General features: G+C 40.1%; 64 protein-coding genes (1 of these 64 cut by a window edge). 8 read left to right on the forward strand and 56 right to left on the reverse strand.

Annotated elements, in window-relative coordinates; all coding sequences use genetic code 11:
- Positions 1–207: 207 nt before the first annotated feature.
- The 5 genes from FL972_RS15675 to FL972_RS15695 all read right to left on the reverse strand — a co-directional run bounded on the left by FL972_RS15675 (position 208) and on the right by FL972_RS15695 (position 6,039).
- Positions 208–825, reverse strand: coding sequence for an alpha/beta hydrolase (locus FL972_RS15675; RefSeq protein ID WP_144606773.1), 618 nt, complete (start codon positions 823–825; stop codon positions 208–210).
- A complete protein-coding gene (locus FL972_RS15680) occupies positions 818–1,768 on the reverse strand; it encodes a ring-cleaving dioxygenase (RefSeq protein WP_144606775.1) in 951 nt (316 codons plus the stop codon). The genes FL972_RS15675 and FL972_RS15680 overlap by 8 nt, the downstream gene beginning before the upstream one ends.
- 174 nt (positions 1,769–1,942) lie before the next feature.
- Positions 1,943–2,491: a YceI family protein gene (locus tag FL972_RS15685; protein WP_144606777.1), complete on the reverse strand. Its 549-nt coding sequence runs from the start codon at positions 2,489–2,491 to the stop codon at positions 1,943–1,945.
- A gap of 73 nt (positions 2,492–2,564) precedes the next feature.
- Positions 2,565–3,017: a MarR family winged helix-turn-helix transcriptional regulator gene (locus tag FL972_RS15690; RefSeq protein ID WP_144606779.1), complete on the reverse strand. Its 453-nt coding sequence runs from the start codon at positions 3,015–3,017 to the stop codon at positions 2,565–2,567.
- Between the two features lie 103 nt (positions 3,018–3,120).
- Positions 3,121–6,039, reverse strand: coding sequence for a ligand-binding sensor domain-containing protein (locus tag FL972_RS15695; protein ID WP_144606781.1), 2,919 nt, complete (start codon positions 6,037–6,039; stop codon positions 3,121–3,123).
- Between the two features lie 193 nt (positions 6,040–6,232).
- On the opposite strand from FL972_RS15695, the gene FL972_RS15700 reads away from it, so the two are divergent.
- Positions 6,233–7,636, forward strand: a complete 1,404-nt coding sequence (locus FL972_RS15700; RefSeq protein ID WP_144606783.1) for a hypothetical protein — start codon at positions 6,233–6,235, stop codon at positions 7,634–7,636.
- Positions 7,637–7,703: 67 nt separating this feature from the next.
- Complete coding sequence (locus tag FL972_RS15705) at positions 7,704–8,570, forward strand: glycoside hydrolase family 16 protein (protein WP_144606785.1); 867 nt, start codon at positions 7,704–7,706, stop codon at positions 8,568–8,570.
- 21 nt (positions 8,571–8,591) lie between these two features.
- On the opposite strand, the gene FL972_RS15710 is transcribed toward FL972_RS15705, so the two are convergent.
- The 10 genes from FL972_RS15710 to FL972_RS15755 all read right to left on the reverse strand — a co-directional run bounded on the left by FL972_RS15710 (position 8,592) and on the right by FL972_RS15755 (position 19,735).
- Entirely contained in the window at positions 8,592–9,392 is an 801-nt protein-coding gene (locus FL972_RS15710; RefSeq protein WP_144606787.1) for an alpha/beta fold hydrolase, read from the reverse strand.
- Between the two features lie 93 nt (positions 9,393–9,485).
- On the reverse strand, positions 9,486–11,072 hold the full coding sequence (locus FL972_RS15715) for an amidohydrolase family protein (protein ID WP_144606789.1): 1,587 nt from the start codon (positions 11,070–11,072) through the stop codon (positions 9,486–9,488).
- A gap of 125 nt (positions 11,073–11,197) precedes the next feature.
- Positions 11,198–12,013, reverse strand: a complete 816-nt coding sequence (locus tag FL972_RS15720; protein ID WP_091652950.1) for an enoyl-ACP reductase FabI — start codon at positions 12,011–12,013, stop codon at positions 11,198–11,200.
- Between the two features lie 62 nt (positions 12,014–12,075).
- Entirely contained in the window at positions 12,076–13,728 is a 1,653-nt protein-coding gene (gene recN, locus FL972_RS15725) for a DNA repair protein RecN (protein ID WP_144606791.1), read from the reverse strand.
- A gap of 36 nt (positions 13,729–13,764) precedes the next feature.
- Positions 13,765–14,667, reverse strand: coding sequence for a type IX secretion system protein PorD (porD, locus tag FL972_RS15730; protein ID WP_144606793.1), 903 nt, complete (start codon positions 14,665–14,667; stop codon positions 13,765–13,767).
- A gap of 23 nt (positions 14,668–14,690) precedes the next feature.
- Positions 14,691–15,905: a bifunctional phosphopantothenoylcysteine decarboxylase/phosphopantothenate--cysteine ligase CoaBC gene (coaBC, locus tag FL972_RS15735; protein ID WP_144606796.1), complete on the reverse strand. Its 1,215-nt coding sequence runs from the start codon at positions 15,903–15,905 to the stop codon at positions 14,691–14,693.
- A gap of 2 nt (positions 15,906–15,907) precedes the next feature.
- Positions 15,908–16,222, reverse strand: a complete 315-nt coding sequence (locus FL972_RS15740; RefSeq protein ID WP_091652937.1) for a DNA-directed RNA polymerase subunit omega — start codon at positions 16,220–16,222, stop codon at positions 15,908–15,910.
- Between the two features lie 15 nt (positions 16,223–16,237).
- Positions 16,238–17,143: an outer membrane protein assembly factor BamD gene (locus FL972_RS15745; protein WP_144606798.1), complete on the reverse strand. Its 906-nt coding sequence runs from the start codon at positions 17,141–17,143 to the stop codon at positions 16,238–16,240.
- 68 nt (positions 17,144–17,211) lie between these two features.
- Positions 17,212–17,928 carry a T9SS type A sorting domain-containing protein gene (locus FL972_RS15750; protein ID WP_144606800.1) on the reverse strand — a complete coding sequence of 239 codons (717 nt, stop codon included), beginning with the start codon at positions 17,926–17,928 and terminating at the stop codon, positions 17,212–17,214.
- A gap of 145 nt (positions 17,929–18,073) precedes the next feature.
- Complete coding sequence (locus FL972_RS15755; protein ID WP_144606803.1) at positions 18,074–19,735, reverse strand: OstA-like protein; 1,662 nt, start codon at positions 19,733–19,735, stop codon at positions 18,074–18,076.
- Between the two features lie 48 nt (positions 19,736–19,783).
- Between FL972_RS15755 and tilS the strand changes: the two genes are divergently transcribed.
- The 5 genes from tilS to FL972_RS15780 all read left to right on the forward strand — a co-directional run bounded on the left by tilS (position 19,784) and on the right by FL972_RS15780 (position 27,304).
- A complete protein-coding gene (gene tilS, locus FL972_RS15760; RefSeq protein ID WP_144606805.1) occupies positions 19,784–21,106 on the forward strand; it encodes a tRNA lysidine(34) synthetase TilS in 1,323 nt (440 codons plus the stop codon).
- Positions 21,106–21,621 (forward strand): Crp/Fnr family transcriptional regulator, encoded by a 516-nt coding sequence (locus tag FL972_RS15765; protein ID WP_091652922.1) that lies wholly within the window; start codon positions 21,106–21,108, stop codon positions 21,619–21,621. The genes tilS and FL972_RS15765 overlap by 1 nt, the downstream gene beginning before the upstream one ends.
- Before the next feature lie 213 nt (positions 21,622–21,834).
- Positions 21,835–22,770, forward strand: coding sequence for a malate dehydrogenase (mdh, locus tag FL972_RS15770; protein ID WP_091652920.1), 936 nt, complete (start codon positions 21,835–21,837; stop codon positions 22,768–22,770).
- Between the two features lie 98 nt (positions 22,771–22,868).
- Positions 22,869–25,574 carry a hypothetical protein gene (locus FL972_RS15775; protein ID WP_144606808.1) on the forward strand — a complete coding sequence of 902 codons (2,706 nt, stop codon included), beginning with the start codon at positions 22,869–22,871 and terminating at the stop codon, positions 25,572–25,574.
- Between the two features lie 62 nt (positions 25,575–25,636).
- Complete coding sequence (locus tag FL972_RS15780) at positions 25,637–27,304, forward strand: mechanosensitive ion channel family protein (RefSeq protein WP_144606809.1); 1,668 nt, start codon at positions 25,637–25,639, stop codon at positions 27,302–27,304.
- 1 nt (position 27,305) lies between these two features.
- Here FL972_RS15780 and FL972_RS15785 read toward each other — a convergent pair whose 3' ends face one another.
- Genes FL972_RS15785 through FL972_RS15800 form a run of 4 tightly spaced genes read right to left on the reverse strand, consistent with a single transcriptional unit; the run spans position 27,306 to position 33,514 of the window.
- Positions 27,306–28,943, reverse strand: coding sequence for a hypothetical protein (locus FL972_RS15785; RefSeq protein WP_144606811.1), 1,638 nt, complete (start codon positions 28,941–28,943; stop codon positions 27,306–27,308).
- A 2-nt stretch (positions 28,944–28,945) separates the two neighbouring features.
- The gene (locus tag FL972_RS15790; protein ID WP_144606813.1) at positions 28,946–30,100 is read right to left on the reverse strand and encodes a DUF4249 domain-containing protein; all 1,155 of its coding nucleotides are present in this window, start codon (positions 30,098–30,100) and stop codon (positions 28,946–28,948) included.
- The gene (locus FL972_RS15795) at positions 30,100–32,844 is read right to left on the reverse strand and encodes a TonB-dependent receptor (RefSeq protein WP_144606815.1); all 2,745 of its coding nucleotides are present in this window, start codon (positions 32,842–32,844) and stop codon (positions 30,100–30,102) included. The genes FL972_RS15790 and FL972_RS15795 overlap by 1 nt, the downstream gene beginning before the upstream one ends.
- A complete protein-coding gene (locus tag FL972_RS15800; RefSeq protein WP_144606817.1) occupies positions 32,837–33,514 on the reverse strand; it encodes a hypothetical protein in 678 nt (225 codons plus the stop codon). Before FL972_RS15800 ends, FL972_RS15795 begins: the two co-directional genes overlap by 8 nt.
- 151 nt (positions 33,515–33,665) lie before the next feature.
- On the opposite strand from FL972_RS15800, the gene FL972_RS15805 reads away from it, so the two are divergent.
- Entirely contained in the window at positions 33,666–34,577 is a 912-nt protein-coding gene (locus tag FL972_RS15805) for a sugar phosphate isomerase/epimerase family protein (protein ID WP_144606819.1), read from the forward strand.
- A 270-nt stretch (positions 34,578–34,847) separates the two neighbouring features.
- Here FL972_RS15805 and cysM read toward each other — a convergent pair whose 3' ends face one another.
- The 37 genes from cysM to fusA all read right to left on the reverse strand — a co-directional run.
- Positions 34,848–35,726 (reverse strand): cysteine synthase CysM, encoded by an 879-nt coding sequence (gene cysM, locus FL972_RS15810; protein ID WP_144606821.1) that lies wholly within the window; start codon positions 35,724–35,726, stop codon positions 34,848–34,850.
- A complete protein-coding gene (locus tag FL972_RS15815; protein WP_144606823.1) occupies positions 35,713–36,558 on the reverse strand; it encodes a serine O-acetyltransferase in 846 nt (281 codons plus the stop codon). Before FL972_RS15815 ends, cysM begins: the two co-directional genes overlap by 14 nt.
- An 18-nt stretch (positions 36,559–36,576) precedes the next feature.
- A complete protein-coding gene (locus tag FL972_RS15820) occupies positions 36,577–37,128 on the reverse strand; it encodes a hypothetical protein (RefSeq protein ID WP_144606824.1) in 552 nt (183 codons plus the stop codon).
- The gene (locus tag FL972_RS15825) at positions 37,109–37,396 is read right to left on the reverse strand and encodes an FtsB family cell division protein (protein WP_091652892.1); all 288 of its coding nucleotides are present in this window, start codon (positions 37,394–37,396) and stop codon (positions 37,109–37,111) included. Before FL972_RS15825 ends, FL972_RS15820 begins: the two co-directional genes overlap by 20 nt.
- 537 nt (positions 37,397–37,933) lie before the next feature.
- On the reverse strand, positions 37,934–39,217 hold the full coding sequence (gene eno, locus FL972_RS15830; protein WP_144606826.1) for a phosphopyruvate hydratase: 1,284 nt from the start codon (positions 39,215–39,217) through the stop codon (positions 37,934–37,936).
- Positions 39,218–39,238: 21 nt separating this feature from the next.
- Positions 39,239–40,336, reverse strand: a complete 1,098-nt coding sequence (gene carA / locus FL972_RS15835) for a glutamine-hydrolyzing carbamoyl-phosphate synthase small subunit (RefSeq protein ID WP_091652887.1) — start codon at positions 40,334–40,336, stop codon at positions 39,239–39,241.
- Between the two features lie 115 nt (positions 40,337–40,451).
- Positions 40,452–40,985, reverse strand: a complete 534-nt coding sequence (gene rplQ, locus FL972_RS15840) for a 50S ribosomal protein L17 (RefSeq protein ID WP_144606829.1) — start codon at positions 40,983–40,985, stop codon at positions 40,452–40,454.
- A 5-nt stretch (positions 40,986–40,990) separates the two neighbouring features.
- Positions 40,991–41,980 carry a DNA-directed RNA polymerase subunit alpha gene (locus tag FL972_RS15845; protein ID WP_091652882.1) on the reverse strand — a complete coding sequence of 330 codons (990 nt, stop codon included), beginning with the start codon at positions 41,978–41,980 and terminating at the stop codon, positions 40,991–40,993.
- Positions 41,981–42,019: 39 nt separating this feature from the next.
- Positions 42,020–42,625 (reverse strand): 30S ribosomal protein S4, encoded by a 606-nt coding sequence (gene rpsD / locus FL972_RS15850; RefSeq protein WP_091652879.1) that lies wholly within the window; start codon positions 42,623–42,625, stop codon positions 42,020–42,022.
- 17 nt (positions 42,626–42,642) lie between these two features.
- Entirely contained in the window at positions 42,643–43,041 is a 399-nt protein-coding gene (gene rpsK, locus FL972_RS15855) for a 30S ribosomal protein S11 (protein WP_091652876.1), read from the reverse strand.
- Between the two features lie 15 nt (positions 43,042–43,056).
- Positions 43,057–43,434: a 30S ribosomal protein S13 gene (gene rpsM / locus FL972_RS15860; protein ID WP_091652874.1), complete on the reverse strand. Its 378-nt coding sequence runs from the start codon at positions 43,432–43,434 to the stop codon at positions 43,057–43,059.
- A gap of 2 nt (positions 43,435–43,436) precedes the next feature.
- On the reverse strand, positions 43,437–43,553 hold the full coding sequence (gene rpmJ / locus FL972_RS15865) for a 50S ribosomal protein L36 (RefSeq protein WP_091652871.1): 117 nt from the start codon (positions 43,551–43,553) through the stop codon (positions 43,437–43,439).
- 94 nt (positions 43,554–43,647) lie between these two features.
- Positions 43,648–43,866, reverse strand: a complete 219-nt coding sequence (infA, locus tag FL972_RS15870) for a translation initiation factor IF-1 (protein WP_008202999.1) — start codon at positions 43,864–43,866, stop codon at positions 43,648–43,650.
- 1 nt (position 43,867) lies between these two features.
- On the reverse strand, positions 43,868–44,641 hold the full coding sequence (map, locus tag FL972_RS15875) for a type I methionyl aminopeptidase (protein ID WP_091652868.1): 774 nt from the start codon (positions 44,639–44,641) through the stop codon (positions 43,868–43,870).
- Between the two features lies 1 nt (position 44,642).
- Positions 44,643–45,962: a preprotein translocase subunit SecY gene (gene secY, locus FL972_RS15880; RefSeq protein ID WP_091652866.1), complete on the reverse strand. Its 1,320-nt coding sequence runs from the start codon at positions 45,960–45,962 to the stop codon at positions 44,643–44,645.
- Positions 45,963–45,966: 4 nt separating this feature from the next.
- Complete coding sequence (gene rplO, locus FL972_RS15885) at positions 45,967–46,413, reverse strand: 50S ribosomal protein L15 (RefSeq protein ID WP_144606831.1); 447 nt, start codon at positions 46,411–46,413, stop codon at positions 45,967–45,969.
- A gap of 2 nt (positions 46,414–46,415) precedes the next feature.
- Positions 46,416–46,595, reverse strand: coding sequence for a 50S ribosomal protein L30 (rpmD, locus tag FL972_RS15890; protein WP_091652860.1), 180 nt, complete (start codon positions 46,593–46,595; stop codon positions 46,416–46,418).
- A 5-nt stretch (positions 46,596–46,600) separates the two neighbouring features.
- Complete coding sequence (gene rpsE, locus FL972_RS15895) at positions 46,601–47,119, reverse strand: 30S ribosomal protein S5 (protein ID WP_091652857.1); 519 nt, start codon at positions 47,117–47,119, stop codon at positions 46,601–46,603.
- A 5-nt stretch (positions 47,120–47,124) separates the two neighbouring features.
- Positions 47,125–47,475: a 50S ribosomal protein L18 gene (rplR, locus tag FL972_RS15900; protein WP_144606834.1), complete on the reverse strand. Its 351-nt coding sequence runs from the start codon at positions 47,473–47,475 to the stop codon at positions 47,125–47,127.
- Between the two features lie 6 nt (positions 47,476–47,481).
- Positions 47,482–48,039, reverse strand: a complete 558-nt coding sequence (gene rplF / locus FL972_RS15905; RefSeq protein WP_091652850.1) for a 50S ribosomal protein L6 — start codon at positions 48,037–48,039, stop codon at positions 47,482–47,484.
- 9 nt (positions 48,040–48,048) lie between these two features.
- Positions 48,049–48,444: a 30S ribosomal protein S8 gene (gene rpsH / locus FL972_RS15910; RefSeq protein ID WP_091652847.1), complete on the reverse strand. Its 396-nt coding sequence runs from the start codon at positions 48,442–48,444 to the stop codon at positions 48,049–48,051.
- Between the two features lie 82 nt (positions 48,445–48,526).
- Positions 48,527–48,796: a 30S ribosomal protein S14 gene (gene rpsN, locus FL972_RS15915; protein WP_026956459.1), complete on the reverse strand. Its 270-nt coding sequence runs from the start codon at positions 48,794–48,796 to the stop codon at positions 48,527–48,529.
- A 2-nt stretch (positions 48,797–48,798) separates the two neighbouring features.
- Complete coding sequence (gene rplE, locus FL972_RS15920) at positions 48,799–49,359, reverse strand: 50S ribosomal protein L5 (RefSeq protein WP_091652844.1); 561 nt, start codon at positions 49,357–49,359, stop codon at positions 48,799–48,801.
- Positions 49,352–49,696, reverse strand: a complete 345-nt coding sequence (rplX, locus tag FL972_RS15925; RefSeq protein ID WP_091652843.1) for a 50S ribosomal protein L24 — start codon at positions 49,694–49,696, stop codon at positions 49,352–49,354. The genes rplE and rplX overlap by 8 nt, the downstream gene beginning before the upstream one ends.
- Positions 49,697–49,698: 2 nt before the next feature.
- Entirely contained in the window at positions 49,699–50,067 is a 369-nt protein-coding gene (gene rplN / locus FL972_RS15930; protein WP_144606836.1) for a 50S ribosomal protein L14, read from the reverse strand.
- A 2-nt stretch (positions 50,068–50,069) separates the two neighbouring features.
- Positions 50,070–50,333, reverse strand: a complete 264-nt coding sequence (gene rpsQ / locus FL972_RS15935) for a 30S ribosomal protein S17 (RefSeq protein ID WP_144606838.1) — start codon at positions 50,331–50,333, stop codon at positions 50,070–50,072.
- An 18-nt stretch (positions 50,334–50,351) separates the two neighbouring features.
- Positions 50,352–50,534, reverse strand: a complete 183-nt coding sequence (rpmC, locus tag FL972_RS15940; protein ID WP_091652837.1) for a 50S ribosomal protein L29 — start codon at positions 50,532–50,534, stop codon at positions 50,352–50,354.
- 9 nt (positions 50,535–50,543) lie between these two features.
- A complete protein-coding gene (rplP, locus tag FL972_RS15945) occupies positions 50,544–50,963 on the reverse strand; it encodes a 50S ribosomal protein L16 (RefSeq protein ID WP_091652834.1) in 420 nt (139 codons plus the stop codon).
- 23 nt (positions 50,964–50,986) lie between these two features.
- Positions 50,987–51,718 carry a 30S ribosomal protein S3 gene (rpsC, locus tag FL972_RS15950; RefSeq protein WP_091652832.1) on the reverse strand — a complete coding sequence of 244 codons (732 nt, stop codon included), beginning with the start codon at positions 51,716–51,718 and terminating at the stop codon, positions 50,987–50,989.
- 9 nt (positions 51,719–51,727) lie between these two features.
- Positions 51,728–52,120, reverse strand: a complete 393-nt coding sequence (gene rplV, locus FL972_RS15955) for a 50S ribosomal protein L22 (protein WP_144606840.1) — start codon at positions 52,118–52,120, stop codon at positions 51,728–51,730.
- Positions 52,121–52,122: 2 nt separating this feature from the next.
- The gene (gene rpsS, locus FL972_RS15960; RefSeq protein ID WP_010856292.1) at positions 52,123–52,401 is read right to left on the reverse strand and encodes a 30S ribosomal protein S19; all 279 of its coding nucleotides are present in this window, start codon (positions 52,399–52,401) and stop codon (positions 52,123–52,125) included.
- A gap of 2 nt (positions 52,402–52,403) precedes the next feature.
- Entirely contained in the window at positions 52,404–53,228 is an 825-nt protein-coding gene (gene rplB / locus FL972_RS15965) for a 50S ribosomal protein L2 (RefSeq protein WP_091652826.1), read from the reverse strand.
- Positions 53,229–53,241: 13 nt separating this feature from the next.
- Positions 53,242–53,529, reverse strand: a complete 288-nt coding sequence (gene rplW / locus FL972_RS15970) for a 50S ribosomal protein L23 (RefSeq protein WP_026956448.1) — start codon at positions 53,527–53,529, stop codon at positions 53,242–53,244.
- 4 nt (positions 53,530–53,533) lie between these two features.
- Positions 53,534–54,163 (reverse strand): 50S ribosomal protein L4, encoded by a 630-nt coding sequence (gene rplD, locus FL972_RS15975; RefSeq protein WP_091652823.1) that lies wholly within the window; start codon positions 54,161–54,163, stop codon positions 53,534–53,536.
- 3 nt (positions 54,164–54,166) lie between these two features.
- Positions 54,167–54,799, reverse strand: a complete 633-nt coding sequence (gene rplC, locus FL972_RS15980) for a 50S ribosomal protein L3 (RefSeq protein WP_091652820.1) — start codon at positions 54,797–54,799, stop codon at positions 54,167–54,169.
- A gap of 247 nt (positions 54,800–55,046) precedes the next feature.
- Positions 55,047–55,352, reverse strand: coding sequence for a 30S ribosomal protein S10 (gene rpsJ / locus FL972_RS15985; RefSeq protein ID WP_024284766.1), 306 nt, complete (start codon positions 55,350–55,352; stop codon positions 55,047–55,049).
- A gap of 12 nt (positions 55,353–55,364) precedes the next feature.
- Positions 55,365–56,503, reverse strand: the 3' portion of a protein-coding gene (gene fusA / locus FL972_RS15990; RefSeq protein WP_144606842.1) for an elongation factor G. The gene runs 985 nt beyond the window's last position; only the last 1,139 of its 2,124 coding nucleotides appear in the window; its start codon lies off the right edge, out of view — the gene reads right to left on this strand; the stop codon is at positions 55,365–55,367.

Below are 56,503 nucleotides of genomic sequence, written 5' to 3' on the forward strand. Positions count from 1 at the left end.
CTTCTTCCATCCTTTGCGGGAGAAATAAACGCTGCGTCGCTGCGTCTCTGCGAGCTTTTTTTAACCACAAACATAGTTTTGATAAGCTAATTTCAGATTTCTCACTTCAGACTTAAATAAGAATTTGCAGTGATTCCAACGTTTAAAAACGAAAAAAGTCCCAAAGTATAACTTTGAGACTTTTTGAATTAAGAAAACCAAGTAAATCTAGTTTTGGGAGAGTAGATGCTCATTCACCCACTCCAATTCTTCTTCCCGAATCGTATGCTCAGGATCATCGAAAATCAATGTTTTTACATTCGCACCCATTTTTTCCAATAGTTGCGCAGATTCTTCTATTCGAGTCAAAGGGACATGAAAATCACGATTACTGCTCCCTATAAAAATAGGAGTTCCGTCAAAATTCCCTTTATATTTTTCAGGTTGTAATTTTTCTCCAATCAAACCTCCAGTAAAAGCCACCACACCCCCCAACTTTTGGGCATTTAGAGCCGCAAACTCCAAGCTCAGACAAGCTCCTTGGGAAAAACCAATTAGGTATATTCTTTCCGTGGGAATTCCCTTTTTCACAATTTGATCGAAAGCTTTTTGAATTTTCCCCAATGATTTTTTCAAGGACTGCTGATTGCTTTCGTCAGGAGCCATAAAGCTATAAGGGTACCAAGTATTGCCCTCAGCTTGTGGAGCCAGAAGTGCAAAATCTTTTAATTTCAAATAGGATTTCAAAGAGATAATACTTTGAGCACTCGCGCCCCTGCCATGGATTAGGATGGCCGCACTGTAGGCTTCTTTTAAGTCCTTACCTGCTTGAATCAAATCAGTCATAGTTAGATGGGTTTAAGGATACCGGAGCCAAGCTCTTTTCAATTCTATCTCTGGAAGGCTCTGCCCAGTCCGGTAGTTTCAACAATTCTCCCAAGTGAGCTTCCTCCTCGTCAATTGCAAATCCAGGTTCATCAGTGGCGATTTCAAATAACACCCCACCCGGCTCTCTGAAATAAATGGATTTAAAATAGTTTCGGTCTTTTACCTCGGTTACTTGATAACCATGCTTCAACAGAATCTGCTGAATCTCCGATTGAGTGGATGTATTTTCGGTTCTAAATGCTATGTGATGCACGGTTCCAGCACTTTGCATACCTCGGTTGCCATTTGGTTCCACTACGATATCTACAATATCACCTGGTTTTCCTTCAGTTCCGTATCTGTAGCGATTACCTTCCTCCCCTATCAAGCGATAATTCATATGTTCGGTCAAAAGTTTAGCAGTTAATTCCTTAGCTCTAAGCAATAAGGTCGCACCGTAAAAGCCTTTGATACTATGCTCTTGGGGAATTGCTCCATAAGACCATCCTGGTCTATCGTCTCGATCATTTGCAATCAATTCAATTCCCATTCCGTCGTGGTCTTCGAATCGGATCAACTCATGACCAAATCGGGTTAAGGTATCAGAAATGGCAATTCCGTATTTACCCAATCTTTCTCTCCAATAAGCTAAAGAATTGCTTGCGATTGAAAATGCAGTGTAAGTAAGCTCACCTGTTCCTTTGATTCCTTTTCTCGCACCTGCAAATGGGAAGGTGGTAAATACAGTACCTGGATGTCCTAATTCATCACCAAAGTAAAAATGGTAGACATCAGGAGCATCAAAATTGATGGTCTTTTTGACCAGTCTCAATCCCAGTATTCCTGTATAAAAATCAATGTTTGCCTGTGGATTCCCGGCAATCGCTGTGATATGATGAATTCCTTTGATTAATGGTTTCATGGCGTTTGTGGGTATTGTGGGTAATTTTTAATTGAGGCTGTCTCATAAATGTTGAATGTCGCCTTTCAAGAAGTCGAAATGACTTAAATATCTTTGATTAGCTTTCGACTCCGCTCTGGCAGACAGGACAAACTTATTTGAGACAGCCTCTAAATAGTTGGTTTTATTATTCAATTAGGCAGAAGCTCCTTCAGCGACAGCTTGTTTTACTAGCTGCACGCTCAATAAAAGTCTTACTTGATCGCTTACCACCACATTTCCAGCTTCAGTTACAGCAGACCAAGTCAAACCGAAATCTTTGCGGTTTACTTTTCCTTCAATCTCAAAACCTGCTTTTGTCTGTCCATAAGGATCACCTGCAACTCCACCAAAGTCCACATCAAGCTCAACTGCTTTAGTGGTTCCTCTCATGGTCAGGTCTCCTACTAATTTGTAATCACCACCGTTTTTCTGAACGGTTCCTTCGAAGGATAGTTTAGGATGGTTTGCTGCATCGAAAAAGTCTGCTGACTTCAAATGATTATCTCTATCAGACTGATTAGTATCAATACTGTCGATTTCTGCGGAGAAATTTACTTTAGCTCCGTCAAAATCATCGGAATTAGATTCTGCAGATCCTTCAAACTTCTTGAAATAACCTGTCACGGTAGAAATCACCAAGTGCTTTACTTTGAAAGATACTTCGGAGTGGGTTGGATCAATTGTCCATTTAGCTGTGCTCATTGTTTTGTAGTTTAAGTTTAAATTTGAATTGTATTTACATTTTATGTATAGACATCTTTTTAGGGAAAAAATTTTAGCCTCTCAGCTTATCCAATAAATCATTCAACTCATTCACTTCCTGAGTGTTTAAATTCACAATTTGTTGGTTAAATTCTTCCACTTGCTTTTCAAGCTCATTTAATACAGATAAGCCTTTTTCAGTAATCACGATATCGACCTGTCTTCGATCTGCCGGACATTCTTCTCGCTTCACCATACCTTTATTTTTTAATTTTTCGACTAATCTGGATGCATTGGACATTTTGTTCAACATCCTTTCCTGAATAGAAGAAACTGTTAAAGGCTTTCCATTTTGGCCTCTAAGAATTCTCAGCACATTGTATTGCTCAGGTGAAAGATCTTTAGGCTTGAAAAGACTCGCTTGGGCCGTTACCAAATAACTATGGGTGTATAATAAATTTACCACCAACTTATTGTAAGGGTCCTTGAATTCTTTTTGCTGTATTGCCTCTTCTATCTTTACCATTTCTTACATCTGTATTTAATGTATATACATGTAAATATATGAAAAAGTTTCAAGATTTAAAAAAAATTATTTTTTGAGCTGAAGATGAGTAGAAATTCAGCTGTTAGAAACGTAGTAAAAAATCGCTTAGGTTATCCTTCCTTTCCAGCCCCAATTTTTTCCTAACTCTATACCTGCCTATTTCTACCCCTCGCACAGAGATGCCCAAGAGGTTTGCAATCTCTTTCGTGTTCAAATTCATTCTTATATAAGCAGCAAACTTAATTTCCTGCGGAGTCATGTCGGGATATTTATCTTTAAGCCTAGTGATAAAGTTTCCATGCACCTGATCAAAGTTTTCAGAAAACTGAGTCCACTCATCTCCAGTCTCCAAATCCTTATCAATTGACTTAATCAATTTTAGAAGTTGTGAATTCAGTTGTCGGCTTTTTTCATCCTTGGTAATATTTTTCAAGGTGTTTTTGATGTTTGACAGCAACTGGTTTTTTTGGATCAAATGCATAGCCGAAGAAGTCAGCTCTTGATTTTTATATTCGATTTCATTTTGAAGTTTTTCATTTTTTAGTTTCACGATCTCTTCTTCCGTTCTTTGGGTAATGGATTTGATTTCGGAATCCTTCTTTTTCAAGGCTTGATTTTGCTCTTGCTCCAATAATAGGGTTTCTTCTTTATGCTTTTTATCCAACCATCTGAATGCCAGATATAGCAGGAATATTGTTCCAAAAGTGTAAAAGAGGTAGGCTAGAACGGATCTGTAAAATGGAGGAGCTACCGTAAAACTGAATCTGATTTCCTCCGTGGGTTCCTCAAAAATATTTTTGGCTCTTACTACAAAGTGATAAGTGCCCTCCCTTAGGTTGGTATACTCCTTTTTGTTTTCATAGCCCCAAGCCGACCAGTTTTCATCGTAGTTTTCAAGCTTAAATTGGTAAAGCACCTCTCTCCCACTTTCATAATGTGGTGATACAAATTCAAAAGAAAAAGAGTTTTGACTGTATTTGAATTTCTGATCCTGAATAGCTTCAAGTGGATGCTTGTCATTTTCATGTCCTGAAAATATCAAGGAGTCCTTTTTACCGGAATTGATAATTTCTTTGAATAATATTTTTGGCTGAACTGTCCTTGGAATATCTTTTTCAGGGCTGTAATGAATAAACCCCTGCTTTCCTCCAATCAATATATTGTGGTTATCCAGTACAATTACATTAGCTAAATCATCATTCCAGTAACTTCTAATTTTATTAAAGGAAGAACTGTGATTTTCAAACTTATTGTTGGCTTGGAGTTTTAAGACACCAAGTTTATTCTGTTCTATATAATAGATGTTTCCCAATTCATCAGATTCCATATCGACCATAGTTGCCTGTTTGGTCAACACATCTCCGTACTCTACACTGGGTTGGAATTTATCCTCGGCCTCATTAAATCTATAAAATCCTCTGTCGGCAGTAAAAATCAATTGATTCGAAATCTTGAACACATTTATTAATACATCTGAAGGAAACCCACTTCTACTATCGTATCTCTTACTGGAAACTACCTCGGTGAAGTTCTCATTGAATTCCAGTTTAAACACACCTTTATACCCGTGCGCAATCCAAAGTTTATCTCCATCAAACTCAAGGATTCTTGAAGATTCGCTAAATCCCTTAATTTTTTGCTTAAACTCTAAGCTCCCATTTTTCCATTCAAACAAAAAGAGGCCGGTGTAATTTCCTTGGATTACCAAATTCGGCTGACCAGGCGGAGACTTAAAAGTCCAAGCTCCATTTTCGTCAAAGACCTTTCTGGCTTTCCCTCCCTCCACGATAAAAGTACCGTTATGATGCCCCACCAACACTTTCCCGTTTAGCTCCTGAATGGTGTAAACTTGCCCCGATGTTCCACCAACAAAATTTATCTTTCCCTTTTCCCACTTGAAAAGGCCATTATTTGTCCCCAGATAAACTACATCATCTTGTAACAAAGCAGTGTAACCAGACCCCGAAAGGCCCATTCTGTCATCAATAAAAGTAAAAGGTGAATTTAAGTCTACTCTTGCAACTCCATTATTCATTGCCAGCCAAAGTCCACCGTTAATATCCTCGTAGATATAATTGATTGTCAGATCCATCAAACCTGACTCCTTATCTAAATGAAGAACCAGTTCTCCATTTTTTTCAACGATAAACAAACCTGCGTTCTGAGTTCCAATCGCGATATTCCCATTTCTTAACCGGGTAGTGTAATTGATCAGGTAATCATTTCTCCAAAAATCACCTTTAAATTGAAATGGATTGATTGATCCATTATTATATAAAAAAGCCCCGTATTCTACTGTAGCAATCAATAAGCTCCCCTTTTCATAGTTCAATACATTGGCAATTCGCTTTTCTTTAAAAAAATCCCCATTTCTCACCAATTCGAATTGATTCCCTTTCAAAACAGATAAGCCACTTTCCATTTGAAAAGTATAGAGCAGGTTATCTACCTGAAAAGATATCTCCAACCTGCTATCAGGCTGAATAATATTAATTGAATTTCCATTATAAACATAAATCCGCTTAAACGTACAGAAGTAAATTTCACCTTCTATTTCATAAACCTTCCAAGTTTCATCGAAGTCTCGAATTTCATCCGGTAAACTATCTGCTAGAGAAGTATATACCAACTGCCCTCTTTGATTTGGTGCCATGAAACCAAAATCAGCCTGGCTACCTACATAAATTTTCCCATCCTTTCCGAAATGGGCAGACCTTACCTTGGTATTATTTAGTCCATAACGAGTCCAAGCTTTTCCATCAAAGACCAGTAAACCCATATTATTGGCTACATAGATCAGTCCTTTATCGTCTTGAATGATATCCCAATTTTGGATACCAGCTTTATAGGTTTCCGGTCCGTAATTTGAAATAAAAGGAAGGCCCTTGAAAGAATTATTTTCTTGTCCAAAAAGGTGATTATCCTTAAAAAGGAAGGTAATAAGGCTCAACAAGCAATATAAACCGACTTGCTTAACTCTATTTTGAAAGGAAAAAGACATTGAGAAGGCATTTTGGGTAGATTGCGAAAATAAATTTCAGCCAAAATCCTTAAATTAAAGTCAAATAGCAAGATTTTTTAAAATTTGATGAATTTTTGATGTATTGAAAAATTCTCACAGATGAAATGTTGTAGCATTCCTTTTTTTGCATTCACAAAGTAAAAAATAGACATTAGGTCAAAAAAATAGACCCATGAAAAAAGTATTACTCAATTTAACATTGATTCTATTGTCCGTGATGGCTATTTCATCATGCGACAATGGCTTTGCGGATGTGGATGTGATTGACACTCCACCTACCATTACACTAGGTAGCATTACAAGCGGTACGACAGAAGGACAGGATTTCAAAATTAAAATCACGGTTTCTGACGGTGTTGAGGGGAGCACAATTAGTGCATTAAGAGACCTTACTTATACAATTACTAGTGGCGGAGCTACAGTAGCATCCGGTACTGAAGCATTAACAGGAGATAATCAAGTTATCGATTTAGTAATTTCCGGTGGTTTCCCTGCTGGCGATTACAACTTTGATGCAGTAGTTACCGATACAAACGGAAATTCCACAGCTGCTAATAGATCATTCACAGTAGCCTCCTTAAAGCCAGCCTTTGATATCACAGGTGCTTGGACCATGGAACCTGTAGCTGGAGCTATGAAAGTGGGTCCTGCTCCTGGCGATGGTCAGTGGTGGACTAGTGGAGCAGGTGAAGTAACAGCAAGAGCATGTTTCTTCGACGATGTATATACTTTCAATGCTGACGGTTCATTCGAAATCGATATGGGTGCTCAGACTTGGTTAGAGCAATGGCAGGGAGTTGCCAATGATGGATGTGGTGCACCAATAGCACCATTTGATGGAAAAGGCACCTATTCTTACACCTACACTACAACGACATTAACGCTTGTGGGAACAGGAGCCCATGTTGGCCTTTCAAAAGTAAATAACGCAGGTGAAATTTCTCAGGGAGCTGCTGTAGCTGATGAAATTTCTTATACAATTGCAGACCAATCAGAAAGCGAGGGAATCAGAAGAATGACCTTAAGAATCGAGGCTGGCAGTGGAGTTTGGTGGGATTTCAGATTGATCTCCGGTACTCCGGCAACTGCTACCTCTGTAGTAGGCAACTGGAAAATGGAACCAGTAGCTGGAGCATTGGCTGTAGGTTCCTCTGAAGGCGCATCAGATTATTGGGCTAATGGAGCTGGGGATGTAACAGCAAGAGCATGTTTCTTCGATGATGTTTACACTTTCAATGCTGACGGAACATTCACTATGGATATGGGCTCTCAAACCTGGTTGGAAGCCTGGCAAGGAGTAGCTGCTGATGCTTGTGGAGCACCTATAGCACCCCATGATGGAAAAGGTTCATACACCTATGAGTTTGCTGGCGGCAACCTAAAAATCATTGGCAAGGGTGGTCACGTTGCACTTGCGAAAGTTGTCAATGGAGCGGAATTACCTTCAGTAGGTGTACCTGATGAAATCACTTATAAGGTAGCAAGCCTTACTGAAGAAGGTGGTAAGAAGAAAATGACTCTTCACATTGAAGTTGGAGGCGGTGCTTGGTGGACATTCAGATTAGTGTCTGAATAATTTATAAATTGAGAATGTCTGCTGCTACGTAAATGCAGCAGACATTTCTTATTTAAAAAGGGTGAGGATGAAAAAGACAATTCAATTTTTTTGCATTTTAATGCTAACAGCAGGATTTATTTCCTGTTCTTCTGATGGAGGAGATGGACCCAATCCGGGTAATGGAGTAGCTAAAGTTCCAATTCCATCTACTGGGTACACTTCCCCGAATTCCTATACAGGAATGACTTTGGTCTGGGAAGATGATTTCAATGGAAGTTCTTTGGACGCGGCAAATTGGTCGCATGAGACAGGTACTGGACAGAATGGTTGGGGAAACAATGAGCTCCAATACTACAGATCTCAAAATACCAGTTTTCAGGATGGACATTTGATTATTACCGCTAAAGAGGAAGATTTTGGGAGCAGAAAATACACCTCTTCTAGAATTGTTTCTATGAATAAGAAGCAATTTAGATATGGTAGGATAGACGTTCGGGCAGTTATGCCAAGAGGACAGGGGTTGTGGCCTGCTGTCTGGATGCTTGGTTCAAACTTTCAAACTGAGGGTTGGCCAGCTTGTGGAGAGATAGACATCATGGAGATGGTAGGTGGGCAAGGCCGTGAAAATACTGTTCATGGGACAGTTCACTGGTCAAATAATGGTTCACATGCCGAATTTGGAGGTAAGAAGACTAAAAGCAATGGCACATTGGCAGACGAGTTCCATGTTTATTCTATCGAATGGGATGCTACTTCCATCAAATGGTTTTTGGACAATCAACAGTATCATGTAATCGATACGACTCCAGCCGAATTAGATGAGTTTAGAAGAAGCTTTTTCTTTATCATGAATGTCGCTGTGGGCGGAAATTGGCCTGGGTCTCCCAATGCCACGACCACCTTTCCTCAGCATATGATTGTAGATTACGTAAGAGTATTTCAAAAACAATAAAAAAGCCCTTCGGGGCTTTTTTTATTTTCTTTCAAGTAACCACTCTTCGATTAACCTATTGACTTCTTCTGGTTTTTCGATACAGCTGCTATGCCCTGCCCCTGCAATCATATGCAGTTCAGCTTTTTCAATTCCCATTTGGATAAATTTCGCTTTTTCCGGTTTAGTTGCGACGTCTTCATCTCCAACTATGATCATGGTAGGGCGTTTGATATCAGCAAGCTCAGACTCCACTCCTTTTCTATAGATCACACCTTCAACAGGCCCTGTTATAGCCCTTTTATTAGCCATCAATTGCTTTTTCCAATACTTAACTTCGGCCTGATTACTTTCTTTGGCCAGCCAAGATCCCGCAAACATGATTGGCATTACCTTATTGGCTACGGGCGGGATTACTCCCAGCCATTTCACTATTCCATTTAGAGTTTTATACTTTGGGAGGTTTTCAACTGGTTCTGCATTTGCAGAGGTTTCCAATAATATTAAGCTTTTTATTAAATGAGGATGGCGGGAAGCAAGTCTCATACCTACAAACCCTCCCATGGATAATCCAATAAAATGAACTGGTCCTTCGACTAGATTTTGTATCAACTCAGCCGCATCCTCCGCAACCGTCTCCATATCGTATGGAGCCTTAGCCTCACTTTGTCCTTGACCTCTATGATCATAGGCAATCACCCGATATCTTTTCGAAAAATGAGCGATTTGCTCCCTAAACATATGATAACTCCAAAGTAGACCATGAGAGAAAACCAGGGTTTCCTTTCCACTGCCTTTTTCCTCATAAAAGAGCCTTACTCCATTAACCGTAATTGTAGGCATAGCTAATTGCTTTTAAGGAATAAACTTTAGAAAAATAAAAAAATGAGAATAGAAAAAGTCTCTAAATCCTATTCCCATTTGCTTATTTACCTATTACCAATCCAAGCCTGGCTGCTTTAGTGAAGTATTTTCTTTCTCTTTGGCTTCCTCCACCATTTTCTTCACATCAGCAAGAAGTTGCTTAGCATCGTAGACAATCCCATCCTTGATGGTGTATTTTACGCCACCTACCCGAATTGGTTTATTATTTTTATCAATCCTGATCGCTCCCGTTCCATAGAGTACTTTCAGATTTTGTAATGGATTTTCCTCTACGATCACCATATCCGCTAATTTCCCTACTTCCACTGTACCAAGCGTCTTCTCAAGCCCCAAAGCTTCTGCTCCATACATAGTGGCCGATCGAATAACTTCCAATGGATGAAAACCCGCTTCCCTAAGAAGCTCCATTTCCCTGATGTAAGCAAATCCATATAGCTGGTAAATAAAGCCTGAATCAGAGCCAGTAGTCACTCTTCCTCCTCTGTTTTTATATTCATTGACAAAAGTCATCCAAAGACGATAATTTTCTTTCCATTGCAACTCTTCCTCTGTGGTCCAATCAAACCAATAAGAGCCGTGAGACTGCCTGCTAGGGGCATAGAATCGCCATAGAGAAGGCAAAGTATATACTTCATGCCATTCGGCAGTCCGAGCTCTCATCAGATCTCTATTAGCTTCATAAATATTGAAGGTAGGATCTAGTGTAAAGTCCAGTTCCAATAATTCATTCATGACATTATTCCAATGCTCGGAATATGGGGGTGCTGCTTGTTTCCAAAGCTTGCCTGCCTCAGCAAATCGATGCTGCTCATTCTGATAATTGTAATCCAGTCTAAAATCCTGGATAGTTCTGTCCTGAAACAAAGCCTCCGGTAATCCATACCAATGCTCCATGGAGGTCAAACCTGCTCTGGCAGAATTCAAAACATTCCATCTGGCGACATCCAGTTGTTGATGATGCATTGCTGATCGTAAACCAATTCTCTTATTCTCAGAAATTGCAGCTTCCATGACTTCCGGCTTTGCTCCGAAAAATTTGATCCCATCCGCACCTTTCGCTTTATTTTGATTCACCCAAGCTTTGGCTTGATCCGCTGTAGTAATTGGGCTTTCAGAACCCTGCCCAAAAGCTGTATATGCTAAAATCCTAGGCGCAGTAATCTGGTTTTTCGCAGACCTGTTTTTCTGACTTAGTACCCAGTCCAATCCATTCCCTGCAGAAGGGTCACGAACAGTAGTGACGCCATGAGCCATCCATAATTTATAGACATACTCTGCTGGTGTGCCTTGTCCAGTACCTCCAATATGCGCATGCATATCAATGAATCCTGGAAGCAAGTAATGACCTTCCAAATCCAACACCTTGGTTTTCTCATCTGCTTGAGGCCTTCTCGACTCATTAATTGGCAATCCTGGATAACCTACATTCTGAATACGGGTAATGATGTTTTTTTCAATTACAATATCCACTGGACCCGTGGGTGGCGCTCCTGTGCCATCGATTAAAACGACTCCTCTTAAAATTAACTTGTCATATGGACCATCTCCTTCTCCCCTATCTGGGGCAGGTTGAATTTGTGCTGACAGCTGAATCGTTGCAGTCAAGCAGATTACAGCTAATAAAATTTTCTTTAACATACGGTTGGTGCTTGATAAGGTGCAATAAGATAAGGTAAAAAGCCAAATCATAAAATGGATTTTGGATAAGCAGAAATGAAAAAGGCCCTGAATGAACAGAGCCTTTAAAAATATTCTTTAATGAATTATAAATCTTTAAACTTTTCCATGATATCCTCCGAGATTCCCGTGAAAGAATATCCTCCATCATGAAACAGGTTTTGCATGGTCACCATTTTAGTCAAATCAGAAAACATGGTCACGATGTAATCTGCACAGGCATCCGCAGATGCATTTCCTAGTGGAGACAAGGCCTCTGCAAAATTGAAGAAGGAATCAAATCCTCCGATTCCAGTACCTGCCGTGGTTTTGGTTGGAGATTGTGAAATAGTATTCACCCTCACTTTCTTAAGCTTTCCAAATCTATAGCCATAGCCTCTTGCTATGCTTTCCAATAATGCTTTCGCATCTGCCATATCAGTGTAGAATGGGAATACTCTTTGAGCGGCGATATAGGACAAACCTACAATTGAACCCCACTCCTTCATCACGTCCATTTTCTCTGCCACATGCATCATTTTATGAAATGAGATAGCAGAAACGTCGTAGGACTTATTCAACCAATCGTAATTCAGCTCACCGTAGGAGCGTCCCTTTCTGATGTTAGGCGACATTCCTATTGAATGCAACAGGAAGTCAAAATCAGCTCCTAAAAACTCTTTGGCTTCAGTATACAATTTCTCGATATCCTCCACCACAGTGGCGTCAGCCGGAATTACAATGGTGTCACATTCCTTTGCAAGCTCATTAATGGCTCCCATACGCATGGCGATTGGAGCATTTGTCAATACGAACTTCGCACCTTGTTCTTTAGCCTTGAGTGCTGTTTTCCAGGCAATTGAGTTTTCGTCTAAGGCACCGGTGATGATCCCTACTTTTCCTTTTAGCAAATTTTCTGGCATATAGCTTTTGATTGATGTCAAAAATACGCTGTAAAAATAGGAATTTTCCGGGAATAGCCGCCTTAATTCAACAAGAGCTCTCGAGCGCTCTCTACTGCAGAGGAGGAAGGATTGGATCCAGCAATCATTTTTGCGAGTTCTTCTACTCTCTCAGAATCATCTAATAATTTGATTTTGCTGACTGTACGTTCAGATTGATTATCCTTGAAAACAAAATAATGTCTATCTCCTTTTGCCGCTACTTGTGGTAAATGAGTAATACAGATCACTTGGTGCTTCTTGGAAATTTCTTTCATCATCCTTACCATCTGCAAGGCCACTTCTCCTGAGATCCCTGTATCAATCTCGTCAAAAATCAAAGTTGGCAGGGCCATCTTATCAGCCATGAGATACTTTATCCCGAAAAGCAATCTCGAAAACTCCCCTCCGGAAGCCACTTTTTTCAAAGCTTGAGGTTGAGCCCCTTTATTTGCGGTAAATAACAACTCAATTTCATCCAATCCACTTGCTGAAGGAGGTATACTCTTTTGTTCTATTTGAATCTTAGCATTCTCCATTCCCAAATCCGCCAAAAGCCCTTGCAAGGAGGATTCAAATACCTTAAAACAAGATTTTCTTTTTTCGCTCAAAAGCCTTCCGGCATCCAGCATTTCTTTTTCAGATAGCTTGAGCTTCTTTTCTGCCTCAGCCAAATTCTCATCGAGATTCTGAAACTGAAAAACTTTGTCTGCCAATTCACTTTCAATCTGAATCAGCTCTTCTACAGAATTAACTCCATGCTTTTTTTGCAGCTGATATATCTTACTCAGCCTTTCCCGAATCTCTTCCAGCTTTTCAAAATCAATCTCCACTTTGCTTTCTTCATCGGCCAAAGTCTCAGCAAGGTCCTTCATTTCTATATAGGCCTCCTGAAATCTTTCCTGAATTCCAGAGAATTTATGAGCCAAACGAGCCAAGGACTGTAGTCCCTGTTGCACTTGTCCCAAACCCTGAATTAAGCCGACTTGATCTTCGTGAAAAAGATTCAACATCTCATTGATTCGAAGCTTGATATCTTCCGCATTTTCAAGAATCTCCTGACTGGATTCCAGCTCCTCCTGCTCGCCCTTTTGCAAGCTCAATACGCTCAATTCATCCAATAAAAACTGATTGAAGTCAGCCTCCTTCTGTAGATCTGCCGCCTCTTTTTGAAGTTTCTCAAAGGCCTTCTTGATACTTCTGTAGTGTTGGAAGGCTCTTTTAAAGGAATCGAGTTCACCTGAACTTTGCGCAAAAGCATCCACTAGTCCCAGCTGATAGTTACCGTCTGCAAGTTGGAGTGTATCATGTTGCGAATGAACATCCATTAATTTTACTCCTAGCTCCTTGAGAACGTCCAAAAGCACTGGAGTATCGTTGATAAAGGATCTGGATTTACCACTAGGGGAGATTTCTCTTCGAATGATGCATTGATGATCAAAATCAAGTTCTTGGGCTTCGAAAAAAGCTTTTAAGCCATAATTACCTATTTCAAAAATTCCTTCAATGATGCATTTTTTATCCTCATGCAGCAGTACTTTGGTATCGGCTCTTTTCCCCAAAAGCAAGCCCACGGCACCCAGCATAATTGATTTACCAGCGCCAGTCTCACCCGTAATCATGCTCAAAGCAGAGCTAGGTTGCATTTGCAACTCATCTATCAAGGCATAATTGGAAATACTCAGTGATTTTAGCATTACTTTTTGGAATATTACAAAGCTAAAAAAAGAGACTTAGCTTTTCAGCAGCTCATTGTACTTTCTGGCATTATTTGGATCCACCTGAAGCAGCAACTCCACCGCTTCGGTCCGAATTTCAAATGGAGCATTCTTCAAAACGTTTGAAATCTCGTCACTTTTGGCATCCATAAATGATATAGTGAAAATCCCATTGGGCTGAGTTTTGTTTGCATTCGCAACCAGTTTGATCGCCTCCAAAATGTTTTTGTAGGCTTGATCGGGCTCAATCTGTAAAATATCCAAACCCTGTCGATGATAGAGATAATAAGCCTCTCTGATTGAGGAAAAAACGGATGAAGTGTAAATATCATTGATCAACCAATAGCGATTTCTACGGTCTGATGTACTTTGTACCCAGCCTGCACGACCAGATTGCTGGGCATTGTTTACAATATCATTGGCAATCGCAAAAAATGGATCTCCTCCCTTATTTTCGAAGGTATCATAATCCAATCCCAAAGCTATATTGGCATAAAAAGCCAAAAGAGAACTGATATTATTCAAAAAAGTAAACCGATTGAACTCCAGTGGCTGGGACTCTATAAATTCAAAATTCCAGTTTCTGTCGGCAAAGTTGAAGACTAAACTTTCATAATCGGTCCCATAGATGGGTCGGACAGTCTGTATTTGAACAGTTGCTGAATAAATACCAACCTGAGGCACCTCATTAATGGTAATTAGTAGATTTCCTTTGATCCTTTCTTCAGGTTTAAATTCATCCGAAGTCCATGATCTTCCATTGAGAAACTGCTCGAAAGAAGTTTTCATCTGATCAAAAATATTGGTATTCTGAATCCTCGCCCGATCACTGTTAATGATGACGGTAAAATTGAGTTCCTGAGCAGAAACTCTCAATCCAAGTCCTAAAAAAAGAATAGCGAAGAGCAGTTTTTTCATTCCTCTAAAAATAAGTGAATTTATCAGGCTTCTTCCCAAAGCTCCAATTTTTTGATTTCATCCAGAATAAACTCTGCGATTTCAGTTTTTGGAGCCAGTGGAGATTCTATTTTTTCTGCTTTGTTGGTGAAAATGGTGACCTTGTTGGTATCTAAACGAAAACCTGCCCCTTTTTCTTTCATCGAATTGAGAACAATGAGGTCAAAGTTTTTCTTTTTCAATTTAGCCTGAGCATTTTCTGACTCATTCTCTGTCTCCAAGGCAAACCCAACATGAATTTGATTAAGGCTTTTATTTGCACCTAATGATTGAGCGATATCCACATTTTTTTTGAGTTGAATACTCATCTGAGAATCGTTCTTTTTTATTTTTTCAGGTGCAACTTCAGCGGGTCCATAGTCAGCTACTGCTGCTGTAAAAACTGCATAATCACAATCAGTATGAAAAGATTTTGCTGCATTATACATTTCTTGAGCTGATTTGACATCGACCCATTGGAACTTCTTTTTTTCTACAGGAATGGAAACTGGCCCTGAAACCACATAAACATCAGCGCCTCTATTTTTAAAAGATTCAGCAAGGGCGTATCCCATTTTGCCGCTGGAATGATTGCTGATATACCTTACCGGATCTATCGCTTCTTGAGTAGGCCCCATAGTAATCAGGACCTTTTTTCCTAAAAAATCATTTTTTTTTTGAAAGAATTTAAAAAGTTCCTCCAAAATGTGTTCTGGCTCCATCATTCTTCCCTGACCGGAAAGACCGCTTGCCAATTCTCCCGACTCCGCCTCCAAAATATGATTTCCAAAATTGGAGAGTGTTTGAATATTTTTTTGCACCGATGGATGCTGATACATATCCAAATCCATGGCTGGGGCAACCATAACAGGGCATTTTGCAGATAAATAAACTGCAGTGAGTAGATTGTCACAGATCCCGTTAGCAAACTTTGCTAAGGTATTGGCACTAATCGGTGCAACTAAAATTAAATCTGCCCAAAGCCCCAGGTCTACATGATTATTCCATTCGCCGGTTTCATCTTTTTGGAATTGATGTAAAACAGGCCTCTTGGATAAGGTAGATAATGTCAATGGGGTAATAAAATCAAGAGCAGAAGCGCTCATGATGATTTGCACTTCTGCTCCTTCTTTGACTAATAAGCGGGTTAGAAAAGCAGACTTGTATGCGGCAATACTACCGGTTACGCCAAGTATGATTCGCTTTCCTTTGAGGCTCATTTTTATTGGCCTTCTTCCTGCTCTGGGAATCTGTAAAACACCTTTTTCTCCATAAACTCTTCCATAGCAAGAGTTGACGGCTTAGGCATTCTTTCATAAAACTTGGAGATTTCGATCTGCTCCTTGTTTTCGAATACTTCTTCTAAGTTATCTACCGTGGATGCGAATTCGGAAAGTTTGTTATTCAACTCTTCCTTCAAATTGGTAGAAATCTGCTTAGCACGCTGTCCAATAATATGGATTGATTCGTAAATGTTGCCAGTGTGATCAGCAACCTTATCCAAATCTCTTGTGATGATGGATGGGTTTGTAGCCATTTTATATCAATTTAATTAATTATCAATTTTATTTACCTGAGTTACTTCTGCAGTTACGTCAGCTTTTTCAGCCTCGGCAGCTCTCTCAGCTAATTCTTTTTTCCTTTTGAGATGAGACTCCAATTCCTGACGAGTCTCAGTCTCTATGTTTTTAACCTGCGCAGTAAACTTACTCTCAGGGTATCTGCGGTAAAAATTGGATGCAAACTTGATCGCATCATTCAATCTTTCCTCTTTTTTGTTGAAAATACTGTTTTCAGCATATCCAGAGCTAACCTCCACCAATTTGTAAGCTAACTCTTCATTGTATTTACTTTCAGGATAGTCTTTGGCAAAATTCTGAAAGTTGATGATGCAAGCCCGGTAAAAATCTCCGGGATAAAGCCCATCCTTTAATCTATAATACATAGAAGCCTCTTGATAGGCTTTTTCTTCAAATCTCCGCTCCAAATCCTGAAGCATTTCTATAGCTCTTTCATAACTAGCCGATCCAGGGAATCTGGTCACAAACTGCTGAATGGCAGCTACGGCCTCTCTGCTGCTTTGCTGATCCAAATTATAATCAGGAGCATCTAGATAGAGAGAGTACGCATGCATAAACAAAGCCTCTTCTGCTAAAGGGCTTCGATTGTATGTTCTATAGAAATTATTGAAATACCCAGCTGCCTCAATATACCTTTTGGTTTTGAAGTGACAGTTTGCATAGTTGTAATCAGCCAATTCGGCTTTTTCACTTCCACGAATCACCGGTAAAACCTTGTCATACAAGATGATGGCTTTATTATATTCTCCCTCCTGATAATATTTATTTGCTCCATTGTAAAGCTCTTCCCAGTTGGTACTTTTTTCCAACTTGCTGAAAGGGCCGCATGAGCCAAATAAAAGGATTACTAGAAGAAGATTAAGGTACTGTAAGCGCATGTTCATTTTCAAGACCGCAAATATACGGGATATTAATTGGTATTCAAATGGATAGGATGGGATCTAAATTACTTCTTCACAACGAGCTTTTTGGTCACAATATTTTTATTGTTTACAAAAAGAGTGTAGAAATAAACTCCGGGATTGAAGTCAGAAACATTGATGACCAGGGTGTTTCTTTCCGGATCTAACTCATATTCAGCTACTGGATTTCCGATAAAGCTGTTAATTGTAATTTTCGCTTTCGCTTTTTCATTCTTGAAATCGTAATCCAGCTGTGCGATACGATTGCTGGGATTAGGATATACATCTGAAAGGGTCAAATCCTCATAATCAAAACCATCTGCCTTTTTATTAGGATTGTTGACATTATATTCTGCCTCTACCAGAAAGGATTCTCTCAAATTATCAACGTTGACAAAAACCAAATCGAAAGAACCTCTCGTTTCAGCGATTCCCATTTCAAAATCCAAGTAAAAATCTGTTACAATTTCACCCGGCTTAAGAGTTAATTTGATTTTAGCCAAATCTCTTTTGGCATCATAGCACTGCTCCCCTATACAAACTTTCATATTTTGAGAGGAACCGATATTGCCTACCAAATTTTTCAAGAAAAAGGTTTTTGTCTTATCGGATTCGTTTTGAAGAATGACAGTTTTTCTTTGGGAAGTGCCTATAGAGCCTGAAAAATCCAAACTTTCACTGAGCACATGAACCTGCTGAGCTTCCGAAAATAGCGGAAACGCAAGCACTAGCCACGCAAAAAGTTTGAGAAAATTCTTCATGTAAAGTTTTAATCGATAAGCCCTTGAGTTGTTTATACTTCAATGAATATACGTACAAATTTATGTCGAGGATAGTCTTTCGGTAAAAAATTTGGGTTAATTGTTGTTAACCTCCTTAAAATATTTTTTAGACTTATTCGTTACCTCAGTTGTTCTTAGTCTTCAGAGGTGTTAAAACAGGTTTTTTCTTATTCAAGCCTCTTTTTTCCAGTGATTTTTGTATTTCCTCTTCGGTCGGCATCCTGATTTCCGCATTGGGTTCATTAAAAAGATTTTTTTGATCAGGATCGATTTCAATTACCGGTCTCCAAGCGAAAATTGAATCCAATACTGGTTTTTCCTCCAACCTCCATAAAAAGCCATCGAGTCTTGAGCTCTTTTCATCCAACTTTTGCACTGGAATAAAACGCCCATCAGGCTTAATATCATACTTCACACGCTTAATTGCTCCTTCATTGAACTTTAATTCAATAGTGGCTGACAAGGTTCGGTTGACACCCTGAGTCAAAGTATCGCCCTCCAGCGCAAAATATAAAGACTCTCCATTCCCTTCAATATTCAGTTTACTGATTTGCCCTTCCTCAAAAAAGCCAGTCATCTTCCTGCCTTTCATTTGATTGAAGTTTGTCAAAGTATCAGTCATTATGGCAAAAGCCTTTTCCTTCATAAAGACTCGTTTCAACTCTTCATTTTCAATATAAAAAACCATAGAATCAGCAGAAATCTGGCTTTTTTGATTCCATATGACTGGGTCTTGAAATAGTTGAATGGTGGAATCATTGTAATTATACACTAAAGAATCCGCTATCCCGGACAGGTCGGCTTTGATTAAATTAATAGAATGAAAAGCCAATAAATACTTTGCAGAATCAGACTCATGATCCTGAGAAATCAAGGTGTCTGCAGTTAAATAAAGTGTATCTTTTTCGAAGTATCTTCTTACCAATGCTTTGCCATGCACCAAGCTATATCCTCTATCCTCCCAATATTGACCTACATCCCCAAAAATCTCAACTTGCCTTTCTTTATTAAAAACCCGGACATTCTCTTTTCCTTCATAATACGCTTCCAGCTCTTTGTACAAAAGCTCTTCCGCTTTCACTCTACTTGTCTCAGTCTCCACTACCCCGTCAAAAAATCGGAAATTCTTATTTTGAGTATCATAAAAACTCCCTTTCTGAGCATCCAGCGTATTACCTTCTTTTGATACCAGGTTAGTCAGCCCTTTGGTCTCTGCTGTTTTGGGGATTGTCATGTACACCAGATATTCAGTTTTCATGGTATAATCAGGATTTACTAAGACCACCTTATCCAAAAAAGTGATTCGTTCCCGATTCACTTCATACCTACCTCTTTCACTGGTTAGTACATTGGTCGAGTCTACTACCTTCCCTTTGTTAAAATAAGTGGCAATATTTTGAGCTCTATCGTAGTTGAGATAATCTGTGTAAAGCGTGGTTTCTCCATTGGTAAAAACCACCTTATTTCTCAGCTTGGCCAACTTAGTATTTCCATCGTATTCAGCATAAGTACTTCGGGTGGTGACAGGATCTTCCTGATCCTCTATTAAAACTCTTCCATAAAGTTTTGCCATGTTGCTCGTCCTGAAAAAATGAGCCGAGTCACAGGAAATTAGTGTATTCTGATTCTTCATCCGAACAGACCCCAGCAATCTTTCGAAACCATTTGCACCTTTTAGGGAGTCAGCTTTCAAAATTTCCAGCGTATTGGTTCCCTGCCCAAAAGACGAAAAAGTCCAAAGAGTGAAAAACAAAACGGAAAGGAAACTGAACAGGGATTTTTTCATTGATGAATTCAAGTGGGCAAAATTAGTAGAAAAAGCTATTTTTGATCAATGATTACAGCTTTTAAAGAGCATATACGCCAAAAGTCTCTTTTAGATGAGAACTTCAGCTATCTTTTTGCCTGCAGCGGAGGAATAGACAGCATGGTATTGGGGGATTTATTGCTCAAATCGAATATTCAGTTTGAAGTTGCCCATGTCAATTTTGGATTAAGAAGTCATGAGAGCGACGGGGACGAAGAATTTGTAAAAAAATGGGCGGAGAAAAATCAGCTTCACTTTCACACCCACCATGCTGATGCAATGGCGGTGGCAGAGGAAAAGAAGATTTCAATTCAGATGGCTGCCAGGGAAATTCGATACGCCTGGTTCGAAAAGCTGAGTTCTGAAAGAAAACTTTCTGGAATCATATTGGCTCATCAAGAGGATGATCAACTGGAAACCATTTTTTTAAATCTATTGAGAGGCACCGGCATGGAAGGCATTCAGGGTATGGCTGACCGAAAAGGATCACTTATACGTCCTCTACTACCATTTAGCAGAGCCGAAATAGAGAATTATGCCAAAGAAAATAGGATAAGCTGGAGAGAAGACAGCTCCAATCTGAAAACAGACTACAAGCGAAATAAATTGAGATTGGAAGCCTTGCCTGCTTTATATGAAGTTGCCAGCGATGCACGAAAAAATATACTGGGCAGCTTTGTAAGACTAAAGGACTCTGCCAAAGCTTTTAATCATCTTTTTGATAACTGGAAAAAGGATCAAATCCGCGTTGATGGAGATTACCAGTTTCTCCCATTTCATGCCATTCAAAACATTCCCGGCGCAGTTTCTTTGGTTTTCCACTGGCTCAAACCATTTGGATTTAATTCAGATCAGGCTGAAGGAATAGTTGATGCTTGTAGTAATCCTCAAGCAGGAAAAATCTTTGAAACTGGAGCTTTCCAAGCAAGTATTGACCGAGAGGAAGTTATTTTAAGCCCTAAGCATCAAAACTTCAATCCTATTGAGATCAACAGAGATGATATTGGTTTAACTATCGAAGAAGACCGCTTCGAGTTGATTAAGATGGATACTGGCTCAAGGATGGATACATTGAGGGAAAATGCCATGTTGGATTTTGAAAAATTGGATTTTCCACTGGAAATCAGAAGCTGGGAATTGGGAGATCGATTTATTCCATTAGGAATGAAAAACAGCAAGAAAATCTCAGACTTTTTGATAGATTTGAAAGTATCTCTGGCAGAAAAATCCAAAGTGAAGGTATTGATCTCCAACGGAAAAATCGTATGGGTAATCGGTTACAGAATTGCCGACTGGGCTAAGTGTGATGCCTCCACCAGAAAAATTTATTACATCAAACATTTATCCTGATGCTGAACCCATTTTCTAAAACTTACACAGAGGAAGATCAGAAAACTTTTGATTTCCTGCGGATGATCAAGTTTTTTGAGCGTCTGAGAAATAAGGAAATGGCTCGTTTTCTTCCCGCCATGCATCAGAGAAAATATGCCAAAGACGAAGTGATATTTTTCAGCAAGGATCCGAGTCAGGCTTTATATCTGGTGAAAAAAGGTCAGGTAATCCTAACCATAGATATCAAGGATAATTTTGAGTCAATTTTGGAAATTAACAAAGGAGAAGCATTCGGGGAAAACTCTCTTTTGGAAAATGCAAAAAGAACCTACACCGCCATCGTTACATCAGAAGAAGCTGATTTGATCGTGATCCCTCATTTTGCCATTCAAGAGATATTCGACTCCAACCCAAAAATCAAAGCCAAAATGATGACTTCATTGGCTGAATATTACAATGAAAACAATCAGAGGCTATTCAGATCCTACAGAGAATCGTTTGGATTCTTCAGCTTGAGGCAGATGTTTGAATGAGAATAGTCACTTAGGAGTTTGATCCTTAAGGAAAATCATCCAAGCTTGATTGAATTTGGAAATCCTTCCAGAAAATCTAAAAGCTAAACCATAAATTTATCCCTTCAGAAAACCGATAAACAAAGTATTGGCCTGAGGGTTTCTAATCCGTTCATTGTTTAATAACTTAGCGCCGCTTTTTAAAGGCTTTATCAATAAAAAAATCAATATATCATGAGCAAAGTAACCGTAGTAGGGGCTGGTAACGTAGGAGCAACCTGCGCTGACGTATTAGCCTATCGAGAAATCGCTGAAGAAATTGTTTTGGTAGATATCAAAGAGGGAGTTGCTGAAGGCAAGGCCTTGGATATTTGGCAAAAGGCTCCTATCAATCAGTACGACTCCAGAACTGTAGGAAGCACTAATGATTACAGCAAAACCGCTAATTCTGATGTGGTAGTAATCACGTCTGGTCTACCTCGTAAACCGGGAATGACTCGTGATGACTTGATCGAGACCAATGCAGGAATCGTAAAATCCGTAACTGAAAATGTGATCAAGCATTCTCCGAATGCAATCATTATCGTGGTATCCAACCCACTTGACGTAATGACTTATCAGGCGCATTTGACTTCAAAACTTCCAAGAAACAAGGTAATGGGTATGGCTGGTATCTTGGATACTGCCAGATACAGAGCTTTCTTAGCCGACGAACTGAACGTTTCTGGAAAAGAAATTCAGGCAATTCTGATGGGTGGTCATGGTGATACCATGGTTCCTCTTCCTAGATATACTACAGTGGCAGGTATCCCGGTGACAGAATTGATCGCAAAAGACAAACTGGATGCAATCATTGAAAGAACCAAATTCGGAGGTGGTGAATTGGTGAAATTGATGGGGACTTCAGCTTGGTATGCGCCAGGATCTGCAGCTGCTCAGATGGTAGAAGCTATTTTGAAAAATCAAAGAAGAGTATTCCCTGTTTGTATCAAACTGGAAGGTGAATATGGAATCGATGACTGCTACCTAGGTGTGCCTGTAATTCTTGGTAAAAATGGTATCGAGAAAGTGATCGAACTAGATCTAAACGATGAAGAAAAAGCATTGCTTGAAACTTCTAGAGGTCACGTGAAAGAAGTGATGAATGTATTGGATGGATTATCCAAGTAATTCTTTCTGAACTCACAATAAATGACCCGAGATGCTTGGAATACCTTGCGTCTCGGGTCTGATTTTTGTTAATTTCAGAGAAGACTAAAACCGACTAAGTGAAAATCTGGAAAAGCTTACTTGTTCTACTTACTGTTTTAACCCTGGCGGCTGCTGGATATTGGGTTTATACCAAGTATTTTTCTTCCTCTAAAATTAGTAATCTCGAACTACTCAGTCAGGATGCAGTTTTTGTCTTAGAGTCGCAACAAACAGGAGATTTTTGGAATGAGCTAGTCGCTCATCCCTCTTGGAATATTTTCAAAAATTACCCTTCCTTCCAAAAGCTATCATCTCACTTAATCACCTTGGATAGCCTTACCGGAAACAGTGGAAAAATCAACCAACTTCTCAACAAGAATACTTTCACGGTAAGTTATCACCCCACGGGTTCCGAAAACTTCGACTTGCTATTCACTCTTCAGGCATCAGAAGGCACTGGTCAAAATCTCCAGGAAGAGATTACTCAAAAACTTCCAAAAGGCGCGAGGTTAAGTACCAGAAGTTATTCTGATCAGCCTGTGATTGAGTATTTCGATGAAAAAAATACGCGCAGCTGGAGCTTTTCATTTTTGGGATCGGTCATAGTTGCCTCACAGTCTTCTCTGTTGATAGAAGAAGCCATTCGAAATTTCATTAACCCAGAACTTCCAACCTATCAGGATTTCATCCCAAAAAACCATCAAAACACTAAAAGCAGACCGACCTTATGGGTAAGTGGAAAAGGGCTTGGGAGCTTATTAAGAGGCGTGGGGAATCAAAGGGAAAGCCTTGCAGTTAGAAGCCTCCAAAATATAGAAGCAGTCACTGGACTTGAAATTTCCTTGGAAGAAGGAGAAATCAGAATGGAAGGCCCAATTTTCCTTCGGGAAGAAATCAATTTCACCCCCTCAATCTCTGCAAACCTAACAGAAATACAGAAAGCCATTTCTATGGCTACCTATTCCGTGACCCAGTTTAATCTGCAAAGCATTTTTGAGACGCAGGCTTTGGAAAATAGAGCCTTTTCGGGGAAATCCACTTTTTTGGCAGAAGTACAAAGAAATTTAGTAGACCGTGGTTTTCTCGACAGCTTTACGGGCGAACTTTACCTTTTAGAATTGGAAGCCTTTGGTGGATCCAGTCAAAACTTGGCGCTATTGGCGCGAAGCTCTGAAAGCCAACTAGCATTTGATCTTCTCAGAAATTTCGTCAATTCACAAGGGAGTCAAACTACAGACTTTTATGCTAACAAGGAAATCCTATATGTGGGAGATGAAGAGTTTCCTGCCCACCTTTTCAAAGGAAAGTTTTTCGGATTCAATCAAACCTTCATCACACAAGTAGATGAGCTATTGATTTTTGCCAACTCCCAACAGGCAATGAAGCTCATTTTGGATGATTACCAAAACCAAAACAACTGGGCTAATGAACAAAGAGCTCCAGAAGCAAAAAAAGCACTTAGTCCCACTTCCGGTTTTTCAAGGATTTATTTGACCTCAAAAATCTGGGATTCTTGGACCAAACTCGCAAACCCCTCTTGGAGCACCTTTTTGCAGAAATATGCGTCAGCATTTCAGGCCTTCCCCTATGTCAGTTTTAAAATTAATCAGATAGGGGATGAAAGCCGAGCAACTTTGGTTTTGCCTTTAGCTAGCACTGACATCAAAGAAATCAAGACCGAGACCATGGTCAGCTTGAAGGCTGAAAGCAAAACCCCATTTAGCAGCAAATTAATATTCGGGCCCCAGGCTATCAGTAATTATCAGGATGGAACAGAGGACATAATTGTACAGGATCAGGAAAATGTGGTCTATCTGATAAATTCTGCCGGCGAAATTGTTTACAATCAAAAGCTCTCCGGACCTATTGTTTCAGATGTTTTCCAGATTGATTATTACAAAAACGGAAAACTTCAAGCCCTTTTAGCTACCTCTGATGCTATTTATGGAATTGACCGATTGGGTAACCCTTTACCGAATTATCCTTTCAAGTTTAATTCCGAAAAAATAAGACATCTGAATCTGGTAGATTACGATAACAATAAGGAATATCGATATTTCCTTAGTACAGAACGGGGAAGCCTGTATTTGTTGGATAAAACCGGGGAAAGATTGGAAGGCTGGAACCCACTTCAGATTGGAGGAAAAACAGTTTCCCCTCCTACTCACTATAGGGTGCCTGGAAAGGGTGACTTCATGGTTGCCAGTACTGAATCCGGATCTCTATTTCTTTTCAACAGGAGGGGCGAAAAGCAAAGTGGGAGTCCAATCAAGCTTACAGATGAATTAAGCTCAGGGTTGATTTATAATAGAACTGCAAGAAATGGTAGTTTTTTCCTTTCAGCCATTTCCTCCAATGGAGAAATCATCCATATCAACTTTGATGGGGAAGTCACCTATAGAAATCAATTGATCATTGAAGACAAAGACAATGATTTTGTTCTAGTACCAGATCAGCAAGAGATGGATTTTGTGATTATTTCCAGAAACTTCAATCAAATCAAAGTAATGAACCGAGAAGAGGAAGAACTCTTTACTGTTCGGGTTGCAGAAGGTAATTTAAAATACCAATATTTCGATTTTGGATCAGGAAGGAAAATAATAGTGATTACGGATCCCCTACAGGAGTTTTCTTATCTCTACGATATGAGCGGAAATCTTTTGACTCAGCTCCCTCCTGAAAGTCTGGGCAAATTGGAAATCAGTTATCAGACTAATCTAGGTCAATATTTAATCAGAACCATCAGCGGGAATTATCTGACTACCTATCAATTAAGCGACTAATCGATTTTAAATTGCCCTAGGCTTCTAAATTGAGTACCTTTGCGGCAATCATTAGAGATCTTATGCTTCAGAAATTTCTAGTCAACTGCCTTTTCACATTCTTTTTTATTGGATTTGCCTCTGCGCAGCTTATCACCGATAATCCAAAAGTTGAAACAGTCGCCAAGGAGGTAAATTTAAGCTCACCCTACCATACCACGCTTACTTTCTTCTATAACCTGGAGGAGAGCAATTATAAGCCTGAAAGAGCTTCGAGAGCCTTGGATTTCACAGGCTTGGAAGAAGAGTATGACGATGAAAAATTGAGTGTCAAGCTTAAGCAGATTTTTGAAGGGAAAGGAGTGATTATTCGCACCAGTTCCATTCCAAACTTACCTAATTACCAAGACACTACTTCGGGCGCACCTGAATCGGTTTATTTTTTTGATAAATCAAAAATGCCTGGGGTATTCCTGGAGAAAGTTGGAAAGCAGTGGAAATTTTCATCTTTCACGGTAAGTCAGATAGATGATCTCCATCAGCAGACTTATCCTTATGGAACTGACCGATTGCTCAATCTTCTTCCTAAAATAGGAAATGATGAATATTTAGGTCTTCACCTATGGCAACTGACCGGTATATTCTTTCTGATTTTACTGGTATTTGTTGCCCATTTCTTCTTCACTTTTGTAGTCGATAAAGTCCTGGTTTACTTTTTCAAAAGAGCAGGTTATCAAAAATTAGGAGAAAATTATCTTCTCCCCGTTGCAAGAGTGACCAGCTTCTATCTGATTGTGATGGTTTTATCTTTATTTCTCCCGGTTTTACAGTTACCGGTGGAAATATGGTCTTGGATTGTGATTATCCTGAACACTTTAAAACCATTCCTGATCACAGTCATTTTTTACAAATTAGTCAATGTGGTAGCCGTATATTTTGCGAGACTTGCCACCAAAACAGAATCTACACTTGACGACCAGTTAGTGCCATTGATGCGCAAAACGCTAAAAGCATTTGTGGTCATCATCGGTACCCTTTTCATCCTCAGAGATGGTCTGAACCTAGACATTATCCCATTCCTAACCGGTCTTTCTATCGGTGGTGTGGCAATCGCTCTGGCAGCTCAAGACACCATCAAAAACTTCTTTGGTTCAGTCATGATATTTATTGACAAACCTTTTCAGGTGGGCGACTGGATTACATCCGGAGATATTGATGGTACAGTGGAAGAAGTAGGCTTTAGATCTACCCGAATCAGAACATTCAGAAATTCCTTAATGTATGTCCCTAATGGAAAAATTGCAGATGCTGTATTGGATAACCATGGACTGAGACAGTATAGGAGATTTTATACTACTCTAACCATTACTTATGATACTCCTCCACAGCTGATTGAGGAATTTGTAAAAGGATTAAAGGAGATTGTCTTAGCACATCCGAATACCCGAAAGGATTATTTTAATGTTTATTTCAACAACCTTTCAGCCTATAGCCAAGACATCATGTTTTATGTCTTTTTCGAGGTACCTACCTGGCCGGAAGAGCTTCGTTGCAGACATGAATTATTGATACAAATAGTCAAGTTGGCAAATACTTTGGGCGTTAGATTTGCCTTCCCTACGCAAACCTTGCACATGGAATCTTTCCCTGAGAAAAAGGGATTAGTACCTGAATATGCGACTGAACCTGTGTACTACCAGAAAAAATTGGGTGAATTTATGCAGCAGGAGATTCATAAGAAAAACGACTAATCTAATCTTCTGCAGCTTTTACCTCGAAACAACTTTCCCAGGTTTGTGTGCTTCCATCTTCCGATTGGTATTGAATAGACATTTGGTACAATCCCGGTAAATCTGAAGTAATAATTTTGACTTCAGAAAGGTTTGCACTACCTCTGACATCTGTTTTCCAAGTTAGTACAGACCTTAAGTCTTGAAAATTTCTGATTTCCTGATGCTGACCGAATTCGGACTCAAGCTCCACGGGAATTTGGATACCTTGATAAGGAGAATAGATGGCGTTGGTCGGTAAGGGAAAGCCGCCAACATCACTTTTGTATGAAGAAAAACTGATTACCCCTTCGTAGTTCTGCTCATTTAGATAAAAAACCCTTGCAAGCACATCCAACTTTTCGAAGCTTTTTGGATTAAATGCTGCTAATTGATCCGAATTAAAAACTGGCATTCCATCTACCAGCATCAAGGGATTACCTTCAAATCGGTTCCCGAATTCATTATTGGATCTAAATTCTTTCTTCCCTGATCGAGTCCTAACTGCTACAGAAGGGACATACTCTTTGATCACCGTTTCCACACTTTCGAAGCGAGTATAATCATCGAGATTATAGGAGTAATCAGCAACAAATCCCGTGACTACCGGAACAGGTTCCTGATTCAATTTTTCTCGAAAATAAGTTTGCACTCCACTACTCAGTAATAGTTTTTGAAGCAAGCCTTGATCTGCCAATGATATCTCAAGTTGAGGGATAGTGAATCCATTCATGAAACGGGTTTTTACTGCCGGAGATTGAAGCTCAAAATTCATCAGGTCTCCATTTTGATCTGCTTGAGCAATCAAAAACTTCCAATGCTTCAGGCCACCTATATCAAAAAATAGATTTCCATTTGCATCTGGTCTATCTGAGTATAGTGCTGACTCTATTCCATGAACAGAAAGAAAGTAAACCTTAGAGGTATCCACTTCATTTGGGTTCACTTTGGCAGCTACGATATGTCCAAACAATTCAGGTATTAATACTCCCCCGGCCTTTCCTTCATACAATTGGGAGGATGGTATTTGTTTTTCCTCGTCCAAGAATGGATTAACCAAGCTTACCTTGAGCTCTTGGATTTTTTGTCCCTTTAATTCTTCAGGAATATCTATAGTTTCCTTAGAATTGAATTGATCTTTGCTCAAAGTATAGCTCCCTTTTTGCTGTCCTTTTTTGATTATTTGCTCTGACCTATTGGCTACTACCTTCGGAGGGATCCTTGGATTGAAAATAGTAACCAATTGTTGCTTCATCCCATTTTCCAAATTGAGCAAGGGACTGATTCGGGTATATATTCTCAATAAATAATGATCAGAAGGAAGATTGGAAGGAATTTCCAAAAAGTGCAATGCCTTTCCTTGGTCTAGCAAGATTTTCCCTAAATGAACGGACTCATTTTCCCGATTTAACAATTCTGCATACAGCACCTGGGAGGAGCTAGGCTTCCCTTTCTGAGTAACTTCCGCAGAAATCCATATTTTTTCTTCAGTAAAATAAATAGTCTTAGGAATACTGTATGAAACCTGTTCTTCTATCAGGTTTTGACTGAAAGCATTGGGCAAGTGATATATAAAAGCAAGAATCACTAGGCATATGGGACGATAAATTTTAGGCAGCATGCTCATTCTTCCCAAAAATCAGGTCTTACATTAGTTCCTCTTCGAGTACAGTCCACGCATCTTGGAGTGGAATACCTATAGCCAATTGGCTCAATGGCATTTTCGAGATAAATAGGCAAAGCCGGTATGTTGATTTCGGAGCGGAAAACAGCATCATAATTTGCTACCAAAACCGTATCGGCAGACAAAAAGCATCCTGCATACTCAGGAACTTCCGGCCTCCATGGTGCCACTTCTCTAATATCAATAAAAAGCCTCTTTTGTTGAACTTTCCCTAAACTCACCTGCCCAATTACCGGAACATCAGGGTTTTGGTCTTGCTTTATATTTCCTCTAATATTCGAAGGGAGTGGACTAAAAATCGAGCCTAAATCATCTGTGTTTTTCTTTAAAATTTCCCAAAATTCAACTGCATCTTTGCTTAGAGCCTTTTGAGAGATCAAAATACTGTAGCGAAGGGAAAGTCGCTCATCTCCTCGATTGATTTGCTTGATAGACTGTCTAAAAACAAATTGATCTTGAAATCTAGAGGAGGTCTCTAAAATCAGATCAGAATTTAAGGCACTTCGATAGCATAAATCAATTCGCTCTTCGGCTGGACGCGGAATAATTCTTTTCAATTCTGGATCATATTTGTCAAAAGAGATAATTGGAGGGCGAAAAGCCCACGTTTCCTCGTAAGTCCAGAGAAAATCATCTGCATCAGGATTACCTTTGGTGGTCAAAAACACCTCTACACCAGCCTCATTTTGTTCAAAACCAACATCAATAATCTCAGGCGTAATTACAGGCTTCAATTCACTGGAAGTATAGCTCGTACCGTCATTGAGAAAAATCCTTAATTGATAAGTTTCATTTTCAGGAATATCATGTTGGAATTCATAGGTACCCTCACCTCGCTCTAAAAAGGAATATCTCGCGCCGGAACTGCTTTCCAAGTAAACAGTAGCGCCAAGCGCTGAAGGATTGAAATTAAATTCATCTTGGATATTGGAAGTAAAGCTCAATCTTAAATTACTACTTAATCCTTCCGAATCGAGATAACCTTCAACCACCAGAACATTGAGATCCCGTGCTTCAATCTCTGGCTCAAAAGGCTCCCTGCACCCCCAAAAGAGCAAAAGAAGCAAGTAAAAAGAAAGGTTCTGTATTTTCATCAAAATCTGAAATTGTAAGTAATAAATGGAATTGGTTTAGCAAAAATGGATAATTGATACCCTCTTAATTTTCCTTCTACCGGAGTGTAATAGACTGAATAAGGATTACTTCTACCCAACACATTGTATACCCCGACCGACCAGGATGAATGGGCGAGTTTTTTTACTTTATGATTTCCTTCCAAATTGACAGAAAGGTCAACTCTGAAATAATCCGGAATTCTATAGGCATTTCTATCCGAAAAATAAACCCTTTCGGATCCGCCATACTCAAATTTTGAAATAGGTAAGGTTACCGGCCTTCCGGTGCTATAATTGCCATTTAAAGAAGCATTTATTCGCTTACTCAATTCGTAATTTGCCACTAATACCACATGGTGGGGCTGATCAAAATTACTGGAGTAAAAAGCACCCTGATTGATTTTTTCAATACTCGGTTCATTTGAGGTTCTCAGTAAGGAACGAGAATATGTATAAGCCAGAGAGCCTTTTAAAATGCCTGTGTTCTTCTTCAATAAAAATTCAATACCATAAGCTCTGCCGAGGGAATTGAGTACATCTTGCTCTATATCCTCATTTAGAATAATAGAGGCTCCCGACCTATAATCCAGAATATTACTCATGTACCGGTAGTAGACTTCAGAGGAAAATTCAAATTTTGTTACTCCAATATTTTGATAATATCCTAAAGAAAACTGCCCTCCTGTTTGAGGCTTGATATATGAATCACTGAGTTTCCAAGAGTCCGTAGGAGCAATTACAGAAGTATTGGAGAGCAAATGAATGTTTTGCCTAGTTGTAGTAAACCCGGCTTTAATTGAAGACTGGTTGGTTAAGTTATATCTACCAGAAAGCCGGAACTCTGGTCCATGATAGGTCTGAATAGTTTCTCCTTTCCCAAAATTTCTTTCACCTGTAAGGTTGCTCTCAATTATGGGGGCGCCGGGCACATATTCTTTCACGGTATTGGGACCATAAAATTGATACAACATATATCGGCCTCCATAACTAACTGAAAGTCGTTCGTTGATCGTCCATTCGTCTCCAAAATAGATTGCTAACTCCCGCGCTTGTTCATTTTCCAAATCCTGAGGAATTACAATTGACTCTGTGCCAAAGGGGTTATTTGTCCCAGGATTTAATTGGTATTGGATTGCGTGGAGTCCAAATTTATATATATGGTTGAGGTCCTTTCTGTATTCCCAATCGGTTCTCAAATGGACTTGCTTTACATCAAAATTGAAATCAAATGCATTTAAAGGATTATCCTGCCCTATTATTCCAAATTGATATGCATCATACCCAGCAGTAAACCGAGCTTCCAACTGTTCATTATAAAAGTGACGCCAAGTTGCAGCTACATTTAGATTTTGATAGGAATAGGTAGTGTCAGGATCAAAGGCAAACTCATCTTTGGAAATGTAGCTAGTGACTTCCAAATGATTTTTCTCGTTAAAAATATGCCTCACATTGGCATTAAAATCATAAAAAGAGGCTCTTGAACCATTTAAGGCAGCTTCATCATCCAATAAATTCAAAGCCCAATCAGAGTAAGTAGATCTCCCACCTAGAATAAAAGTGGTCTTTTCTCCTAAAGGACCTTCCAAGCTCAATCTGCCAGTCATGATTCCTATACCTCCACTTCCACCGATTTTATCAGATCTTCCAAACTTTGGACTTACCTGAAGCACTGAAGAAAGCCTGCCACCATAATTGACAGGAACAGAACCTTTGTAAAGCTCCACTCCTGCCACCATATCAGGATTGAAGGCAGAGAAAAATCCAAAGACATGTGCAGGATTAAATACGGTCGATTGATTATAGAGAATTAGATTTTGATCAGCAGCACCTCCTCTTACATTGAAGCCAACACTCGCCTCTCCTACAGTATTTACACCGGGCATGGTTAATATCCCTCTCAGCACATCCACTTCGCCCAAAATAGCCGGAAGACGCTTTACTTCTGCCATAGAAATGGATTGAACTCCCATTTCAAGTTTGTTAATATTGGACAGTGCCCCGGAGCTTACTACTACTTCATCTAAAGAAAGAAAACTTTCCTGTACCTCCATATTTAAGACTCCATTTCCGAAAAGCTCTATTTGGCGCTGCTCTTGATAGCCTCCTGGATTTTGAATTATTAAAGTATGTCTTCCTTTAGGCAGGGTGATTTGATAGTATCCATTTTCATCAGTGATGGACTTTTGAAAACCAATGTTTTCATAAATCACTGTTCCCAGCATGGGCTCACCATTTTCTATGTTGCTTACTTTACCAGATAGCACCGCGGTCTTTTGAGCGGGGTCTTCTTTGTCCTTTCCGATTTCATATCTCATGTTCCTGGCAAAGGCACCTAAATCTTCCTGTTGATCTGTTGCCAACTTGGAAACCTGGTTTTTAGGCTCAAAATATCCTCTTACAAATTCAACAGGCATTTTTCTTCCTGAGGTAATAAAAACCCTATTATCGGCAGCTATGGAAAACTTCCAGCTGGTTCCTTGAAAAATTGCGGTCAGGAGATCATCTAATCCCCCCTCTTTCGCCTGGATATTAACCGAAACTTCTTCCATCAACTTCGGATCAAAGACAAAGCGATAGGAGGTTTCCTTTTCTATGAGCTCAGCAAACCTTTCAAAAGATACTCCCGCAAAAAGTCCTGTGATTTTCTCCTGCGTTTGAGCCTCTGCTAGGCCAAAGGACAAGCAAAAAACTCCTAGTAATGCGATTAAAAATCTTTTATTCATTTTCAGTACCTATTGATTGTGAATGAATTTGAATTAACATCTTTAGGTATCGTCTCTTGTTGCTTCCATAATAAATACCTTTTCTAGTCAGATTCTCCCGGACAAGTTTTTTACTCAATTCCAGAGTTTTAATCGCAGACTTTTTTGTTTTTATGGAAAAAAACTGGCTACCATCCCAAATAAAAAAATCTTCGAACTCCTCATATTTAGCCACATAATCTCCTAATTCACGTGTGGGTTTCGGAATTTTATAATGCTTGGCGAGCAAGGTCACCCTTCCCTCTTCCACGATTTCATAAAATCCATTTTTATGATGAGCGTAAGACTCATTTCCAGTCAACTGCTTGAAATTACTTCCATCCCCAAGTCTAAATGAATTGATTTTGGCTGGGTTTATCAGAAGCTTTTGCATGTAAATGGGATGTACTGTAATGACCTGATCATACCTTATATCATATAAAAGAGGGATGTCAGGGTAATACACTTGATTGATGGTTAAGCCGCCGTATTCAAAAGACCTGCCCTTCAAAAAAGGAAAGCCTTCATGGTTTTTGGGAGGCTCAGGGTATTGGGCTCCAGTGATCAACTCCTGAAAGAAAGGTAGCTTTTCCTGGTAAAATTCCAGGTTAGCCAAATTTTCTTGGAGGCTCTGAGCAAATGCCCCAACCATTGATAGGCTAATTAGGCCCAGTAAAAAAATTCTTTTCCTCATGGTCGAAAATACGAGAGAATCGATTTTTGATTCAGGTTTTTAAAAATTATGTTTAGAAAGGTAAAGTTTCCTTTTAGAAGGAAAAATCTATCCACTAAATGAGCCCCATATGACCAGTAGAAGACAAGTACTCAAAAGCATTGCCCTTTCATCCATAGCAGTGGGAGCTCCTCTTGCTGTAACGAAAGCAGCGGAAAAAACGCTACCTCAGTTTCGGTATTCTCTAAATACTTCTACCATTAGGGGGCAAAAATTGAGTCTGCCTCAAATCATCGAACTCGCCGCAAGGACAGGATATGATGGCTTTGAACCATGGATGATGGAGATTCAGACTTATTTGGATTCCGGAAAAAGTTTGGCTTCACTCAAAAGATTAGCGTCCGATGCGGGCCTGGAATTTTTCGATTGCATTGGGTTTCCTACCTGGATGTCCCAAGATGCTGAAAAAAGTAAAGTTGGATTTGCTCAAATGGAAAAAGAGATGGGGGTCTTGGCAGAATTAGGCTGCCCTCGCGTAGCTGCTCCTGCTATTGGTTCGGAGGCACCTTTAGACTTGATGGAAGCGGGAGAGAAGTACAAACGATTATTGGAGCTTGGGAGGAAAACAGGCGTAATGCCCCAACTGGAATTCTGGGGAGCTTTCCCTTCATTTCATCATTTAGGTCAGGCCATGATGGTTGCTGCTGTGGCCAACGATCCTGATGCAAAAATACTTGCAGATGTTTACCACCTTTTCCGGGGAGGCTCTGGTTTTGAAGGCATGAAACTATTGGACGGGCAAGCCATTGATATTTTCCATATGAATGATGTACCGGGGGATATTCCGCGATTGGAGCAACAAGACAAGGATAGAGTTATGCCAGGCGACGGGACTGCTCCCATGCAACAACTTGCCAATACGCTCAAAGCCAAGGGAAAACCCATTATTCTGTCCTTAGAGCTTTTCAATCCAACCTACTATGCCATGGATGCTGGTGTTGTGGTGAAGGAAGGATTGGAGAAGATGAAGCGGTTTTTTTGAAAAAAGTTGGACTCATTTAGTCTGAGCTTAAAGACAAAAAACAAGTCTTTATTTATGATTAAATAATCTGATTATCCGCAATCATGCCAGTTGCCTTATTTTCCTTGCTTGACTGTTGGATACTTCGACTTCGCTCAGCACAGGCGACCGAAGACCCAGCCACGGCAGGCAAGCGAAGCTTCCGGATTCTGATCCTTTCAGCAGACAAGAAACCATATTTTTGTCAATACTGGTAGGAAAGCGGATGTCCATATTAAATAATTATGCTTCTCAGCCGAACAAATCTGAACTCAAATACCGGTCTCCACGATCGCAAGTAATGCAGACAATCAATCCTTCTTCAAGTTCTTTGGAAAGCTCGATAGCTGCATGTAAAGCTCCGCCACTACTCATTCCGGCTAATATTCCTTCTTCTTTGGCCATCCTGCGCGTCATTTCAGTCGCCTGATCCTGTGAAACATCCATCACTCGATCTACTCTATCTTTTTCAAAAATCGCAGGCAAAAATTCCGGAGACCATCTTCTGATTCCTGGAATGCTCGATCCGTCGGTAGGCTGGGTGCCCACTATCTGGATTGAAGGATTTTTTTCTTTGAGATATCTAGATACCCCCATGATAGTACCTGTGGTACCCATTGCAGATACAAAGTGAGTAACTTTCCCCTGCGTATCATTCCAGATTTCTGGTCCAGTGGTTTTGTAATGGGCCAAATAATTATCCGGGTTGGCAAATTGATTCAGCATGAAATAGCCTTCTTTCTCATTCATTTCCTCTGCCAGAGTTCTAGAGTACTCGATGGTTTTAGCTGCTGGTGTTAAAATAACTTTTGCCCCATAAGCCTCCATGGAAAGTACCCGTTCCCGAGTTGAGTTGTCCGGCATAATCAAGGTCATATCCAGCCCCAAAACTTTGGCAACCATTGCTAATGCAATACCAGTATTACCGCTGGTAGCCTCAACCAATTTATCACCCCTTTTTATTTCTCCTCTATCCAAGGCAGATTGAAGCATATTAAATGCTGCTCTGTCCTTGACACTTCCGCCCGGGTTTTGGCCCTCCATTTTGCAAAGAATCTTAACTTTTGGATTGGTCGGGATATGGGAAAGCTCCACCAAAGGAGTATTGCCGATTAATTCAAATAGCTTCATGGGAATCGTTTTTGAATACATACACATCCGTCACTTCTGAATCTGCATGGTACATCTGGGCCTGATAATAAACTTTAGACCCTGCTACCACTGATTTAGTCAGCCAGACATTTCCACCAATAGTACTCCCTTTTCCAATGACAGTTTCTCCGCCCAAAATTGTAGCGCCCGCATATATCACAACATCATCTTCAATAGTTGGATGACGCTTGCTATCTGCATCAGCTTTCGCTACGCTTAAGGCTCCCAAAGTAACTCCTTGATAAATTTTTACATGCTCTCCTATTACTGTGGTTTCTCCGATCACTACACCCGTACCATGATCTATGCAGAAATATCTTCCGATTTTAGCTCCCGGATGGATATCAATTCCAGTACGACTATGAGCTATTTCTGTGATCATTCTGGGAATTAATTTAATTCCCAGCATATGCAGTTCATGAGCAATTCTATAGGCAGCTATCGCATAAAAGCCGGGATAAGAACGAAGAATCTCAGTTCTGGATTTTGCAGCTGGATCCCCTGAATACATTGCATCCACGTCCAAGTGAATCCAATCGTATACTTTCTCCAGTCTATTGAAAAACTCAGCCGCCAATTCCTTTCCGTTTTGACCATGAAGCTGGGTATTCCTTTGAAGGATCACTTCCAAAGTGAATTGGCTTGCGGCTAGTTTCTGTTCTACCTCAGACTCATCCTTGATTTTTTGTACAGAATATTCTGGAAATAATAATCCCAAAACCTCTTCAAAAAACTGCTGGATTACCTTGGGAGAGGGGCAATCTGAGCACTCCTGATGAGCGCTGTGAATTTTAGAAACAAAAGAATTCATAGGTTTGAGTTGAGAGACTTACAACATAAAACCAACTCGAATCACATAAGGTTCACCATAAGGAGACCTTAAATTATCATGAAGCACATTATATAGGAAAGTAAAGTTGGCTCCTCCCCTTCCTCCACCGAAAGGAGCAAAGTAGCCTCCCCCTAGGAACAGGGCATTGGACCAAATCCGCTCGTACCGATCAAATTGATCATTATAATTTTCAAAATTCAAGGATTCAAACTCTCCATGAATAAAGATATTCGGGAGTACATTGAACCTATTAAATACTCTTCCACCATAAGCGGAAAATTCATTCCCAAAAAATCTTCTGTCATTAAAATATTGATAAGTAGCACCAACCCCGGCTGAATATCTGTTGGTGATCATTACTCCAACTAAGGGTGAAATATCCAATAAAGTGATGGTACCAAACTGCATCCCAAAGTTTCCTCCAAAGTACAGTCTGTCTTTAAATGATACAGAATCTGAATAAATTTCTCTTTGGGCCTGCACTTGAAAAAACAGACCAAAGAATAAAATAAAAGTGAGCGTGAGAAGTTTATTTTTTGACAATAACATAGAGATCTTCGCTTGGCTTCTTCATCAGGTATTTTTCACGGGCAAACTTCTCTAAGAGTTCGGGATTACTCATTAATTCTTCTCTTTCAGACTTAATTTTCACTTTTCGCTCTTGATAATATTCCTTTTGATCCTCCAGTTGATTCAGTTTTTGACTTAGTTTAAACTGGTTTACCAAGTTATTGGAGTCAATAAAAATCATCCAAGACAGGAAACAAAGAGTTGCCAATCCATAAAAATTACCACCTAGTTTGAGAAGCTTCTTCATAGTATACACAGAATAGAAAGTTAAATTACAAAAATGATGCGAAAATGAAGCGAGTGGAGGATTATTATGAATTGTGCTATCTCTAAAAGTAAAAAATGCTCACAGCGAGGCAGCGACGCAAAGATTAAAACTCCCGCAAGATAAAGTTAGCAGTTTGGGAAACGCTGAAGTCTAAAGTGAAAAATCTGAAAAGCAGACAGGGAGCTGGGGGAGTAAGTAGTAGACAGGTATCAGTAAGCAGTGTCGTCACTGCGAACCCGTCATGTTTTTTTGTTATGACAATCAGCTTCTTGTTTTCGACTGTCACTATTAAGGAGTAAGACTTGGGTCGGGTGAAGCAGTCTCAAAAAGGCAGAAATCTTAAGTAAGAAATCTGATAGAAGGCTGCCAAGACTATGTTCGCTTTGTGCCTATGTGGTGAAAAAAATAATATCAAAGAAGAAATTGACTCTTATTATTCAAACCACTTCTTTTTTAAACAAAAAATCCCCTGTCTTTGTGACAGAGGATTTTAAAAGTTTTATGAGCTAGTAAGACTTACTTCAATCTTCCTTTGAAAACTGCCGCATCGCCAAGCTGCTCCTCAATTCTAAGCAACTGATTGTATTTAGCCATTCTATCAGATCTAGAAGCAGATCCAGTTTTGATTTGACCACAGTTAACTGCCACAGCCAAATCAGCGATGGTTGAATCTTCTGTTTCTCCGGATCTGTGAGACATTACAGCTGTAAATCCAGCCTTATGTGCCATACTGATTGCATTTAAGGTCTCAGTCAATGTTCCGATTTGATTTACTTTAATCAAGATGGAATTAGCCGATTTTTCTTGGATACCTCTTTGTAGGAACTTTACGTTTGTTACAAACAAGTCATCCCCTACCAGCTGTACTTTGTCTCCGATTTTAGCGGTCAACATAGCCCAACCTTCCCAGTCTTCTTCAGCACATCCGTCTTCGATAGAATCGATTGGATATTTCTCAGTGAGAGAAGCTAGATAGTTTACTTGCTCTTCTCTGCTTCTGATTACGCCTGTATCACCTTCAAACTTCTTGTAATCATAATTTCCATCCTTGAAAAACTCAGATGCAGCACAGTCCAAAGCAATAGTCACATCGTCACCAGCTTTATAACCAGCCTTTTCGATTGCATCTAAAATACAACCCAAAGCTTCCTCTGTTCCGCCGGAGAAGTTTGGAGCAAATCCACCTTCGTCTCCTACTGCGGTACTCAAACCTTTATCATGAAGGATTTTCTTCAAATTATGGAAAATTTCAGCTCCCATACGGATTGCCTCTGAGAAGCTAGGAGCTCCAACAGGACGAATCATAAACTCCTGGAATGCGATAGGTGCATCAGAGTGAGATCCACCATTGATGATATTCATCATTGGTACAGGAAGCGTATTAGCATTTACACCGCCGATATAGCGATATAATGGCTGGCCTGCTTCCATTGCTGCTGCTTTGGCAACTGCCAAAGAAACGCCAAGTATTGCATTGGCTCCCAAGCGGCTTTTAGTGGAAGTTCCATCCAAGTCAATCATGATCTGGTCAATCATGTTTTGCTCAAAAACTTCCATTCCTACCAATTCCGGGGCAATGATATCATTCACATTGGAAACGGCTTTCAATACGCCTTTTCCTAAATATACACTCTTATCACCGTCACGAAGCTCTACAGCCTCGTTGACTCCTGTAGATGCACCACTAGGAACAGCCGCTCGGCCAAATGCCCCATTTTCTGTTACCACATCCACTTCTACGGTTGGATTACCTCGTGAATCGAGGATTTGTCTTGCATGAATTGATTGAATCAACGTCATAGTCTAAAAGGTTTATAAGATTTAATTTTGATTGATTAAGGCGATAAAGTCATCAAAAAGATATCGGGAATCGTGCGGTCCAGGAGAAGACTCCGGGTGATACTGCACAGAAAACGCCGGTTTATTTTTCAGCTTGATGCCCGCCACTGTATTGTCATTCAGATGAACATGGGTAATCTCAACCTCAGGATGCTTTTCAGTATCTTCTCTTACGATATTAAAGCCGTGATTTTGAGAGGTAATTTCACTTTTACCTGTCACCATATTTTTGATAGGATGGTTGATTCCTCTATGCCCATGATGCATCTTGTAAGTTGAAATACCTACTGACTCTGCTAATAATTGGTGTCCGAGACAAATTCCAAAAACAGGTTTTCCTGTATTTAGAATATCCTTTACAGTTTCCACTGCATAATCCATCACAGCTGGATCGCCGGGACCATTGGATAAGAAATAGGCATTAGGCTGCCACTCTTCCATTTCCGCCAATTTTGTTTTAGCTGGATATACTTTACAATAAACTCCGCGTGAGGCTAAGTTTCTCAGGATATTTTTCTTAATCCCGAAATCCATACAGGCAACTTTGATTGAAGCATTTTCATCTCCATAATAATAAGGCTCTTGAGTACAAACTTGAGAAGAAAGTTCCAGGCCGTTCATGTCCGGTAACTTCTCAAGCTCAGCTTTAAGACCTTCCAAATTGCCTTCAAATTCAGAACTGATGATTGCATTCATAGCTCCTTGGGAGCGGATATGTCTCACCAACTTTCGGGTATCAATATCTGCTATTCCGGTGATTTTATACTTCACCAAATAATCCTGAAGAGAACCATGTCCATCCAGTCTGGAATAAACTTCTGAGAAACTATTGACAACGATACCGCCAATAGTAGGATGATCAGACTCTACTTCTTCATTATGTACACCATAATTCCCAATGTGTGAAGTGGTAGTGACAATAACCTGACCTGTATAAGAAGGATCTGTATAGATCTCTTGATAGCCAGTCATACCGGTATTGAAACAAATCTCACCCCCATTGGTACCGGGGTTTCCAATCAATGAACCGTGGAAAACGGTTCCGTCAGCTAGAAGTAAGGTTGCTTTATGTTTAATCATGTTTGAGAAAGTTGCCCAAAGTTAAAGATTTCTTGCAAGGAGGAGGAATGTATGGGTATAAAAAAAGGATTGAACGAGAGTCCAATCCTTTCTATATTTTAAATTGAATATCAATTTACTTTTCTTCTGTGTCAGCATCAGTTGAATCAGCAGAAGCTTCTGGAGCCTTAGGCTCTTCAGTTTTTGCTTCAGCAGCAGGTGCAGCAGCAGTAGTTTCAGCAGGCTTGCTAGAACCTCTTCTAGATCTTCTTGTAGTTTTCTTAGCAGGCTTCGCATCTTTCAACATCAATTCGTTGAAGTCAACCAATTCGATGATACACATTTCAGCGTTATCACCCAATCTGAAACCAGTTTTGATGATACGAGTGTATCCTCCTGGACGAGTACCAACTTTCGCGATTACTTCACCAAACAAAGCAATGATAGCTTCTTTGTTTTTCAAGTAAGAGAAAGCCATACGTCTGTTGTGAGTGGTGTCTTCCTTTGCTCTAGTGATCAAAGGCTCCACATATTTCTTCAATTCTTTTGCCTTGGCAAGCGTGGTTGAGATACGCTTGTGAAGAATCAGCGAAGTTGCCATGTTGGAAAGCATTGATTTCCTGTGAGCAGCCTTCCTTCCAAGGTGGTTAAATTTCTTACCGTGTCTCATTTTATTTATTCTTCATCAAGTTTATACTTTGAAATATCCATTCCAAAGGTCAAGCCTTTTTCCTGAATCAACTGCTCCAATTCAGCAAGAGACTTCTTACCGAAGTTTCTGAATTTCATCATATCAGAAATTTCTAACTTGGCAAGATCTCCCAAGGTCTTCACGTCAGCAGCTTTCAAACAGTTGAAAGCACGAACAGAAAGATCAAGATCGCTTAGAGAAGTCTTCAAAAGCTTTCTCATGTGAAGGAACTCTTCATCGATTGGCTCTGGCTCCGCAACTCCAGTAGAGTCAAGAACCATAGTCTGATCAGAGAATAGCATAAAGTGCTGAATCAAAATTTTAGCAGATTCCTGAAGTGCTTTCTCAGGATGGATAGAACCATCAGTTGAAACTTCAAGGATCAATTTTTCGAAGTCAGTCTTTTGCTCCACACGGGTATTTTCTACACTGTACTTTACATTTTTGATTGGTGTAAAGATGGCGTCGATGGCAATTTGCCCAAATACCTGCTCTTTTGGTTTGGATTCTTCAGCTGGTAAGTAGCCTCTTCCTTTTTCGACATTCAATTCGATCTCGAAAGTTTTGGACTCATCGATGTGGCAAATAACCAAATCCGGATTCAATACCTCGAAGGAAGAAGTGAACTTCGCAATGTCCCCTGCAGTGAAGACAGACTGATTTTTTACTTCCACAGTGATTTTTCCGTCAAATGCTTCATGCACTTTCTTGAAACGTACCTGCTTCAGGTTCAAAATAATGTCGGTCACATCCTCCACTACACCATCGATGGTGGAAAACTCATGCACCACTCCAGGAATCTTGATGGAAGTGATGGCATAACCCTCCAACGAAGAAAGCAAAATTCTTCTTAGGGCGTTACCGATGGTAACTCCATAGCCTTTTTCCAGTGGTTTGAAAGTAAACAAGCCATGGAAGTCATCGGCTTTTTCCATTACCACTTTTTCGGGCATTTGAAATGCTAGTATGGACATATATCTTGTTCTTTTTTTAAAAGCTGAAAATAGTAAATATTACTTAGAGTAAAGTTCGACGATGAGCTGCTCCTTGATATTTTCTGGAATATCATCTCTAGAAGGCACACTGACGAATTTGCCGGACAAAGAAGCGCTATCCCACTCTAACCAGGAATACTTGTTTGCACCTCTACCAGCTAAGCTATTGGTAATAGCCTCCAAAGACTTGGAACGTTCTCTTACAGAAACCACATCTCCTGGCTTCAATGAGTAAGAAGGAATGTTCACTACTTCACCGTTTACTAGAATATGCTTGTGAGAAACCAATTGTCTTGCACCTCTTCTAGTTGGGGAGATTCCCATTCTATAAACGGTGTTATCCAATCTAGCTTCCAAAAGCTGAAGCAAGTTTTCACCTGTGATACCCTGCTTTCTAGAAGCGATATCAAACATTTTAGCGAACTGTCTTTCCAATACACCGTAGATGTATTTTGCTTTTTGCTTTTCAGCAAGCTGGATAGCATATTCTGACTGCTTCTTTCTTCTTCCACGACCATGTTGTCCTGGAGGATAGTTTTTCTTTTGAAGCGCTTTGCTATGCCCTTCGATAGGCTCGCCAAACTTTCGGGCGATCTTTGCTTTAGGACCTGTATATCTAGCCATTTCTTACAATTTTATAATTAAACTCTTCTACGCTTAGGTGGACGACATCCATTGTGTGGCATTGGAGTCACATCGATGATAGTAGTCACATCCAAACCTACATTTTGCAATGTTCTGATCGCGGATTCACGACCAGCACCTGGACCTTTTACGAATACTTCGATTTTTCTCAAACCTAAGTCGTAAGCAACCTGACCGCAGTTTTGAGCGGCCATTTGCGCAGCGTAAGGAGTATTTTTCTTAGAACCTCTGAAACCCATTTTACCGGCAGAAGCCCAAGAGATTACTTGTCCTGCATTATTGGTAATAGAGATGATGATATTGTTGAAGGAGGCTTTGATGTGCGCCTGACCTACAGCTTCTACCTTTACTACTCTTTTTTTACCTTTTGCTTTATCGTTTCTTTTCTGAGCCATAATCTAAATCAGGTTTTATTTAGTTGCCTTCTTCTTGTTAGCAACAGTCTTTCTCTTACCCTTCCTTGTTCTGGCGTTGTTTTTAGTCTTTTGACCACGCACCGGAAGTCCTTTTCTGTGTCTCAAACCTCTATAACAACCAATATCCATTAGTCGCTTGATGTTCAATTGGATCTCTGATTTCAAAACACCTTCGGTTCTGAATTCTTCGGCAATAATATTACGGATAGCGGTAGATTCGTCATCATTCCACTCACCTGCTTTCTTGTCGAAAGAGATACCGGCTTTGCTCAGGATAGCTCTGGCGGAGCTTCTTCCGATTCCGAAGATGTAGGTAAGACCTACTTCCCCGCGCTTATTGTCTGGTATATCTACACCTGCAATTCTAGCCATGATTAACCTTGTCTTTGTTTAAACTTAGGATTCTTCTTATTGATGACATAAAGTTTCCCATTTCTTCGGATCAACTTACAGTCAACGCTTCTCTTTTTGATAGATGCTTTAACTTTCATATGAGTATAATTTTATTGTCGGCCATATGATATCTCGCTGGTCAGTGGATCATCTTTAATAAGGAAAATCCGACTTGCTCGATTTCATATCAGTTTATTTATATCGATATACTATTCTACCTTTAGATAAATCATATGGAGAAAGTTCTAATTTGACACGATCTCCAGGTAGGATTTTAATGTAATTCATCCTCATCTTGCCGGAAATATGCGCAATCAACTGGTGGCCGTTTTCCAACTCGACTTTGAACATTGCATTGGATAAAGCTTCGATGATTGTTCCGTCTTGCTCTATTGATGTCTGTTTTGCCATATTAGAATTTAAAATTCTCTTCTATGTATTTATGGGTCGTTAAGACCTCAGTTCTATCTTCGAAAATCGCTACTGTATGCTCATAATGTGCAGATGGTTTTCTATCCGAAGTCCGGATTGTCCATCCATCAGCCTCTTGGACAATATTTCTAGATCCAAGATTTACCATGGGCTCAATCGCAATTACCATCCCTGCTTTTAACAGAGGACCGCTCCCCCTTTTACCATAATTGGGTACTTCTGGTGCCTCATGCAAATTTTTACCAAGTCCATGACCTACAAGCTCTCTTACAACTGTATAGCCTTTGGCTTCAACAAATTTTTGAATGGCATTGCCAATATCCCCAATACGGTTACCAAAAATTGCCTGTTCGATTCCCAAATAAAGTGAATCTTTAGTGGCTCTAAGTAAATTCAGAACAGGAGTGGAAACTTCACCGACAGGGTAAGTATAAGCGGAATCGCTATGAAAACCTTGGTGAAAGACTCCACAATCTACTGAGATTATATCGCCATCTTTCAATTCATATTCGCTGGGAAAACCGTGAACAACAACTTCGTTCACAGAAATACAGAGTGACGCGGGAAAACCGTTGTAGCCCTTAAATGAAGGAACTGCACCGTGATCCCGAATAAACTCCTCAGCAATTTTATCTAGGTGAGAGGTCTTTTCCCCTACCTTGATATGTTTGGCTACTTCCCCGTGAGCTTTCGCCAAAATATCTGCACTTTCTTTAATCTTTTGAACCTCCTCTGAGGTCTTGTAATGAATCATCTTAAGCTACTTGGTAATTAGAAGGATTATTCTTCATATTACCAGACTTCATCATTCCCTCGTAATGTCTCATCAATAGATAACTTTCAATCTGACGAAGTGTATCCATGATAACACCTACCATAATCAGCAAGGAAGTACCTCCATAGAACTGAGCAAACTCTCCACCAACTCCAGCAATTATAGCCAAAGCAGGAAGAATCGCAACAGCTGCCAAAAGGATAGAACCTGGCAATGTGATTTTGGAAATGATTCCATCTATAAACTCAGAGGTAGGAGCTCCAGGCTTAATGCCCGGTACAAACCCACCATTTCTCTTCATATCTTCTGCTATCTGCTCAGGATTAACCGTGATGGCAGTGTAGAAGAAAGTGAATACAATGATCAATACTGCAAAGAGCAAGTTATACTGCCAAGAAGTGAAGTCAGAGAAGGTAGTTCCGATATAGTTAGCTATATCACTTTCTCCTGCCCAGATTTGAGCAATCAAAGCTGGAACAAACATCAAAGACTGAGCAAAGATGATAGGCATTACACCAGATGCATTCACTTTAATTGGAATGTATTGACGCTGTCCTCCATAAACCTTGCCGCCAACAACTTGCTTGGCATATTGAACCGGAATTCTTCTTGTAGCTTCTGTCAAGGCGATCACCCCAACTACTACGAAGAATAAAACACCCGCCTCAATTAATAAAAGCAAAAGACCTGAAGATCCTTTCTCTACACCTTCAGCAATTAATGCTCCAGGGAATCGAGAAATAATACCAATCATGATCAACATTGAGATACCGTTTCCGATACCTTTCTCTGTGATTTTTTCACCTAACCACATACAGAACATAGTTCCAGCGGAAAGTAACACAAGAGAGCTAAACATGAACAGGGAAGTACTTACCATCACTGCGCCGGTAGGCAATATAGTGGCTGTAACGTAGCCTATACCTTGGGCGATTGTAATCAGTATGGTGAGAACTCGAGTGATCTGATTGATTCTTTTTCTTCCAGATTCACCCTCTTTTTGCATTTTTTGAAAGTAGGGTACTCCGACAGTCAACAGCTGCAACACGATGGAAGCAGAAATGTAAGGCATAATACCCAGTCCAAAGATGGAGGCATTACTAAACGCACCACCCAGGAATGTATCTATCAGACCAAATATCCCTTCTTGAGGTCCTCCTAATTTGGAAGGATCAACTCCAGGAAGTACGATAAAAGAACCCAATCTGAAAATGATCAGAAAACCGATCGTATTCAAGATTCTCACTCGTAGGTCTTCGATAGAGAAAATGTTCTTAACTGTCGAAATAAACTTTTTCATTTAATTAAATCTTGTTTACTGAACCACCCGCTTTTTCAATGGCAGCTACAGCGCTGGAAGAGAAGCTATGAGCAGTTACTGATACTTTGGAACTCAATTCACCTCCGCCCAAAATCTTGATTTTGTCGTTTTTGGAAGCGATGCCGTGAGACACCATTGTATCCATATCGATTGATTCAAGATTGTAGGTCGTTGCAAGGCTTTGCAAGGTATCCAAATTTACCGGTTTGAACTCAACTCTGTTCAAGCTTTTGAAACCAAATTTAGGAACTCTTCTTTGAAGTGGCATTTGACCGCCTTCAAAGCCTAATTTAGTCTTATAACCGGATCTTGATTTTGCACCTTTATGACCTCTTGTAGAAGTTCCCCCTCTACCGGATCCAGTACCTCTACCAATTCTCTTACGATTTTTGGTTGATCCTTCGGCTGGTTGTAATGTATGCAGTTTCATAATTAAGCTTCCTCCACTTTTACAAGGTGATTAACTTTCTTGACCATACCGGCAATCTGTGGAGTATTTTCTACTTCAACAGATTTGTTGATTTTGCCTAGACCTAAAGCAGTAATGGTAGCTTTTTGATCTTTTGGTCTGTCAATAACAGATTTCGTTTGTGTGATTTTGATCTTAGCCATGATGATTATCCATTAAAAACTTTAGACATTTTCACACCTCTCTGTTGTGACACAGAGATAGCATCTCTCAGTTGCATCAACGCATCGATGGTTGCTTTCACCACGTTGTGTGGGTTGGAAGAACCTTTGGACTTAGCCAATACGTCAGTTACACCTGCAGATTCCAATACGGCACGCATCGCACCACCGGCGATTACACCAGTACCTGCAGCAGCTGGTTTGATAAGGACAAAACCTCCACCAAACTTACCAATCTGCTCATGCGGAATAGTACCCTTCAAAACCGGTACTTTTACCAAGTTTTTCTTTGCGTCCTCGATGCCTTTAGTGATTGCATCAGTTACTTCGTTGGCTTTACCCAAACCATAACCTACAACACCATTGCCATCTCCGACTACTACGATTGCAGAAAAAGAGAATCTTCTACCACCTTTTACCACTTTGGCTACTCGGTTGATCGCTACTACTTTTTCTTTTAAATCTGTATCTGTGGCCCTAATGGGCTTCTTTTTCAGTTGAGACATAATAATTAAAATTTAAGGCCTCCCTCTCTGGCACCATCTGCCAAAGCTTTCACTTTTCCGTGATACAAGTAGCCATTTCTGTCAAATACTACTTCGCTAACACCATTAGCAACGGCTCTCTCAGCGAGTTTTTTACCAACCTCCGAAGCGATTGATACATTGGTGTTTTCTTTAGCGCCCAACTCCTTAGAGGAAGCCTGAGCCAAAGTACGACCCTGAAGGTCATCCACCAATTGCGCGTAGATACCAGTATTACTTTTGAATACTGATAAACGTGGTCTGGAATCGGTACCAGAGATCTTTCTGCGGATACCCTGCTTGATTCTAAGTCTTCTGGAATTCTTATTAAATGCCATAACCTATTATTTTTTACCGGCAGTTTTACCAGCCTTACGTCTAATTTGTTCACCAACGAAGCGCACACCTTTGCCTTTGTAAGGCTCGATCTTACGAAGAGATCTAATTTTTGCCGCTACTTGTCCGATCAGTTCTTTGTCAATTGCTTCCAAAGAGATGATTGGATTTTTACCTTTCGGAGTCTCAGTCTTCACAGATACACTTTCAGGAAGTGCAAAGAAGATGTTGTGAGAATATCCCAAGTTCAATTCTAATACTTGACCTTGGTTGGTTGCCTTATAACCTACACCTACAAGTTCCAAGTCTTTCTTGAATCCTTCAGAAACTCCGATCACCATATTGTTGATCAAAGATCTGTAAAGACCGTGCATAGACTTATGTCTTTTAGAGTCAGTAGGTCTGGAAACAACAACTTGGTTGTTTTCCACTGTCACCTGAATATCAGGATTCACATCCTGAGTCAGTGTACCCTTTGGACCTTTAACAGTAACTACACCTTTTGTAGCCACGTCTACAGTAACACCGCTGGGTAGATTTATTGGTTTTTTACCTATTCTTGACATGATAGTAAATTAATATACGTAGCAAAGTACTTCGCCCCCGATACCTTCGGTGCGGGCTTCTTTGTCTGTCATTACCCCTTTAGAGGTCGAAATAACTGCAATACCAAGTCCATTGATGACTCTTGGTAGCTCGTCATGTTTTACATACTTTCTTAAACCTGGCGTACTAACTCTCTTCAGGCTCACGATTGCATTTTTCTTGGTAGTTGGATTGTATTTCAAGGCAATTTTGATTGTGCCTTGAGGTCCGTTATCCTCAAACTTATAGTTTTGGATATACCCTTTGTCATGCAATACTTTAGTGATCTCCTTCTTGATATTAGAAGCAGGTATCTCAACGATTCTGTGAGAAGCCTTAATGGCATTTCTCAATCTAGTCAGATAATCGGCTATTGGATCAGTCATGGTATTATATAGTCTAGCTCCACCCGTTTTGGGCGTGCAAAGTTACGAATTGATTTTTTAAATAAAAACTACTGTCGTTATTTTACCAGCTGGACTTAGTCACTCCCGGGATCTTGCCTGCTGAGGCCATTTCACGGAAGGTTACCCTGTTGATACCAAACTTTCTCATGTAGCCTTTTGGACGACCGGTCAACTTACATCTGTTGTGTAGTCTAACCGGAGAAGCGTTCTTTGGCAATTTATCAAGTGCCTCATAATCGCCAGCTGCTTTCAGCTCAGCTCTCTTCTTGGCATACTTGGCTACCAGACGTTCTCTTTTTCTCTCACGAGCTTTGATTGACTCTCTTGCCATGATTATTCTTCTTTATTTTTATTAACGAACGGCATACCGAAAGCCTTCAATAATGCTAAGCTTTCTTCGTCAGTATTTGCGGTAGTCACAAATGTGATATCCATACCGGAAATTCTATTTACTTTTTCGATAGAGATTTCTGGGAAGATGATTTGTTCGGTTACACCTAAGGTGTAGTTACCTCTACCATCAAATCCTTTGTCAGAAATTCCTTTGAAGTCACGAACACGTGGAAGTGCCACGGTCATCAATCTATCAAGGAATTCATACATTTTCTCTCCTCTCAAAGTAACTTTAGCACCGATAGGCATGCCTTCTCTTAGCTTAAAGTTAGAAACAGAAGTTTTAGCTTTGGTAGATACTGCTCTCTGACCTGTGATCAAAGAAAGTTCTTCCACGCCTTGGTCAACCAATTTCTTATCAGCTACTGCAGCACCGATACCTTTGTTAAGCACAATTTTGCTCAATTTAGGAACCTGCATTACAGATGAATACTGGAATTTTTCTTTCAAAGCAGGAACGATATCGTTCACATACTTTTGCTTCATTCTAGGATTAGCCATTGATCACCTCCCCTGTTTTCTTAGAGTATCTTACTAATTTACCATTTTCGCCTGCCTTGCGTCCAGTTCTGGTAGCTTCGCCAGTCTTCGGATCTACAAGCATCAGGTTACTGATATGTACAGAAGCTTCTTTCTTCTCGATACCACCTTGAGGCTTAGCAGCAGTAGGCTTCACGTGTTTAGTCACGATATTGATACCTTCTACATAAGCTCTGCTTTTAGCAGTATCAACAGAAAGAACTTTCCCTGTTTTACCTTTGTCATCACCTGCGATCACTTTCACAGTGTCTCCGGTTTTGATGTGCAGTTTAGACTGCTTGTTGAATTTTCTTTCCATGATTACAATACTTCAGGGGCCAAAGAAACGATTTTCATAAACTGCTTCTCTCTCAATTCTCTAGCCACAGGGCCGAAAATACGAGTACCTCTAGGTTCATCGTTGTTGTTCAACAATACAGCAGCGTTGTCCTCGAAACGAATATAAGAACCGTCTTTACGTCTTATTTCTTTCTTGGTACGTACGATAACCGCTCTTGAAACGGTACCTTTTTTCATGTTGCTGGAGGAAAGGGCAGACTTTACAGTCACGACTACTTTATCACCGATAGAAGCATATCGTTTTTTAGTTCCTCCCAATACGCGGATGACCAATACCTCTTTGGCACCGGAGTTGTCCGCCACACTTAGTCTGGATTCTTGCTGTATCATGATTACTTAGCCCTTTCAATAATTTCAACTAATCTCCAACGCTTGTTCTTACTCAGCGGACGAGTTTCACTTATTTTCACGATGTCACCTAGGTTACACTCGTTTTTCTCGTCATGAGCCATAAATTTGGTAGTCTTTGCAACGAACTTACCGTACATACCGTGTTTAACTCTTCTTTCCACGGCTACAGTAATGGACTTATCCATCTTGTTGCTTACGACTTTACCAATTCTTTCTTTTCGAAGATTTCTTTCGATCGTAGCCATTTTATTTTCTGTTAGCTATTATTTGCCAGCCAATGCAGTCTTCAATCTTGCGATTAGACGCTTGGTTTCGCGTATTCTGTTAGGATTCTCGATGGGAGAAATTGAGTGAGCAAATTGAAGTTTGCTCAGATTCGTTTTCTCGGCGCTGATTTTCTCAGCGATTTCACTTGCGGAAAGTGATTGGATCTCTGTATTTTTCATAGTTCCTAATTATTCTGCGTAGTCTCTACGAACAACAAATTTGGTGCTTACAGGAAGTTTTTGCTGAGCCAATCTCAAGGCTTCTTTAGCAGTTTCCAAAGGTACACCAGTAGCTTCGAAGAGGATGGTTCCAGGCTTGATAACTGCTACCCAATATTCAGGGGCACCTTTACCTTTACCCATACGTACTTCAGCAGGCTTCTTAGTGATAGGTTTGTCAGGGAAAATTCTGATCCAAACCTGACCTTCTCTTTTCATTGCTCTTGTCATTGCGATACGAGCTGCCTCGATCTGACGAGAGGTGATCCATCCTGCTTCCAGGGACTTGATGCCAAAGTTGCCAAAAGCGAGCGTATGCCCTCTTTGTGCAATGCCTTTGACACGGCCCTTTTGCATTTTTCTATATTTAGTTCTTTTCGGCTGTAACATGATTTCTCACTTATCGGTGAAAATTAGTTATTTCTTTTTCTGCGTCTAGGACCTCCGTCTCTCTTAGGACCAGCATTTCTTGGGCCTTTTGGCTCATTAGCTGCACCTTGATTAGGAGACAAGTCTCTTTTACCGTACACTTCACCTTTGAAGATCCATACTTTGATACCGATAATACCGTAAACAGTCAATGCTTCGGAAATAGCGTAATCGATGTCGGCTCTCAATGTGTGTAGAGGAATACGACCCTCTTTGTACATTTCAGAACGGGCCATTTCGGCACCACCTAAACGACCAGAAAGTTTTACTTTGATTCCTTCTGCTCCCACTCTCATGGATGCTGCAATGGCTTGTTTCATTGCTCTTCTGAAGGAAATTCTAGCCTGAAGCTGCTGAGCGATAGACTCACCTACTAACTTGGCATCCAATTCAGGTCTCTTAATTTCAAAGATGTTGATTTGAATGTCTTTGTTGGTGATCTTTTTAAGCTCTTCTTTTAGCTTATCTACTTCGGCTCCACCTTTACCAATAACTACACCTGGTCGAGCGGTATGAATGGTAAGTGTGATTCTCTTAAGCGTACGCTCAATGATCACCTTAGCAATCCCACCCTTAGGAATTCTGGCAAGGACGTACTTACGGATTTGCTGATCTTCGTATAGTTTTTCGGCAAAGTCTTTCCCACCATACCAGTTGGAATCCCAGCCTTTGACTACACCAAGTCTAAATCCTATTGGGTTAATCTTTTGTCCCATAGTCTGTTCTTAATTTGCCTTTTCGTTTGTTTCTACTACATCAGCGGTAACATCCTCAGCATTGAAAGCATCAATTACTAGGGTTACATGATTGGATCTTTTGCGGATTCTGTGACCACGACCCTGAGGAGCAGGTCTCAATCTCTTAAGAGATCTACCTTCATCCACCATGATGCTTTTCACATATAGATCAGCTTCTTCAAGCTTTGCATCAGGATTTTTTGCCTGCCAGTTTGCCACTGCAGAAAGAAGAAGTTTTTCCAATTTAATGGCTCCATGATTTGGAGTAAACTTCAAAATGCTGAGCGCCAATCCCACTCTTTTGCCTCTGACCAAGTCAGCCACCAAACGCATTTTGCGTGGGGAAGTAGGAACATTATTTAATCTTGCTATTGCTTCCATGATTATCTCTTTCCTTTATCTTTTTTGGCAATGTGGCCTCTGAAATTTCTGGTAGGAGCAAATTCACCTAGCTTGTGACCTACCATATTGTCTGTTACAAATACCGGGATGAATTTATTTCCGTTATGAACAGCGAAGGTATGTCCTACGAAATCTGGAGAAATCATGGATCTTCTTGACCAAGTCTTGATGACGGATTTCTTTCCGGACTCGTTCATAGCATCCACTTTTTTCACTAGATGATGCTCGATATAAGGACCTTTTTTTAATGAACGTGCCATAATTATTTAGATCTTTTGCTAACGATGAACTTGTTTGAATACTTCTTAGGTGATCTGGTTTTCTTACCTTTAGACAACAAGCCCTTACGGGATCTTGGATGTCCTCCGGAAGATCTACCTTCACCACCACCCATTGGGTGATCTACTGGGTTCATAGCTACACCTCTTACTCGAGGTCTTACTCCTAACCATCTTTTACGACCGGCTTTACCCAATACTACGTTCATGTGGTCTCCGTTGGAAACTGTACCTACAGTAGCCATACAAACACCCAAAACGAGTCTCATCTCTCCGGATGGAAGCTTGATGGTCACATATTTACCCTCACGGGCAACAATCTGTGCATAACCACCAGCACTTCTTACCATTGCAGCACCTTTACCTGGTTTCAATTCCACGCAGTGTACAATAGTACCCATTGGGATATTCATCAAGTGCATTGCGTTACCCACTTCAGGAGCAACTTGCTCACCGGAAATCACTGTTTGTCCCACTTGCAAACCTTCCGGGGCGATAATGTAGGCTTTAGCACCGTCAGCATAATAAAGTAGGGCTAGACGAGCTGTTCTGTTTGGATCGTACTCGATTGCCTTTACGGTAGCAGGTACACCAAACTTGTTTCTTTTAAAGTCAACTACTCTGAGTCTTCTTTTATGACCACCACCCATATAGCGGGCAGTCATTTTGCCTTCATTATTTCTACCGCCTGACTTCTTGATAGGAGCAAGAAGAGATTTTTCCGGCGTTGACTTGGTAATCTCGTCAAACGCTGGAGCTACTCTAAATCTTGTTCCTGGAGTTACAGGCTTCAATTTTTTAATTGCCATGATATTGATTCAATTAAATTTCTCCGTAAAAATCAATTACCTCTCCATCAGCTACTTGCACGATTGCTTTTTTGAAAGCGTTGGTGAAGCCTGATACGATTCTTGTCTTGGTGTATCTTGTCTTATGCTTCGCAGCATATCTCATGGTTCTTACTGATACCACTTTCACACCGTATGCTTTTTCTACAGCATTCTTGATTTCTGGTTTCTTTGCGGTTTTTTCCACAATGAATCCATAAACGCCTTTTTCGTTCATGGCAGAAATCTTTTCTGTAATCAAAGGCTGCTTTAGAATATCCATTGTCTTATTTCGATAAAATGGTTTCCAATTTACTTACAGAGTCTTCGCAGATCACCAGGTGATCAGCATTCAGAAGCTGGTAAGTATTTACATCATTCACAGTCACAACTTTCGCCTTAGGAAGGTTTCTGCTGGATAGGTAAACGTTCTTGTTATCTTCAGGGAGAACCAAAAGCGTCTTCTTATCGGATAGCGCCAATCCATTAAGCAAAGCCAGATAGTTTTTAGTTTTTGGAGCATCAAAAGAGATGTTTTCCAAAACTGAAAGGCTGTTGTCTTTCACTTTGTAGGAAAGAGCAGATTTTCTGGCTAGTTGTTTTACTTTCTTATTCAATTTGAAAGAGTAGTCTCTTGGCTTAGGACCAAAAACTCTACCTCCACCTCTGAAAAGCGGGGATTTCAAAGATCCAGCTCTAGCACCACCGGTACCTTTTTGCTTTTTGATCTTTTTGGTAGATCCTGCTACTTCATTTCTTTCTTTAGACTTATGAGTTCCCTGTCTCTGATTAGCCAGGTACTGTTTTACATCCAGATAGATCGCGTTGTCATTTGGCTCGATTGCGAAAATCTCGTCAGACAATTGCACCTTTCTTCCGGTGTCTTCTCCTTTTTGATTAATTACTGCTAATTCCATGGCTTACTTCTCTAGAATTACATAAGAATTTTTTGGACCTGGTACTGAACCGGACACCAGAAGGAGATTTTGCTCAGCGTAAATTTTCAATACTCTGAGGTTCAATACTTTCACTCTGTCACCACCGGTTCTTCCAGCCATTCTCATACCCTTGAATACTCGGGATGGCCAAGAACAAGCACCAATGGAACCTGGGTGTCTCTGTCTGTTGTGCTGACCGTGAGTTTGTCCACCCACACCACCAAAACCATGACGCTTCACTACACCCTGGAAGCCTTTACCTTTAGAAGTACCGATAGCATCGATGAAGTCACCTTCTACGAATACCTCTCCGGCCTTCACAGTAGCCCCTAGATTTACCTGGCCTTCAAACTCGACCCGGAAATCACGGAACTCAACAACTTTGTGCTTCGGCGTTGTACCTGCCTTTTTAAAGTGACCTATCAATGGCTTAGGAGTGTTTTTCTCCTTACGCTCACCGTAGGCCAACTGCACTGCGTTGTACCCGTCTGTTTCAACGTTTTTTACTTGCGTCACTACGCAAGGACCAGCTTCTATTAGCGTGCATGCGACATTACGTCCATCGGCACTAAAAATGCTAGTCATTCCTACTTTTTTTCCAATTATACCAGACATCTTTTATAAGATAATTTGATAATCCACAAGCATTTATACGCTTGGGCCCTTTTTAAGGACTGCAAAGTTACTGAAATAAAATTCTGCAACAAACCCCAACTCCTATATTTTCAAACATTTAGAAAATATTTCATTTGGAATTCGCCCTTTGAGCAGCCCAAAGGCCAATGAATCATTGTTGATTTTTAAAAAAACAAAAGACCTGCATCGAAATGCAGGTCTGATGAGTTTAAGTTTTCAGGTTTTATCAAACCTTGATCTCTACATCCACTCCACTCGGAAGTTCGATTTTCATCAAAGCATCCACAGTTTTAGAAGAGTTAGAGTAGATATCTACCAATCGCTTATAAGTACAAAGCTGATACTGGTCTCTTGCTTTCTTGTTTACGTGTGGGGATTTCAACACAGTAAACTTTTCTTTCTTGGTTGGCAATGGGATAGGTCCCACTACTACAGCACCAGTAGCTTTTACAGCTTTCACGATCTTCTCTGATGACTTGTCCACCAGGCTGTGATCGTATGATTTTAGTTTTATTCTAATTTTCTGATTCATCGCAAATATTGATTAGGCTTTCTGACCTTTTACGTTAGCAATTACAGTCTCCGCTATGTTGTTTGGCACTGGCTCATAGTGAGAGAATGTCAACGAAGCAGTAGCTCTACCGGAAGAGATGGTTCTCAAATCGGTGATGTAACCAAACAGTTCAGATAAAGGAACAGATGCTTTGATTACGGAAGAAGTACCTTTGGTATCCATTCCTTTCATCAAACCTCTTCTTCTGTTCAAGTCACCGGTGATAGGACCAGTGTATTCATCTGGAGTAACCACGTCTACTGACATGATTGGCTCTAGTAACTGAGGCTTACATTTTTTAGCAGCTTCTTTGAATCCGATTCTAGCAGCCAATTCAAAAGAAAGTGCATCTGAATCGACGTCGTGGAAAGAACCGTGGAACAATCTAACTTTCATAGACTCGATAGGATAACCTGCCAAAGGACCATTCTTCATAGCTTCAGCAAATCCTTTCTGGATAGATGGAATAAATTCTTTTGGAATTACACCACCCACGATTCCGTTTACGAAATCCAATCCTGGCTTGATTTCTCCTGTTTCCGCATCTGGATCTTTAGGACCCAATTCGAATACGATATCGGCAAATTTACCTTTACCACCAGTTTGCTTCTTGTAAACTTCTTTGTGTTCTACTGAACCAAACAAAGCTTCTTTGTAAGCAACCTGAGGAGCACCTTGGTTAATTTCAACTTTGAATTCACGCTTCAATCGGTCGATGATGATATCCAAGTGAAGTTCACCCATACCTCTCAAGATAGTCTGGCCAGTTTCGTGGTCAGTGTTTACTTGAAGAGTTGGATCTTCTTCTACCAATTTGGCGATAGCCATACCTAGTTTATCAACATCCGCCTGAGTTTTAGGCTCGATTGCGTAACCGATAACTGGCTCAGGGAAGATCATAGACTCCAATACAACTTTACGCTTTTCGTCACAAAGTGTATCTCCAGTTTTGATATCTTTAAAACCTACCACTGCACCAATATCACCTGCTCTTAGGGCATCGATTTGGTTTTGCTTGTTAGCATGCATCTGGAATACTCTAGAGATACGCTCTTTATTTCCAGAACGGCTATTGAATACATAAGAACCGGAATTCAAAATCCCAGAATATGCTCTTACGAAACATAAAC

The sequence above is a fragment of the Algoriphagus algorifonticola genome (assembly GCF_007655305.1).
GTDB lineage: Bacteria > Bacteroidota > Bacteroidia > Cytophagales > Cyclobacteriaceae > Algoriphagus > Algoriphagus algorifonticola.

What these genes read in the sequence shown, in the direction of transcription:
- rpmC (WP_091652837.1), bottom strand. Translation starts at nt 50,534, where the DNA reads ATGAAAAATACAGAGATCCAATCACTTTCCGCAAGTGAAATCGCTGAG.
- rplR (WP_144606834.1), bottom strand. Translation starts at nt 47,475, where the DNA reads ATGGCATTTAATAAGAATTCCAGAAGACTTAGAATCAAGCAGGGTATC.
- rplC (WP_091652820.1), bottom strand. Translation starts at nt 54,799, where the DNA reads ATGTCTGGTATAATTGGAAAAAAAGTAGGAATGACTAGCATTTTTAGT.
- FL972_RS15825 (WP_091652892.1), bottom strand. Translation starts at nt 37,396, where the DNA reads ATGAAGAAGCTTCTCAAACTAGGTGGTAATTTTTATGGATTGGCAACT.
- FL972_RS15815 (WP_144606823.1), bottom strand. Translation starts at nt 36,558, where the DNA reads ATGAATTCTTTTGTTTCTAAAATTCACAGCGCTCATCAGGAGTGCTCA.
- recN (WP_144606791.1), bottom strand. Translation starts at nt 13,728, where the DNA reads ATGCTAAAATCACTGAGTATTTCCAATTATGCCTTGATAGATGAGTTG.
- secY (WP_091652866.1), bottom strand. Translation starts at nt 45,962, where the DNA reads ATGAAAAAGTTTATTTCGACAGTTAAGAACATTTTCTCTATCGAAGAC.
- coaBC (WP_144606796.1), bottom strand. Translation starts at nt 15,905, where the DNA reads ATGAGCCTCAAAGGAAAGCGAATCATACTTGGCGTAACCGGTAGTATT.
- rplP (WP_091652834.1), bottom strand. Translation starts at nt 50,963, where the DNA reads ATGTTACAGCCGAAAAGAACTAAATATAGAAAAATGCAAAAGGGCCGT.
- rpsS (WP_010856292.1), bottom strand. Translation starts at nt 52,401, where the DNA reads ATGGCACGTTCATTAAAAAAAGGTCCTTATATCGAGCATCATCTAGTG.
- FL972_RS15745 (WP_144606798.1), bottom strand. Translation starts at nt 17,143, where the DNA reads ATGCGCTTACAGTACCTTAATCTTCTTCTAGTAATCCTTTTATTTGGC.
- rplX (WP_091652843.1), bottom strand. Translation starts at nt 49,696, where the DNA reads ATGGAAAGAAAATTCAACAAGCAGTCTAAACTGCACATCAAAACCGGA.
- rplO (WP_144606831.1), bottom strand. Translation starts at nt 46,413, where the DNA reads ATGAAACTGCATACATTACAACCAGCCGAAGGATCAACCAAAAATCGT.
- rplW (WP_026956448.1), bottom strand. Translation starts at nt 53,529, where the DNA reads ATGGATATTCTAAAGCAGCCTTTGATTACAGAAAAGATTTCTGCCATG.
- FL972_RS15820 (WP_144606824.1), bottom strand. Translation starts at nt 37,128, where the DNA reads ATGTTATTGTCAAAAAATAAACTTCTCACGCTCACTTTTATTTTATTC.
- rplN (WP_144606836.1), bottom strand. Translation starts at nt 50,067, where the DNA reads ATGATACAGCAAGAATCCAGACTAAGTGTGGCGGACAACTCCGGTGCC.
- rpmJ (WP_091652871.1), bottom strand. Translation starts at nt 43,553, where the DNA reads ATGAAAGTTAAAGCATCTATCAAAAAGAGAAGCGTTGACTGTAAGTTG.
- rplB (WP_091652826.1), bottom strand. Translation starts at nt 53,228, where the DNA reads ATGGCAATTAAAAAATTGAAGCCTGTAACTCCAGGAACAAGATTTAGA.
- FL972_RS15695 (WP_144606781.1), bottom strand. Translation starts at nt 6,039, where the DNA reads ATGTCTTTTTCCTTTCAAAATAGAGTTAAGCAAGTCGGTTTATATTGC.
- FL972_RS15805 (WP_144606819.1), top strand. Translation starts at nt 33,666, where the DNA reads ATGACCAGTAGAAGACAAGTACTCAAAAGCATTGCCCTTTCATCCATA.
- rplE (WP_091652844.1), bottom strand. Translation starts at nt 49,359, where the DNA reads ATGGCTAATCCTAGAATGAAGCAAAAGTATGTGAACGATATCGTTCCT.
- cysM (WP_144606821.1), bottom strand. Translation starts at nt 35,726, where the DNA reads ATGAAGCTATTTGAATTAATCGGCAATACTCCTTTGGTGGAGCTTTCC.
- carA (WP_091652887.1), bottom strand. Translation starts at nt 40,336, where the DNA reads ATGATTAAACATAAAGCAACCTTACTTCTAGCTGACGGAACCGTTTTC.
- FL972_RS15715 (WP_144606789.1), bottom strand. Translation starts at nt 11,072, where the DNA reads ATGTTAAAGAAAATTTTATTAGCTGTAATCTGCTTGACTGCAACGATT.
- FL972_RS15685 (WP_144606777.1), bottom strand. Translation starts at nt 2,491, where the DNA reads ATGAGCACAGCTAAATGGACAATTGATCCAACCCACTCCGAAGTATCT.
- mdh (WP_091652920.1), top strand. Translation starts at nt 21,835, where the DNA reads ATGAGCAAAGTAACCGTAGTAGGGGCTGGTAACGTAGGAGCAACCTGC.
- rpsJ (WP_024284766.1), bottom strand. Translation starts at nt 55,352, where the DNA reads ATGAATCAGAAAATTAGAATAAAACTAAAATCATACGATCACAGCCTG.
- rpsC (WP_091652832.1), bottom strand. Translation starts at nt 51,718, where the DNA reads ATGGGACAAAAGATTAACCCAATAGGATTTAGACTTGGTGTAGTCAAA.
- porD (WP_144606793.1), bottom strand. Translation starts at nt 14,667, where the DNA reads ATGAAAAAACTGCTCTTCGCTATTCTTTTTTTAGGACTTGGATTGAGA.
- FL972_RS15795 (WP_144606815.1), bottom strand. Translation starts at nt 32,844, where the DNA reads ATGAATAAAAGATTTTTAATCGCATTACTAGGAGTTTTTTGCTTGTCC.
- FL972_RS15680 (WP_144606775.1), bottom strand. Translation starts at nt 1,768, where the DNA reads ATGAAACCATTAATCAAAGGAATTCATCATATCACAGCGATTGCCGGG.
- FL972_RS15690 (WP_144606779.1), bottom strand. Translation starts at nt 3,017, where the DNA reads ATGGTAAAGATAGAAGAGGCAATACAGCAAAAAGAATTCAAGGACCCT.
- FL972_RS15710 (WP_144606787.1), bottom strand. Translation starts at nt 9,392, where the DNA reads ATGCCTACAATTACGGTTAATGGAGTAAGGCTCTTTTATGAGGAAAAA.
- FL972_RS15740 (WP_091652937.1), bottom strand. Translation starts at nt 16,222, where the DNA reads ATGGCTACAAACCCATCCATCATCACAAGAGATTTGGATAAGGTTGCT.
- tilS (WP_144606805.1), top strand. Translation starts at nt 19,784, where the DNA reads ATGATTACAGCTTTTAAAGAGCATATACGCCAAAAGTCTCTTTTAGAT.
- FL972_RS15785 (WP_144606811.1), bottom strand. Translation starts at nt 28,943, where the DNA reads ATGCTGCCTAAAATTTATCGTCCCATATGCCTAGTGATTCTTGCTTTT.
- FL972_RS15845 (WP_091652882.1), bottom strand. Translation starts at nt 41,980, where the DNA reads ATGTCCATACTAGCATTTCAAATGCCCGAAAAAGTGGTAATGGAAAAA.
- rplD (WP_091652823.1), bottom strand. Translation starts at nt 54,163, where the DNA reads ATGGAATTAGCAGTAATTAATCAAAAAGGAGAAGACACCGGAAGAAAG.
- rpsM (WP_091652874.1), bottom strand. Translation starts at nt 43,434, where the DNA reads ATGGCTAGAATTGCAGGTGTAGATATACCAGACAATAAGCGCGGGGAA.
- rpmD (WP_091652860.1), bottom strand. Translation starts at nt 46,595, where the DNA reads ATGGCTAAGATCAAAATCACACAAACGAAATCTGTTATTGACAGACCA.
- eno (WP_144606826.1), bottom strand. Translation starts at nt 39,217, where the DNA reads ATGACGTTGATTCAATCAATTCATGCAAGACAAATCCTCGATTCACGA.
- rpsE (WP_091652857.1), bottom strand. Translation starts at nt 47,119, where the DNA reads ATGTCTCAACTGAAAAAGAAGCCCATTAGGGCCACAGATACAGATTTA.
- rpsD (WP_091652879.1), bottom strand. Translation starts at nt 42,625, where the DNA reads ATGGCTAGATATACAGGTCCTAAAGCAAAGATCGCCCGAAAGTTTGGC.
- rpsH (WP_091652847.1), bottom strand. Translation starts at nt 48,444, where the DNA reads ATGACTGATCCAATAGCCGATTATCTGACTAGATTGAGAAATGCCATT.
- rplF (WP_091652850.1), bottom strand. Translation starts at nt 48,039, where the DNA reads ATGTCAAGAATAGGTAAAAAACCAATAAATCTACCCAGCGGTGTTACT.
- map (WP_091652868.1), bottom strand. Translation starts at nt 44,641, where the DNA reads ATGATTCATTACAAGACCTCAGAGGAGGTTCAAAAGATTAAAGAAAGT.
- FL972_RS15765 (WP_091652922.1), top strand. Translation starts at nt 21,106, where the DNA reads ATGCTGAACCCATTTTCTAAAACTTACACAGAGGAAGATCAGAAAACT.
- FL972_RS15700 (WP_144606783.1), top strand. Translation starts at nt 6,233, where the DNA reads ATGAAAAAAGTATTACTCAATTTAACATTGATTCTATTGTCCGTGATG.
- FL972_RS15675 (WP_144606773.1), bottom strand. Translation starts at nt 825, where the DNA reads ATGACTGATTTGATTCAAGCAGGTAAGGACTTAAAAGAAGCCTACAGT.
- FL972_RS15790 (WP_144606813.1), bottom strand. Translation starts at nt 30,100, where the DNA reads ATGAAAATACAGAACCTTTCTTTTTACTTGCTTCTTTTGCTCTTTTGG.
- FL972_RS15780 (WP_144606809.1), top strand. Translation starts at nt 25,637, where the DNA reads ATGCTTCAGAAATTTCTAGTCAACTGCCTTTTCACATTCTTTTTTATT.
- FL972_RS15720 (WP_091652950.1), bottom strand. Translation starts at nt 12,013, where the DNA reads ATGCCAGAAAATTTGCTAAAAGGAAAAGTAGGGATCATCACCGGTGCC.
- rpsN (WP_026956459.1), bottom strand. Translation starts at nt 48,796, where the DNA reads ATGGCAAGAGAGTCAATCAAAGCTCGTGAGAGAAAAAGAGAACGTCTG.
- rplQ (WP_144606829.1), bottom strand. Translation starts at nt 40,985, where the DNA reads ATGAGACACGGTAAGAAATTTAACCACCTTGGAAGGAAGGCTGCTCAC.
- FL972_RS15800 (WP_144606817.1), bottom strand. Translation starts at nt 33,514, where the DNA reads ATGGTTGGGGCATTTGCTCAGAGCCTCCAAGAAAATTTGGCTAACCTG.
- infA (WP_008202999.1), bottom strand. Translation starts at nt 43,866, where the DNA reads ATGGCAAAACAGACATCAATAGAGCAAGACGGAACAATCATCGAAGCT.
- FL972_RS15750 (WP_144606800.1), bottom strand. Translation starts at nt 17,928, where the DNA reads ATGAAGAATTTTCTCAAACTTTTTGCGTGGCTAGTGCTTGCGTTTCCG.
- rpsQ (WP_144606838.1), bottom strand. Translation starts at nt 50,333, where the DNA reads ATGGCTACGATCGAAAGAAATCTTCGAAAAGAAAGAATTGGTAAAGTC.
- FL972_RS15705 (WP_144606785.1), top strand. Translation starts at nt 7,704, where the DNA reads ATGAAAAAGACAATTCAATTTTTTTGCATTTTAATGCTAACAGCAGGA.
- rplV (WP_144606840.1), bottom strand. Translation starts at nt 52,120, where the DNA reads ATGGAAGCAATAGCAAGATTAAATAATGTTCCTACTTCCCCACGCAAA.
- FL972_RS15755 (WP_144606803.1), bottom strand. Translation starts at nt 19,735, where the DNA reads ATGAAAAAATCCCTGTTCAGTTTCCTTTCCGTTTTGTTTTTCACTCTT.
- rpsK (WP_091652876.1), bottom strand. Translation starts at nt 43,041, where the DNA reads ATGGCTCAGAAAAGAAACGATAAAGCAAAAGGTAAAAAAAGAGTAGTA.